We start from the raw sequence: 57,671 nt of genomic DNA, 5'->3' as shown, positions 1-57,671 counted from the left end.
CAACGGCGGCTCCGTCTACGCAGACGTGATGTATGAGCGCGTGATTGGCGATGACAACCTGGTCCTGTCAGGCAACTTCGCCGGCGGTCCCGGCTTCAATGTCGGCGCCTCCACCGGCGACCGGGACAGGCTGCTCCTGCGCGCCGGTGCCAACTTTGACATCAGCGAACAAGGCAGCTTCAGCCTGGAAGGCACCACCACCTACGACGGCAACTGGACTAACGCCGGCGGGATGGCCCGCTTCACGTTCCGCTTCTAGGCTCCGGATATGCGACTGACGCAGCGGAGGATCCGCGGCGGGCGAGAGGCCAACAACCAAGTTTCTCAAAAACGGTGGTTTTGCGAAGCCTCGAAAGGCCGGTTCGATGAACGTGCATTATCGGCTCGATGGCGGCTTTGCCGTCACGGCAGAACGTTCCACCATGCGGGCCAGTCTACTTTTCCTGGTGAGCGGGTCGCCTTGAAGACGATCTTCTGCTGCTCGAGTGTAAGCCGCCGATCTCAAAACCTGTCGAGGGCGGCCTGAACGATCCAGGGTTCCAGAACGAGGTGCGCTGTCTCACGAAAGCGGTCCCGCTTTCGGCTGATGCGCAATATCTCACCCGCATCGCTGACGCTTCCAAGCGTAACAAAGGAGCGTATGATCACCGTGATAGGAGATGTTTCGTCGATCAATTGCTTGTCGCGCGCCGCCTCGATTGCAGCCATCGCTTGCCGTGCCGACGCTCCCTCGCCGTCAAGTCCCTTTTTTACCAGATGAAGCAGGAAGGCCTCCGCCGCGGTGACGCGTCGCTCGACGCCTCCTTCGCGGATCAGGACCGTCTGCCCGAGTACTCCCATCATATGGGATCTCTCGCCGTGAGCCTTTCGGACGACCCCGCGGGTTTCGGCTGCGGCCCTTCTGGAATTGCGTCGCCTTTGGTGGTCGACCGTAGCCAATCTCTTCTTTCGCCCTGCCTGAACGCGTGCCCCCATCGCTTGACGCTCTGCGGCGAACGCAACGTCTCCGCATCCCGCGTGCACCGTTTGATTGTCTCGACGTCCCGATCCTCAAGCCTGGCCCCACCACGTCGACGAGAGAGTGCGGCCTGCACCGCCCATTGTTCGAGTAGCAGGTGTCGGCCCTCGCACCGCATTCTGTGATCGCGCGGGTCCTCGCAAGCGATCCCAAGGAGTAAGAGCGCGTCATCGACGTTGCGGGGATCAAGAGCCTCCTACTTCACGACCACCTTCGACGTGGAGCGCTCCCGGGTCTTTGAAAGAGCGGCCTCTCTCTTGGCAATCATCTTGAGGATCTCGCGCTGCGCGGCGCGGTCGCCGGCAAGAGCCGCCTTGTACGTGCGGTGCTGCAGCGCCTCTTCGACCGAGATTTCGTGTTCACCACCATCCCGAGAAACTGTCAGCGTTTTTGCCACGATCACATCGAAGGCCGACGCAGTGGGCTCACTGGATCGAGTCCGGCGCGGCCGTCCCGCGGGATTTCCACTTCTGCCTTTCTCGAACCGACCCCGGCGCGGCGCCACAGCGTCTGCGACATCGTCCACCACGCTCACACCTCTTCGAGAACAGGCTCAAGACCCGTCATTGCTGACCAGCGTGCGAGCGCTAAATCGACGTAGCCAGGAGCAATTCCCCCCCCCCCCCGGAACCGCCGCCCTGTACGCTCGGCCGCGATCAGCGTCGTCCCGGATCCAAGGAAGAGATCAAGCACGAGGTCGCCACGTTTCGTGACGTCCTGAATCGCATCCGCCACCAACGCCGTCGGTTTTACGGTTGGATGCAGCGCGAGGTCTTCGCGCCGGCTTCCCTTCATCGAGTTGACCGACGCATAGTCCCAGACATTCGTTCGATTGCGACCGTGCTTGCCGAGCTCTACGGCATTGAAATGCGCCCCCGCGCACCGACCCGCCAAACGAATATCAGCTCATGCTTCGAGCGATAAAGTGAACCCATCCCGGCGTTGGACTTGTTCCACACGCAAAGGTTCAGGAGATCACCATAGACGGAGCGGCCGACGGTCAAGAGCTGGTCGGTGTGCCTCCAGTCCATGCAAACGAAGTGAACGGCACCGTCCCGCGAGACGACTGCGGCGGCGCCAAGAGTTTCTGCAAGGAAGGTGAAGAACGCCGCTTCGGTCGTTTCGCCAGACGCCATCGCGAATTCGGCATGACGGCCCTTCGCGTTGGCGAAGCCGTTGATCGGCACGTTTTAGGGCGGATCGAGAAAGGCAGCGTCGACCGCCGCATCTTTTCCGACTACCCGGCGCAGGAACTCAGGTTCGCGCCCATCGCCGCAGCCAACGCGGTGTTCGCCGAAGATCCAGACATTTCCTGGCCTCGTCCGCGGGGTCTTTGGCACGGCAGGAACGAGTTCATCGTCGGGGTCCTCGGAACCGCCGAGGATCACGTCGATCTCGCCCGATGCAAAGCCGGTCAGTGTCAGATCAAGGTCGACATCGAGCGTTGAGAGTTCGCCCAGCTCGGCTTGCAGAAGATCAATGTCCCAGCCAGCATTCAGCGCGATCTTGTTGTCGGCGAGCCGCAGGGCGCGTTTGCGTGCCTCGTCCAGACCTCGCAGCGCGATGGTCGGAACTTCGGTCATTCCGATTGCGTTCGCGGCCATCAGCCGTCCGTCCCCGGCGATAATCACGCTGTCGTCGTCGATCAGGATCGGGTTGGCGAAGCCCAAAGCCCGGATGTGCCGGTAGCGGCGGAGTTTGATCCGCTGCGGAACCGGGAGCCGCTTATGACCCCCACGAAGAAATCGAATGTCAGGGGTGCCGCCGACGCCAGGGCGGAGCACGAGGTAAAGCCTTCAAGGGCGTTATCTCGAACGGCGACTCCTCAGTCCGGAAGCACGGCCGGCCCGTCCGCGCCGGCCGCATTGAAGCCCATGAAGCTCGCTGTCTTGACGGAGTTGCTTTCCTGACCCGAGGGGTCGACCCTCGCCGAGATGACCGCCGCGACCGGCTGGCAGACCCATTCGGTTCGTGGCGCGCTCTAGAAGAAGGGCTTGACCGTTACCTCGGAGAAGGCGGACGGCGTCCGCCGTTATCGCATCGGAGACACGGCATGAGTGACAACGTGCTTGCAACCAACGTGGATGCGATCCGTCATTCCGATCTCAACAGGCTGCGCGTAAAATGGCGCACGCGCTGGGGCACGCCTCCAAAGCTGCGCTCTGCGGAGCTGATGCGGCTCATGCTCGCATGGCGCCTTCAGGCCGAGGCGCTTGGTGGGCTCGAACGGGATTAAAGCGTCGATTGGCCGCCACTGGCCGTATTCAGGCCGAGGGCTTGGACCTCGGCCTCGGCGCGGTCATGCGACGAAACTGGAAGGGTGAGCTCATCGAGGTCGTTGTCGAAGCAAAAGGCTTTCGGTGGCGCGGCGAACTCTTTCCCAGCCTCTCCGCCGTCGCGACGGCAATCGCCGGCGCGCGCTGGAACGGACCGCGGTTCTTTGGTCTGCGGAAGCAGGATATCGGGACTGGCCGGCCATGACGAAGCCATCGATCAAGCGCTGCGTCCTCTACACTCACAAGAGTTCAGAGGAAGGCCTCGAACAGGCCTTCAACAGCCTCGATGCGCAACGGGAGGCCTGCGCCGCTTATGTGAAGAGTCAGGCCAGCGAGGGATGGCGGGCCTTGCCGGACCGCTATGACGACGGCGGCATCTCCGGTGCAACAATGGAACGCCCGGCGCTGAAGCGGCTTCTGGCGGACATCGCCGCGGGCCAGATCGACGTCGTTGTCGTCTACAAGATCGATCGGCTGACCCGCTCCCTCGCCGATTTTGCCCGCATGGTCGAGATCTTCGACGCCCACGGCGTCAGCTTCGTTTCCGTCACCCAAGCGTTCAACACCACCAGCAGCATGGGCCGGCTGACCCTCAACGTCCTTCTCTCTTTCGCCCAGTTCGAGCGCGAAGTCACCGGCGAACGCATCCGGGACAAGATCGCCGCCTCCAAGGCCAAGGGGATGTGGATGGGCGGCACACTGCCTCTCGGAGACGACACGCCAGCCCCGGGATCACGCGCGCTCGAGGTCAACGCTGCCGAGGCAGAGACCGTGCGCTCGATCTTCACGTCCTATCTCGAACTCGGCTCAGTGCATGAACTGGAGCGCAGGCTGGATGAGGGCGGCATCAGGTCCAAGTCGCGCGTGACGGCGAAGGGGCGGACGCTCGGTGGCAAGCCGTTCAGCCGGGGCGCGCTGTTCCACCTTCTCAGGAACCGGACATATCTGGGAATGACCCTCCACCGCGACCACGCCCATCCCGGCCAGCATCCGGCCATCGTGGGTGCTGATCTTTTCGAGGCGGTTCGGCGCCAGCTCGATGCAAATCCGAGACGGATGGGGACTGCCAACAGCGATCCACAGACCGCAGCCCTCGTCGGCCGCATCTTTGATGCCGCTGGCGCGCCCATGTCTCCGACGTCTTCACGCGGCGCGCGTGGCAAGACCTACCGCTACACCGTGTCCGCACCGTTGCAGCAGGGGCGGCGCAGTGGCGATGCAGAAGATGGCGTGGTTGGCCGTGTTCCCGCCGCTTCCTTCGAGGGCCGGCTCAGCGAGATCCTGCGCCGCTTCCTCCATGGGCTTGGCGCCGAGCCGCTTGACCTCCTTCGTCGCGTCGAAGTTCATCGCGACTTCATCCGGCTGACGTTGCCGGCTGAACATCTGGCGACAATCCGGGCCCACATCGATGGCGACGAGATGGTCGAGCGTGATCCGACGAATCGAGCAGCCTGCCGCCTGATCATTCCGTTCAGCATCGCCATCCGCGGCGGGCGGACATTGATCTCGGGCGGTGGCAAACCGGTCGCCCGGCCAGACCCGAAGCTGATCGCAGCGCTACGCGAGGCCCACGCAATGCTTCGCCGGGATGCGCGCGGGCTTCCTATGTTGGACGCCTCCCCGGAATCATCCTACCGGCGCCGCCTTGTTCGGCTCGCCTTCCTCGCACCCGATTTGCAGCGCGCCATCCTTGAAGGGCGCCAACCGCACGGCCTCACCATCTCGGCACTGCTCGCCCACGATATCCCGCTCGGTTGGCAAGACCAGGAGCAGCTGTGGGCCGCGCGTAGCGCAGCAAACAACGCTGCCCGATGCCGCCGTGGCATCGAAGAGAACGGAAGCAGCCGGGCCATGGATTGACCGGCCAAACGCCCTGTTATGCTCATTGAGACACCTGTTAATGCGAAACAATGCGACCTGTTATGCACTTCTCGAACCCTGTTCCGCGCATAAACAGGGAATCGGGTTTTAGTGGCCGCTAATCGATTGAATTTGCGTCCCTTCGCGCGCACGAGACCATCCTTGTGCGCCGGATTCGGCCTGTTTTCCGCCGATACACCGCGAATTTCCCTGTTCTTGCCCTTATGGCCGAAACTCCACCTTCCTGCCGACCGGAGGAGACCGCCCTGAACGGACGCCTGAATCCGGGCTGAGACCGCCGATACAGGACGGGCCCGTGCCGGAAGCAGGACGAAAACGCGCCCTGTTCCGCGGGCTTAATGCCCAGCGTTCAAATCAGAGAAATGTGTAGGGGGTGCGTGGCGGAGGGAGAGGGTCTGCGGTCCAACGTTCTCTACCTCCAAACGCTCCGGTTTGAGGAGAACCGATGGAGTGGACGCCCCCCCCCCTGTCTGTTGGCGAGGTGGTAGGTTCTGAGTTGCGGAAGGGAGCCCGTCCCCCCCGAGGGCCTCGGAGCCCGTTAGGGAGCATGGGTCACTTCCGCATCCTTCTGAACCCTGAACAGTTGCTTGGGACTGCCGATCCCGCACGACATGGACAGGATCTCCACCATGCCACGCAACGTCATCGGCTGCGACCTCTCTCGCGCCGCCCTCGACCTTCACAGCCTGCCAAACGCCACCGCCTCTCAGGTGGCGAACGACCCAGAGGCGATCACCCTGTGGGTCGCCTCTCTCGAACCAGACGTCCTCGTCGTCTTCGAAGCCACGAGTGGATGCGACGGGCCCCTTATCGCCGCGCTCGCCGAACGCGGCATCGCCTTCTCGCGGACCAATCCACGTCAGGCCCGCGAGTTCGCCAGGGCCACCGGCGTCCTCGCCAAGACCGACCGCGTCGATGCCCGGGTGCTTGCCCAGATGGGCTCGGTTCTCGACCTTGCCATCACACGCCCGAGCAGCCACGCGCGGAACCGGCCGTCCGATTTCCTCAGACGCCGCAGACAGTTGGTGGACATCCGAAAGGCCGAGAAAACGCGCCGCACAAGGCCGGCCAGGAAGAGATCGCCGAGCAGATCGAGGCGATGATCGACCTGCTCACCCACGAGATCGTCGAGCTCGATCGCGCCACCGCGCGGCTGATCGAGGCGGACCAGTAGCTCTCCTCACAAGCCCGACTTCTGACCGCAGTGCCGGGCATCGGCCCAACGGTTCTGGCCACCCTTCTCGGCGAACTTCCCGAACTTGGCATGCTCGTTTGACGCCGCATCGCCTCGCTCGCCGGTCTCGCACCGCACACCAGGGAGAGTGGTACATGGCGCGGAGCCCGCCGAATCTGGGGTGGACACCGCAAGGTCCGCGAGGCGCTCTACATCGCCGCGCTCACCGCTTCACGACACGTCCCAACCCTCAGCTCCTCGTCATCCTCAACGCGATGCTGCCCTCCGGTACGCACCTCGCCGCATGAGCCAACAGCGCAGTTGCCCCCAACAGACAGGGGGTAAGGCGAGTTGAAATTCGTCCTCCCGTGTTTTATCCTTCGGATTGTCTCCGGTTGATTGCCAAGGCCAATCGTATAAGAATTCAGGTTATCTTTTTTGCTAGCTTTCTTGACTATGATCGACCCTTCAAATTGAGGCATAGTTCAATCTATGAGCGAGAAAATTAAAAGAGGCAGATACCATTTTGTAATAGCATTTGCCTCCCTAGGCTTAACCAGTCAATTTTAGCGATCGAATGGCATCTGAAACATTTGGGGTGTGCGCTCGTTGATTGACAGGGTAGATCGTAGAACAACCTCCCAGTACTGGCAGCTTAAGCTAACACCAAAATATTCGACCAAAGCGGTCGCACGATGCGTGCCACCCTCCGCAACCGTACGGCGCGCAAAGCGGCTGATCGAGCGTGTCGGCGTTACCCAGGTCGCCGAGGTTACGGGCCTGGATTACGTTGGCATTCCCAACTTCATGACGGTGCGGCCCCGCGACCTGGGGCCTGGCATTTCCTATTATAACGGCAAGGGGACCACGCGGCTGGACGCTCTGGCTGGGGCGCTGATGGAAGCGGTGGAGCGGCAGGCAGGGGAGCATTGCGATTATCCAGTCACCCACGCCTCACAGGCGGAACTGGCCGAGACAACGCCGCTCACCAAGCTGGCCGAAATCGTCGTGCCCAATGCCTGCGCGTTCGACGATCAAACGCCTGTCGAATGGGTGCACGGCTATGACCTGATTGGCCAACGCGCCACAGCGGCACCATTGAACGCGGTGGTCTGCCCTTACACGCCGACAGATGTCCCCGCGCTGTTTTACGCGAGTACCAACGGACTGGCCTCGGGCAACACGCTGACGGAAGCGCTGTGCCACGCGCTGTGCGAAGTGATCGAACGCGATGCCCTGGCAATATCGCTTGCGCGGTCACAGGTGGCGCCAGCCATTGGGGATCTGCTGGAAAGCATCGGTATCAGCAGCCCGCCATCGGCACTTCAAAACGCCGAGCATGCCCAAATCCGGCTGGAGGGGCTGCCGCGACGGGCGGCGTTGCTGGTAGGTCGGCTGAAGCGCGCGGGCCTGAGCATCTATGTGCGCAACCTGACCTCGACCGCAGGGTTGGCAACCATTGATTGCACGATCGTGGAGCCGACGGCCTCCGGCATTCCCAATGCCCATGGCGGTTGTGGCACCCATCCCGACGCGCGGATCGCTCTCAACCGGGCCATCACCGAAGCCGCCCAAAGCCGCATCGCCTGTATTCAAGGCGGGCGCGAGGACCTGCCCGAGATCATCAAACCGCGCGCGCCATACGACGCAGACGAGCTCTATGGCGGCACGGATTTCATCGACTTTGACGACGTGCCATCGGTGCAGAACGCGTCCATCGATGACGATATCCGTTTGATCCTGGACAGGATGCCGGATTATGGGCTGAATCAAGCCGTGGCCTTCGACCTGACTCGCCCGGAAGTCGGCATTCCGGTTGTACGCGTGGTTGTGCCCAAGGCCGAGGCCTGGTCCGTCTTTCACCTTCACACTGGGCGTGGCGTCTTCGGCGAACGCGTCTCGCACGTTTTGCAAGGAGCGATGCAATGACCAAAGTCACGCTCTTTAGCGCTACCCTGGGCGAAGACGGAAAGATTGAGCCACCGCTAGGTCCACTCTACATCGCAGCCGCCCTTGAACAAATTGGGCTGGAGGTCGATTTTCGCGACTACCAACTGCACGAGGGGTCAGACTGCTATTCCGCCGACACGTTCGTTCGGGCTTTGGAGGGGCACGAGGAGTACGTTCTGATCTCGTGCTTTGTCGACATGCTGCCCGTGGTCCTGGCCGCCTGCAAAAAGCTTAAGGCCGCCGATCCTGGTTGCAAGATCATCCTGGGCGGTCCTGGTGTTTCAGGAAATGCACGCGAATTGATGGAGGCCTTTGCCTGGGTTGACGGCATCGTGCGCGGCGAAGGCGAGAAGACCATTCAGGCGTTCTTTGGCATCGACGTTCTGGCCACGCTGGTCAGCGACCCTGTCGCGGGACTGGTCTGGCGCGCTGGTGACACACTCGTCGACGGCTCAGAGCGCCCCCGGATCACGGATGCAGACAACCTTCCCTGGCCTGCCTATCACCTGCTAGACTGGTCACGCTATAGCTCTGCCCGCGTGATCACGACCCGCGGTTGCCCGTACAAATGTTCGTTCTGCGACGTAGCCCCGCTTTGGGGCCGACGCGCCGTATACCGTGACGTCAAACGCGCTGTCGACGAGATCGTCATGCTGCGGGATCGGTTTGGCATCGACAAAATCGCCATCGTTGACGACACGTTTGTGTTGAACCGCGACCGGGTGCGCGCGTTCTGCCGGGAGATCCTGGATCGCGGTATCAAGATCGAGTGGGGCTGCTTCGGTCGTATCAACCTGATGAACGAAGATTTGGTGTCGTTGATGTCGCAGGCGGGCTGCCGCGCTGTTTTCTATGGCATCGATTCCGGTGCGCAAAAGGTACTGAATCGGACTTTCAAGGAGCTCAGGGCTGAGACGGTGCTGCCGACGCTTGAGATGTCGCAGCGCTATTTTGATCGGGTCGAGGCCTCGTTTATCTGGGGCTACCCCTTCGAAACGCTTGAGGATTTTGAGGAAACGCTGGCGCTTGCCAGTGCTGCCTCGCAGCTTGCGCCCAAGGTAAACGTGCAGATGCACATGCTCAGCCCACTACCCAGTTCACCGATCTACCTCAACTTTGAGGGCACTTTACAGCGCCCCGCACCGGAAGACAGCGACTGGTTGCTTTTGCCCGCCGTTCTGCTGGACGAACGCGCGGCTGAAGTTGCCGAGGTCATCGATATGGCACCGCATCTCTTCCCCGGCTTTTTCAACCTGCCCACAGAGAACAGGGACGAGAAACGCGCCTATCTGGAAAAATCGATGCGCGCGCTCGATTTCACAGTCGGCTCCAGCCTGTTTGATAAGGAGGTGCTGGCGCTGATGGAAGCCGGCAACCGCCTTACCGAAGAACGGCTGTTGCAGGGCGCGGAAGACGATGCCGACCGAATCGGCATCGGGCTGGCCCTGGGCCTGTTCCGACGCACCCGACGACGCAATCGCAAGGCAGCCTCAACCGTTGACAGCGCCGCGCGCGGACCGTCGATGGTGCGCCAGCGCAATGATTTACAACAGGTAACGTCATGAAGACGGCGGTGTTCCTTGGCCCATCTCTGCGCCAGCGCGACGCCCGCCAATTGCTTGAAGCGACCTATTTCCCCCCCATCAAACGCGATGATCTGGCGGGCATGATCGACTGGGACGTCATCGTGATCATCGACGGTCAGTTTGGCCAGTCGCTGGCTGTGACGCCGAAAGAGATCCTCAATCTTCTGGATCAGGGGGTTCGCGTTGTTGGTGCCTCTAGTATGGGGGCGTTGCGCGCCGCCGAGCTTGACAGTTTCGGGATGGAAGGGATCGGCTGGGTCTTTAACCGATTCAAGCAAACCTGGATCCGGCAAGAGGATGAGGTCGCACTGTGCTATGCTCCCCACGATCTGAGCGCCTTAACCGTGCCTCTGGTGGACATAGCGCATTGGATGGAAACCCTGAGCCATGCCGATCTGGTGACCAAAGCCGAGGCTGCGGCGATCTTTCGTGCGCTCAAGCGGGTTTTTTTCGCCGAACGCACGCCATCAAAGGTCTACGACGCACTTGCAAAGGCTGTGGGTGATGACAGGGCAGCAGCCATCCGTGCCGAGGCCGCCATTCCCGACATCAAGGGCGCTGATGCCCGTGCGGCCCTCAACCATGTGGCCGGCATGATGCCCACCGAACACAACGATATTGAAATGACCGTTTGAAAGGAGAGGGTTATGGTTAGGGAAACTGGCGACAACCCGCAGAAAGGTCTCGTCGAACTGCTTGGCCGGGCGCTGACCGACAAGGATTTGCGCGCGGAATTGAAAAATAACCCTGACGAATTGGCCAAACGTTTTGACCTGACGGCAAAGGACGTTGAAGCCATCAGGAAGCTCGACTTCGAAATGCTCGAAGAAGCGGCCGAAAGACTCGCAGGCCGCGCCGAGTGGACGATTAAGGTCGTCATCTCGAAGAGTTTTTGAGCTAGGCCAGCCGGCGGTTGTTTTCCGGCACAATTTTTTTCGCATACTCCCACAAAACTACTTGCATGTATTGTGCATGGCAATCCAAAAACTCGTGGCCGTCAGCATAACGGGGCCAACTGAGGTCAGCACAAAGACACATGCGTGCCTAGAGCGTTACCCGACCTGACCGAATCAACCGCGCGGTAATGCGGATCTAATTCACCATGTCGGCCGGAGGAGGAGGCCGGCCGACATGTCACGAGCCCCTGTCCCTCTGACCTGCCCGGATTCTTCGGACCACGCTTAGCTTGAGAGCGCTGCCCCTATGTCTGCCTCGTTGAGCCCCGTGCGGGGCGGTTGGACGACGGGGCGGGCCGCGGAGGCCCCACATACCGCAGCGGTCCGCCCCGTCATGGCCGTTGGGTGTTCGGTGCTGGTCTTCGCCGCGAAGACGGCCGGCGTCAGATAGCCGAGGCTCGAGTGAGGTCGCACCTCGTTGTAGTGCCGGCGCCAGGCTTCGATCGTCACCTTGGCCTCGGCCCGCGATCGAAACCATTCCAGGCTCAGGCACTCGTCGCGGAACTTGCCGTTGAAGCTCTCTCCGGCGCCATTCTGCCAAGGTTTGCCCGGATCGATCAACGCCGTGTCGGCGCCCTGATCGACGATCCACGCCAGCAGCGCGCGGGAGACGAACTCCGGCCCGTTGTCGGACCGCAGGTAAAGCGGCGCGCCGCGCTCGGACACGAGGCGCGACAGCACTTCGATGACGCGCGAGGAGCGGATGCGTCCGTCGACCTCGATCGCCAGGCCCTCCCTGGTCCACTCGTCGGTGATCGTCAGGCACTTCAGCTTCTGGCCGTTGGCGCACCAGTCGAACACGAAGTCGTAACTCCACACCTCATTCGCCCCGGTCGGCGCCATCGGACGCGGCCGGCCCGCGGCGATGCGCTTCCTCGGCCGCTTGCGCGGCACCTGCAGCCCGGCCCGCCGCCACAGGCGATACGCCCGCTCGAAGCTCATGGCGTGACCGTCGCGACCGAGGAAGACCGCGATCCGGCGGTACCCGTAGCGCGGATACTGCGCCGAGAGCTCGGCCATGCGCCTCAGCACCGGCGCGTCCTTCTCCGCCTGCCGTGAACGATAGAAGAGCGCCGACCGTGCAACCCCGATTAGCGTGCAGGCGCGCCGCTGCGACAGGCCCCCACGGCCGCGCGACGCTCCGACACGCTCACCATTTTTTTGCAGCGATCTCCTTCATCACCTCGATCTCGAGATCCCGCTCGACCACCAGCTTCTTGAGCCGGACGTTCTCCGCTTCCAGCTGCTTCAGCCGCCGCACGTCGTCGGCCTCGAGCGCGCCAAAGCGCTTACGCCACGTGTAGATGGTCTGCTCGCTGACGCCGTGCCGCTTGGCCACTGTCGGTGTTGTGTCGCGATCCGCTTCCCGCACGATCGACACCATCTGCTCGTCCGTGAGCCTCGACTTGCGCATGCTTCCCTCCATGCCGGAGGGCAGCCTCTCAAGGAATTGTTGGTCCGAAAATACCGGGGCAGGTCACCGGCCGTTCAGGCTCTCCACGAAGCCGTTCTGCATCGGCTTGCCTGGTGCGATGTAATGCCACTCGATGCGGCGGTTCTCCTTCCATTCGAGGATCGCACGGGACGTCAGCTCCGTGCCGTTGTCACTGACGACCATCAGCGGCTTGCCCCGCTGATAGATGAGGCCGTCAAGCTCACGGGCCACCCGAGCACCCGACAAGGACGTGTCGACGACCAGCGCCAGGCACTCGCGGGTGAAGTCGTCGACCACGACGAGGACGCGGAAGCGCCGGCCATCGCTCAGCTGATCGGAGACGAAGTCGAGGCTCCAGCGCTGGTTCGGCTCCTGCGGCAGCGTCATCGGTGCGCGCGTTCCGATCGCACGTTTGCGCCCGCCACGGCGCCGCACCGTCAGCCCTTCCTCGCGGTAGAGGCGGAACAGCTTCTTGTGGTTCACCACGAGGCCTTCGCGCCGCAGCAGGATGTGGAGGCGGCGATAGCCGAACCGGCGCCGCTCGTTCGCCAGCGCCTTCAACCGTTCGCGCATCGCCGCATCATCCGGCCGCTGCGACCGGTAGCGGTAGGTCCTCGGATGCATCCCGATCAGCGCACAGGCGCGCCGCTGGGAATACCCCTTCTTCTCAATCGCCCAGCTCACGAAGCCTCTCCGCGCGCCGGGCGTCAGAAGTTTTTTCCCAGAGCGTCCCGCAGCGTCGCCACGTCGAGCAACTGTTCGGCCAGGAGCTTTTTGAGGCGGGCGTTCTCATCCTCCAGCGCCTTCAGCCGCTTGGCGTCCGAAACCTCCATGCCGCCGTAGCGCTTGCGCCACGTGTAGAAGGTCGCATCACTGATCCCGTGCTTGCGGCACAGCTCCGCAACGCCAATCCCCGCCGCGTGCTCCTTCAGCACCGCGATGATCTGCTCCTCACTGAAGCGGCTCTTCTTCATCTCCGTCTCCTTCCGACGGAGTCCAGTTCAGACCGAGGACACTCCAGGGGGCAACGTCATCGCCACTCGCGGCGTCGGTTCGGCTCGCGCCCCGGTTTAGAAGTAGCGGGTCTTGCCTGATTTGCTTTGCTGGAAGCAACAGGCACTTGGGATCAATTCGTGGCGACGCGGGGCAACGCCGAAGAACGCGATGGTCGTCGAACCCTACGCCTGTCGAAAACCAACTCGATGAAGCTCGGCCCCTTGGCGGCGGTTTTCAAGGGATGCTCAGTGGATAGCGCCTCGACAAGGTTCACCCGAGCAGCGCCTCGCCAACGCTCACGATGTGGCGGCACCCGGATGTGGTCTGGAGCGTCCGGTCGGCGCGGCGACGACGTGCTGGGTCTACGGTGTCGGCAGGCGGAACCGCAGAGGCTCACCGCTGCCGACCCCGCGAGCGGCGTCCGCAGAGGGACGCGCCTGGTCGGGCCGGTCCGGCACCGCCCATCGCACCTCGACCCGCCCAGCGTCGAAACTCAGCTCGCACTCCGAGCCGCCGGAGAACTCGTAGGATTGGGCAAGATCGACCTCCGTGCTCCTGCTGCCGCCCGGATCGATCCTCAAGAACTCATCCGGATGAGCCGGTGCGCGCTTGATCATACGCCCGACATACGAGACGGATTCGCCACCGCAAACGACCTCGAATGGTCGCCCTGCCGGCTCTGCGAACGGGGTCTGGAGGGGGTTCACGTATGCCACCTCGGCGGTCGGATTGTGCAAAGAGAACCGCACCCCGACGTGAGACGCGGAAAGCGTGGTCGAGTCGAGGCTGAGCTCGTAGGTGAGCATGGTCGCCTGTGCGAGTGTCGACGTCGGGGTCATGGCGAAGGCCGCCACTAGCCCGGCCCAGAGCGCGGCCGGACGCCGCCCACGTCTTGAGGGTGGGTGATTATTGAGCCGGCGTGTTCTCAGCGTAGTATTCATGACTGTCCGCATTGTCGATTGCACGGCCCGGATCCGAAATCGCTAGCGCCTTGGCGTCAGTATGCCCGTACTGGTGATCGTCGGTCCCGGCCACGACCGTGAAGTGACTCAGCTCGTGAACGATCGTCCCGGACTGCGAATCCGTTCCCGAGGTGTTCGCCGACCAGAATGCGTTGCAAAGCCAGACTTCGTATGGTCTGTTCGGATACACATAGGCGAACGCACTGTCGTTGCAATCGCAGTCGAAGGTGATCGTCTTTGATTGGGTCGTCTCCGAGATCTTGCTGAAGTTGGCCAGAACCCGCGTGTACCGTGCGGTGTCGTACACCCCGAACCAGGTCTTGTACCGCGCCTTGTTCGGCCTGTCCGCGACCGGCGTGTCGCGCAAAGTTTTCTCAGCTTCGAGCGTGATCTCGTCCGCCTTCGTGAGGGCCGCGCCGATGGTGGATTTTCGCGCGGCGGAGCAATTGCGGAAGACTGGGGTCTGCGCGGCCAGCGACTGCTCGAGCACGATCTCGGACAACGGTCGCGGTGTGGTCAGCCGGAACAGCGCCGGACGGCTTTCAAGGCGTGCGCCACCGGCGAGGCTCTCATCGGTCCTAGACAACCGCTCCGTGACCGGCAGCGGATTGGCTTCGTATTCGACACTGTAGGTTCCTGCGGCCGAGATGTCATAGCTCTCGGTCAGGTCGACGGTCGCCGACCGCGTGGCGCCCGGCTCAAGAACGAAGTAGTCAGCGTCCGTAGGCGCCGCGCGCTTGTACTTGCGACCGATATAGGGTGCGAGCTGTGCCGCGTTGGTGATGCGGAATATGTCCGATTGGAGCCCGTTGAGTGGCGTGTCCCAGCCGAGGATGCGCACCGGCCCGTCGGTCTCGTTGGTGATCCGGAACGACAGCGCGATGGTCCCGTCAACCTCGGGCACTTCGAGCGTGACCCTGACCGCCGGCCCATCGAGCGCCATGGCCGCGGGCGCGGTCATCAGAATTGCGGACACGGCCATCACATAACGGAAAATTCCAAAACGGTCTTTGTTCAAACAAAGATTCATCATGCCTCCAGTACGGTCTTCGGATATTAAATCGCCGCCGGAGGTCCCGCGCAAGTGTGACTTCCGCCCATTCGAGAACCCCGCAAAGATCCACCGTAAGCGGGTACCGCTCCAGATCAGTATCTCCGTCTCCGGGTAGGCCAAGCCCGCGCTACATTTCTCCTCGCTTATTAAAGTCGAACCGGCAGCGCCGCAGCCGCAGGATGCGGCGCCCTGCCTCGGGCCCCTGGGACACGAAGAGGCGCGCATCGACGATGACGGCGCCAATCGGTAGGCCCCCACGCCGACCCGGCTTTTCGGTGCGGAACCATCGGCTGACATCCTCGGCAATTGCGTTGGCCGCGTTCTCGAGGCGCGTGCCGTCGATCTCGACGCGGATGGAGATGATCGGACCGCCGCGGTCGAGCAGTCCGTCGGGAGCCGCGCCGTCAGGACCGGCATCCCGCGGTGCTGGCGTGGCAAACAGCCCGCTTTCGTACTCCACCACCACATCGAGCACGTAGCCGGGGGCCGGCGTTGGCGGGGAAGCCTCCGCGTCGACCGCCAGCAATGCCTGGAGAAGGGCGGCGATCGCTGTCCGCGCCGACGCCTCATCGTCAGGGTCGAAAGCACCGACATGGATCTCCACCAGGCGATCGAGCACCGGCGAGACCTTCTCGCCGGACGCGATGATCGGCAGGCGGTAAATGAAGAGCTCCTGCAACGGTCGCCCCTTGATGTGGGTATTGCGTGTCTGGGTAAGTTCGGTCTCCGCGTTGGCGTGGCGGATGATGTCGAGACCGCGCATCTCGATGCGCCGCCTCTTTCCGCCGCCGGCGCCGGGCCCGTCGCCGAATGGCTGCTCGCCGTTGGACGTCACCTCCGCCGGCTCACGGTCGGCGAGTCCAAGGAAAGCATTCGGGTGAGCATAGGCGATGAGGTCGGCCTGCGTGAGACTGACGTCCTCGGCCCTGACGTGCGGCACGCCGAAGGGCGGGTTGGCAGGTTCGCTGAAGGTTGCCTCGTCGCGCCCGGCTGATGGTGCTTCCAGCGTGTCGCTTGTCGCCGCAACGTCCGACGGCGCACGATCGAACAGGCTTCTGGCTCGTGCGCCAGCGTACTTGAACGCGTCGAAGTTGCCGCGGCCAGCCGCCTCCAAAACGATATCGGTCTCCAGAACGAAGCGGACCAGGCGCATGTCCAGCGGCTCGTCGATCACGTCCGCGGCATCGCCCTCCAGCTCCCGCGCCCCGTAGATCACGACCGTCTTCAGGCGGTCGTTTTCGTTCTCCGAGGTCCAGACGATCTCGCGCCACGATGTCCAGGCCCGAGTGGCGTCGATGCGTTTCGACAGCGACTCGGTGTCGTCCAGAGCCCCGACCGTGTAGCCCTCCGCGTCGATGATCGGCTTCGGGGGGAGGCCGCGGTCGGGCGCGGGTATGAAGCCATCGGTGGGCAGCGTGATGGCGAGGGCGGCGGTGTCGCTCACCAGCCGTAGCCACGCCGTCGGGCGGTAGCGATCGCGCCGGTCGGCCCTGCTCGGCCGCGCGAGACGCTGCAGATGCGTGATCTCGAAGCGGTTCGGCAGCGCGTACGACGCTTGATGAGCGCCGTCGAACTTCGGGTTCACCTCGCACAGGACCAGGAGATCCCGCGCCGTCGCCTCCCCGCGTCCCGCGAAGGGCAGATTGTATGCGCTGAGCGTAACGGCCTCGGGCCCGACGCGGTGCACCACGCCGTGGGCCACGGGATGGGCGTCGAGCTGCGACGCGGTGTCGGGATCGGGGTAGAGCAGCGCGCTCTCCAGTGTGTAGACCGTCCGCAGGTCGCGCTTGAACCGATCGGCGAGCCGGTTCACGACCTCCTCTCGGCGCTCGGAAGTGAGGCCGTCGTACGCCGCGGTCTGATCCTGCAGGACCACTGAGGCGCGCACGGCGAACTCGTTCGCAAGCCCTTCCTTCGCGGCCAGCAGCCCGTCGAGAGCAGCGCGCAGTTCGGCCCGATCCACGGCCGTGCCTGCGAAGCCGGCCGCGATCCGCGGTTCCAGCAGCCTCTCGATGAGCGAAAGCGCCAGGCGACCATAGTGGTCGGCATCGACGTCACGAAAGTTGCGCGTTTGCGCCTCCGCCGTCGGTCCACCGACAAAGACCTCCAGCGGGTTCTCCTCGCCGAAGACATAGCTGCGGGCGGCCGTCGCGAGCGGCGGGATCGCGAGCGAGATCGGCGTTTCCGCATAGACTTCCCCGCCAAGCTTCGTGTCGACGGGGTCTCGCGCGACCAGCCAGATCGCCTTCTCCGTGAGCCCCGGCGTGGATCCGTGACCAATGGCGATGAGATGATCGGGCGTGACGGCAGCAAGCGCCCACAGGAACTCCGCCATATCGCCCGATCCCAGAGCGAAAGGCGTCATGCCCTTCTCGGCTCCGGTGCCCGGACGTTCAAGGTTCGGGGCGATCCGATTCTCGGCGATGAACACCTCCGTCGGCGTCTCCTCATGCTCAGGGTAGAGGTCTGGCCGTTCCGTCGGCGAATCGCGCGCCGTCCGAAGCATCGCCTCGAACTCGACGAACACGTTGGTGCGAACCGGCGGCAGGTCGATGTCCTCGATGTGTTGAAGGGCTGCGGCGTTCGGCTCCACCGCCTGGCGGATCATTCGCTTTATGCCGGACCGTGTTGTCCCGTCGGGATGCGCAGCGCTCAGATCGCCCAGTACCTCGGCCGCGCGTCGCAGCACCTTCACGAACGCCAGCTTTTCGACGCCGACTCCCGCCTCGTCGGGCGCGTCTTCTGGCGTGGCCAGGGAGCACACAAATGTCAGCGTCACGTTGGCGTCATCGAGCTGGTCGGCTGCCCGTGTCACAGACGCCGCGGCGCGGCGCAGCTCGGTGCGCCGCGACGCCAGCCAAGCGTCGTCCGGCGCTGACGTTTCGCCCGTTCTGCCGTCGAGGCTCAGCAAAGCGTCGAAAGTGGCAACGGCGCCGAGCTTCAGGCGGCGCGTTTTTTCATCTGGCCAGAAGGCCACGGAGATGAACGGCACGTCGCCCAGTCCGACGAGACGATCGGAGTAGCGCATGGTGCGCTTGATCTCGGAAAAGGCATCATCCTTCCAGGCGTTGCCGTAGATGTCGCGCCAGAGACCTCGGAGTGAGATCGTGCCGCCGCCCACGAGGCCATAGGGGTTGGAGACGCCGGCGATCCGGGTGACCGGGATCGGCGCGCGGTACACGAGGTCGTCATCCTCGGCCAGATCGTCGAATGTCGGACCGGTCTCGGGCAAGTCCGGGCCGAAGGCGATGGCCTGGTCCGCGTGCTGTCGGCCGATCTCCGCGCCGGCGGCGTTGCGAACCACCACCTCGACCGCCAGCATCGAAAAACGCGCTGCGAGCTCCTCCGCCATTTCCTTGCCGAGCGCATCGGCCGTATCGTCAATGTCGGGCGCGATCGGGCGCCGCACCTTGATCGGCAGAACTCCGGGCTCGTGCAGTGGCTCGCGCGTCGGTCCGGCGCCGAACGCGAGAATGGACGTCTCACTCGGTTCCTCCGCCGCCCCGAACGCGCTGCGCAGTGCATTGGCGTAGAACAGGGCGCGCGCGTGGGTCGGATCGAGCGTCGCCACCACGTGCACCTGTGCGATCCGCGTCCCCTCTTCGAAGGTCGGTTCGTCACCACGCTCGAATAACTCGTCCAGCTCCTCCGACGCACCGGGATACGCAATGTAGTAGCCGCCGGTGTTGACGGTCGCAGCCCGGCGCAGCAAGCGCAGGAAATCGAGCGGCCTGTCGTTCTGTGCCATCGCGGGCACCGGGTCATCGTCAGCCTGGGCGTCCAGAACATCCGCGGCGTCCAACGGCTTCGGTTCAACCGAAAGGTTCGTCTGGATCAGCGTCGCGAGCCCGGTATCGCCGCCGATCGGCAGCAGGCTCGCGCCCTCCGTGTCTCGCTTGTAGAGACGCAAGCCCGTCAGCCCGGGGCGGTCCGCATCTCCCGCCGCGCCCTCGGCGAAGGGGTCCAGCAGCACGCGAAGCGCCTCGGGCAGGGCCCCGATCTCGAAGGCGTTCGGTGCGATCGGATCGAGCTGACGGATCTCGACGTCGACGACGATTGCGGGTGCCAGGTCCGACGACAGCGCGCCCGCGACCTTCTCGAAGCTTCGCTTGGCGGCGTCCATCGGGTCGGCCAGGAACAGGCCCGGCGGGTCGCCCGCGCCGCGCCCCCCGTCGAGCACCTCCAACGCCTCCGCGCCGAACCGCCAGAGCCTCGGCGCGGGGGACACGTCGGCGTCGGCCAGGCGCGAGGCCTGCTCGTAGGAGGCAACAGCGACATAGCGGGGACGCTCCACATAAAGCGGGCCGTCCTCGAGCACGGCCTTGATCGTCGCGTCGGCAGCGGCGGCGACATACGCCTCGACCAGGGTCGCGTCGACATCCGTGGCGTGGTCAGGCGGCACGGTCAGCCAGCCGCCGACGTCACCGCCCACCGGCGCCAGCGCCGCTATACCCGAGAGGGGGAGCTGGAGACCGGCAAGCAGGAAAAGCGGCTGGTGGAAGCGCACGTCGGGACGCGTTGTGGCGTCGTCCGCGCGGTCGGGCGCAGGCAGCTGCGGCGGAAGAGGCCCGACGGGCGAACCTGGCTGGGGCGCGCGGTGGCCGTATAGCATGAACCGCCCGGTGACGGCGGCGATCTCGGCAGCCGGGCTGCGAAGACGGTCGCTCTCGCCGCGGACGACGAGGGCGTCAAGGAGGGGCTGCAACCGGACGGAACCTTCCGGGGCCAACTCGTCGGCCCGGTGTGCCAGCCAAGCTACGCCGGAACGGATGAGCATCCCGGCCCACTCTTCGAACAGCGCCTCGCACAGCGAGATCGGCCCGTCGCCCAGCATGTCGAGGGCGACGTCTTCGTCGTCCTCGCCCTGAGCAAGCTGAAAGCGTCGGAAGGCGGCATCCAGCTCATCGCGATAGTCGTCATCGACAAAGGTGAACGCTGACGGATCGTACGGCTCGGCCTCCGCCGTTCCGCCGCGCGTGATCTTCAGCGTCAGGCCCGGCGGGAACGGCATCGGAGCAGCGTCCGGCGCGCTATCGCCGGAAGCCGGGTCGTCCTCGGGCCGGCGGAGCGTCGCCGCGAAGTTGGTTGCGAGGAACCTCGTGAGCTGCGCGAACCCGGGCAAGCGGGTCCGGCGCGCCTTCACTGCGGCCAGGCCGTCGCCCGCAAGGGACTCCGCGAACGCCGTCAGCTCCTCGGCCGTCGTGGCGTCGGCGCCTCCAAAGCCCGCCTTCAGCGCCCAGAGGGTCATCCCCTGAACCAGCCGCTCGATCGGCGAGACGTTCTCGTTTACCCTTGGAAGCACCGCCGCAAGCATCATGACGGCATGCGCGTGAAATTCGCCTTGTGATTCCGCCAGCGTGACGTCGGGCTGCAAGATGAGCTCGATCGCCAGCTTCTCGCCGTTCGGCAGCCAATCTGCCGGTTGGGGAATGCGCGTCCAGTCGACATCTCCGGCGATCTGTGCCGCATCGCTGAACGCAGACTGATCCGAGCGGATGTAGTAGGTGTCGTTGGAGCGACCGAACATCGTGGTGAAGCGCAGCGTTGTGTCGAAGGCGAAGGAAGCCTTGATTTCAATCCGCTTGCCGAAGATCTTGATGCGGGCGACCACGATCACGATACGAACCCGGACGCCGACCTCGTAGTGAAGGCGAGTCGCACGGTCGGTTTCCAATCGGAAGCCGACCTCGACCCACAGCTGTATCGAGACGCCGGCACGCACGATGCCGAAGTCGACATAGCCGTAGACTTCGCCCATCACGCCGACGGCACCGGCAACGACGATGTAACGCCGCGCCGCACCCGTGCGGAATGTCAAGGGGTCGCTGCTGAAGAGTGTGCCGAAGCCGCCGCCGAGAAAGGCGTAGACCGTCAGCGACAATCCTGCGCGGAGTGGGCCGGAGTTGTAGTCCTTGCCGATCCCGACGCGGAAGGCCACTTCGGCTTCGGTGATCGGATCGTAGCGCAGATCTATCGGTTCGGCCTCCAATATTTGACCGCCCGGTGCGTCGTACCGCAGCTGGCGCGGCAGAAAGCGTGCCGCCGGACCAGAGACGCGCCGGAAGTAAAATCCCCCGGCACCGGTGAAGGGCAGTATGCTAAGCGCAAAGGAGCGGGAGAAATCCTTGCCAGCGGGGAAGCCGAGATCGATCGTAAAGCCGCCATCGGTGAAGATCTCAAGCCCGATCGAGGGCAAGGTGATCGATACCGCTCCCATTTCGATATGCCGCAGCGCTGGCGGAGGCGTTATCAGAGTAGCGTAGACGCCGAGCTCGTCGGTCAGCTTGCGGTACAGGATATCAATCGAAAAAAGCGTTTCGTCCGACCCCTCCTGCAGCTTTAGGTCGAACAAGATCCCAGCTAGATCCGGGTCTCTCATGACGAAGCCAAGCTCGACAAGCTTGTAGATCGTCCCCTTAAACGCGATACTCCATCCGCGATTTTTGTCAAAGACAATCTTGTTCTCGTTGAACAACTCGATGATTTTTTCAGGATCGTTTGCGCTGAGGTCCTTCAAGCTGGCGAGCGCGTCGCGCGTGCTGGCAACAGCGCCGAGTCCGGGGAGCGGATCGACGCGTTGGCCAAGGGCGAGGACATCGAGTTCGACCACGCCAAACTCGCCACCGCTCGCGCCAAGGAACCATCCGACATCCTGCGCGCCTCTGAGGTTACCCGGATCCACGAACAGAAAAAGGTTGGCGGTCGTTCCTTCGGGTGGCAGTTCTTCGCCAAGCACGATTAGCTTTGCGTTGACGCCAACGAAGCCCCAGAAAGTCTGTCCGTCCTTGTTGAATTCCCTGAGCTCGTAGGCTTCGCAAGTCAGTTTCAGAATGCCTTGGAGGCCGATGTCGAGGCCGCGTCCGCCCGAACCTTCGAACGTAAAGCCGAAATCCCAGACCCCGCTGTTCCCGCTGTCGATGCCGAAGCCGATGGCGAGCTTCATCTTGAGGGCTTCTAGTGTGGAGGCCAGATGCCCGAGTGCGCCAAGGTCGAGGTCGAAGTTCAACACGAACCTCGAGGCGCCGCGGCCGGCAGTACCGATGCCGCCGAGCTGAAAGAAGCCGAGTTGCGGGAGCGTAACGCCGTCTTCCAGCCAGCCGAGACCAGAGAACTTCAAGGGGAATGACCCCAGGATCCCGAGTGCGCCCTCTTTCAATTTAGCGGTATCGAAATCGAGAAGCAGGCCCCCGGGTGAGAAGCGGAACTTGGGCCGGCCAACCCGGCCGGTGTCGGGAACTTTGAAGCTCAGATCAATTCCGAGGTTTCGGAATGCCAGCGAATCAAGGTCGATGAAATCAACCGAGTTTACGGCCTTGAATGTAAGGTCACCGTCGATGTCGAAGCGCGAGGCGACGCTTCGCACGTTATCAACCTGACTTACGGTCGTTACATAGCCGATCCGTCGCAACGTCGCTCCGGAAACGAGCGGAAGCCGGTTCGTCTTCAGCTTGAAGATAGTATCGGAAAAGAAGTCGTAACTCTCGTATGTATCTGCCCCTTCTCGTCTCCGCGTGAAGCGCCCCTTAAGTGCTATCTCCTGTACAGCTAGTTCCCCTTGGGTCTTGTCGACCTCGAAGACGTTGATGTCAGTATCATGAAAGAAATTTCCGATCTTCAGCCTGAGATCGCACTCGAACGATTGCAACGCGCCATTGGAGAACCCGACGCGCAGGCTTTCGACGCGAATCGCGAACGCGTCGTCCGCCCCATTCGCCGCAGGCTCGCGACCGCCGGAGAAGGGCTCCGCGACAAGCTTTTCGTCGTATTGCGGCTTCTCACTTGCGGTAGACGCATACTCGATTGCGGCGAACAACATGTTCGGCTCGTCTTCGGCCTTGCCAAGACGACGAATCGGGATTCCGAGGTGATGGGCGAAGAGGCGGCTTGTGTCCATGCCGCTGGCCAACCCGGACACCTGCTCAGGAAGATTGGCAAGCCCGATCGGCATTTCCAGAAGCAGGACGCCGGTCCATGAGGGATCATCGACTGCCCGGCGGAAAGTGGCGAATAGATGATCGAGCTTGCCATCGCTGCCGGGCGTCTTCGCCCTGTCAATCATCGTTTTGATTTGCGCCTTAGCGTTGGCGACCGGATCAACGCCGGAAGCCTTCGCCCGAAGGCGCTGTGACCACGTCCACAGTCCCGGCTCCTCGATCAGCTCCGATATGGATTTGCCTTCGTACACCTTGATGAGAGTGAAGGGGAGCTGGATCTTGAGGCGGTCTTCCGGCTTCGGTTTCTGCTGCTCCGCCTCGTATCTTGCCCACTGTTCTCCGAAGTCGAACCGAAAATTCCATCCGCTGATCTCAAGGTCCGCCTGGAGAACCGCGGACTCACCACTCGCAATCGTCGGCGCGGGGTGATCGTTAAGAACGATGAACAATTCGTTGCGGATCAACGCGTCCACGAAGGGACTTGCAAGCGGCTGCGGCTTGCCGTCGACTCCCCGGCCTCGCAGGGAAATGGAGCCACTGACGGGACCGTCGACGGACCGGCTCCGGCCCAGCACGACGGCGACGATGCGCCCATCCTGCTCCTCGATCTCGAAGCCGTTGGGTGTTCGCTTGCGCACGGGCTCGGTGGCGAGCGTGTCGCCCTGGAGGGTATCGCGCGGCCGCTGTGCGATCAGCCTCTCGCGCCGGATCACCGCCAGCCGTTCCGCAACCGAATCGATGCGGCGACCGTCACGCTTGCCGAGCACGTCCTGCGGCACGGCCGGAAGGAAGCGGTTCGGACCGGGGGTGAAGTCCGGCGACGGGCCGGCCTCGTCCCTTGGGGTTAGAAGCACCGGGTCGGGCAACAGGCGTAGGGGCGTGTCCGCGGCAGCCGCGTCGCTCCCGCCTTCGATCCGGCGGAGGTCTCGTGGCTCCGATACAGCAGGCGCTGCCGCCACCGTCACCGCGTCTTCAGGCGCTTCCGTGACGGCAATCCACGAGGCCGCGTCGGTCGTGGCGTCGCGCGCCTCAAGCGTGGGCGCGCTCGTGCTGATCGTCGTGTCGGTCGATGGCGCTATGTAGCCGCCGCCGCGACGGAACATCACAACGGGCCGTGTCTTCGCCGCCGTATCGGCGTGCGGTCTCCGACCCACGATCAGGAATTCGTGCGCTCCTTCGCCAACGACTAGGCCGTGCGGCCCCAACGGAAACTCGGCGATGGCGTCCTCCGAAGTCGCGTCGCTCGCTGTCTCGACGGGATGAGCGAGGCCGCCATCGAAGTCGCCCTCGAGAGCTAGGAACGCCCGCTCGTAGCGCGGTATTTCATCGATGGTCTCGGATGTGCGGCGCCGGACGTAGACGAAGCGCGGCATCGTGCCCCGCCGCATTCCACCGGCATCCGCCTCGGCGGGTCGAGGCGTCAGCGTCCAGATATGGCCGTTGGTGCCGGCGAATCCCGATAGCAGCGGCCCTTTGGTCGCGCGGGGCTCGAAACAGGTCCGGTCGGGATTGGTAGCGTCTAGAATGTCGAACCGTGCGGAGAAACACAGCTCCGATCGGCCCGTCGCGTCGCCAGAAACGATTGGGGGGCGCTCTACTCGGTTGATTGAGTAGAACTTGCCCCCGTCGTCGTCGACGACCAAGTCACCTCGCTGTGTGAACGTGTTGGAGAAGCCATTACGCGACACCCGCGGCGGTGGGGCCGCCGTGTCGCAGATCACTGCGCCCGCGTGCGGTCCCGAGAGGGGAATCGAAAAAAGGGCGACGGGGAGGCGATCGCTGTCACCAAAGCGCAGTTGGTGCTGCGCTCCCGGGATGGGTTTCAAGACGAGGGCGGTACCTTCGGCAGCGATCCGGGACCTGCCAATGCTGACGGAATGCGCACCTTTGAGGATCTCCCCATTGGTAGTCCGCAGTTCAAGCGTCGCATCCTTGAGAAAAAAATTCGAATCTCCTTCGGAGGTCGCAATGACGGCGGGTTCGCTAAAATCCGGCGCGCTGAAGAAGTGAAGCGTGTCGCGGCGAAGTACGGTCGCGGCGTCGCGCGCCTGGTCCAGACGCGTTTCGATGGACGCGAGGCCAGCGTCACTCGGGGCGTTACCGCTCCAGATGGCAAAGAAACCCGCTTGGACGGCGGCATCGTCAACGGTCAGCGTGTCGCCTGCAGGGTTTGGGGCGTCCGGGAAGAACGCGACGCCGAATGGGGCCGAGACGTCCCCGCCCACGGCGAAGAGGCTCGTCGACCGGACTCGATTCAATTGGACCATTCGATGTCACCTCCTTCAAGGATGGGCACGCCGAGAAGGCGGCAGTCGCGCGGCTGGTAGATGGCCGGTGCGCGCATTGATGAGCTGAGCCTGTTGATGACGATCTCCCCCGCCAATTCGCCGTCGGGGGCGGCGCACCGATTGCTCAGCGCTCGGGGGGCGTAGATCGAAAGCCGGCCGTCGATTGGCGCAAAGAGGTCGCTTCCGCCGACCCTCGCCGGGACCAGCGGGGTCGCGGTGACGTTCTGCCGGAGGAAGCCGCACCTGAGCACCTTCCCCGTGTCTTCAGCGCAGATGTTGGCAAGCGGACCAAGATCGGTCCCACCCGTACCGGCGTCGACCGTCCGACGCCAACCATTCAGCACCTGATCGAAGTTCTGTCCGCCAGAAGTCGATAGAAAGAAGACCGTGTCGCGGGAGTTTGTCACTGCTGGTTGTCCGGGCGGGTCGTCGCCAGGGACTGGTGCGTACTCCTTGCCGAGGTCGTTTCGCGAATTCACGCTAATATCTGGGATGGGATTGAATACGCGGGATTCGCGTTCCAGGAGCAGCCACTCCATCACCGCCGCATTTGCGAGATTGTAAATCGCCTTTTCTTCTCCATCGGGCAGCGGACGCGGCGCAAAACTCGGCCCGTCGGTCCATCTCCCCCGCGCCCGCAGTTGCCCAGCGACCAGCGGGTCCATCGAGACACTCTGCACATTGCCACGTGCGGAAAACCCCACTGCGCCAGTATCCGTGTCAACGCCAAGCGGCCCCGGGTAAAGGGTTACGATTCGCTCCGGTCCGAGAAGTGCGAGGTTGTACCTACTTCCAGAATCACGAGTAAAAAGAAGCTGCGCACCGCGAATATGCAACCGCATGCCGGGGCGCAGCCCGGTCATCCCGATGCGGCGGTTGAAGTCGTGTTCCGCGCCCAGAAGCGCGTCGTAGTCCCGAGGGAGTGCCGCGATCGCTGCGTGGTAGATGATGCGAGCGAGTGCCCCTTCCGTCTCTTCGACGCTTCCCCGCGTCAGTGGTTGCGCAATACAGTCGCGGATCGCATCGAAGAAGCGCGGGTCGCCTGTCAACGTCGGCCTGGCGAGAAGCGATCGAACGAACTTCTCCAGCCGTAGTCGCATTGGCCAGTAGTTGGGTATACCGAGGCCCAGAGCCGTGCGGAGCCGCACCTGCGCTTCCTCGGTCAGCGCTTCCTCGGCGTCGCTCGCCACAGGGCCGGTATTGAAGGTCGCAAGTTCCAGCGTCAGCAGCAGCTTCGGATCGCCGGCGTCGTCGAGCACGCTCAGGGCGCGCAGGCGTCCACTCACCTGGGCCTCCCTTTGCTCCATGCCGCTAACCGGTACACGCTCCATCGCCAGTCGCTCTGTCTGCAGCGTGGTCATCCTCGTCCAGAGTGTCGCGAGCGACTTGCGGTCGGTTGTGCTGCGTTGCGCCAGGCAGCCGCCGACCGCCGCGCGTTCGGGATCGATCAGTGGAACAGTGGAGGTAGCACCGGCGCCGTCGATGGGGGTCTGTACGTCCTCCAGCGCGATGCGCAGCGGCTGCAGCGGCGCCGAGCCCGCGGGATAGAGGCGCGTTCGCTCCGCCGAGCGCCGCAGCGCCACCGGATAGCTCTCCTCCGTCGGAAACTCCGCGAACGGTACGCGCACGCCGACGAGTGCCTCGCCCAGAAAGACGATCTCCACCCGTCGGTCGTTGAGGTTGCCTGGCTCGGGTTCGGGAACCGGCAGCCCGGCCCGGATGACGAGCGGACATGTTCCGAGCTTCTCGCGGCCGCACCACCACGGATCTCGGTCAAGACGCACCTCGACATTCACGCGTGGGCTCCAGCCCAACTCTTTCCGACCCGCATCGATGAACACCCTGCGCACCGTGCGAGCCCGTGAGCGCCCCAGCGGAGCGTTTGCTGCGGAGGGGCCGACGCCGTCTGTATGTCCGATCATGCGGAGCTGGGCTCGTGCCGCGTCCTTCGACGACAGCCGCGTGTTCTTCAGCATGCGCCCGTAGAGTCTGCCAAGTTGCGCGACGCACCGGCGTTGGTCGAGGCTCAGCTTTGCGCTCCCGGTCCTGAATCGGAGGAGCGGGTGCCCATGGACGTAGCCGTTGATCTCGGCAAGGGCGGCGAAGAACGACTCCGCGTCGCGCCCCTGCTCGGCTGCCGCAGCGTACGTAACGGGACAAAGGCTCGGCCCGTCGAGCCCGACTTGCTCCGCCATCGCTGGTGTTGCCAGCACCGCGAAGCAGAGCAGCTTAACACTCTGCATCACGAAGCGTATCAAAGAGGACCATGTCGGCCGTTCATCGACCGTCAGGAGCTGGACGCGGCCCCGCACACTTATAACCATACGCACCTCCATAAAAATCGTCCACATGTGCTGCAGGACTACAGGAATGGACGCGCGTTGGTGCCGCGCCTACGACGCAGACTGTCGAGGTGCTCAGCTTGGTCTAATGCTGGGCAGGGTGATACCAAGTGCGGTGGCCACGTTCGGTCGTGTTGTATTCGTGAGCTGCTGCCCAGCGAGCGGCAGGCCGAAACCCCAGAGCAGACACTCGAGATAGTCTCGCCCCGAACCGAAGGTGCTGTCGGAAAGGACCAGAAGATAGGTCCCGAGCCCCCAGGTCAGCAGCAGGTAGATCGTCCAGGTCACGATGCTAAGGTGCTGTATCTCAACGGTGAGAAGCTCGCGCGTCAGCGGCCGGCGCTGACGAACGCGGTGAGCCTCCTCGGTTGCGTCTACAGACGACATGGCGGGTGCGACAGCCTCGGCGACAGTCCTGTGCCAAGTGTCGATCGCAGGAGCCGCGGGAAGGTCGCTGGACGAAGGCAGCGCGTTGCCCGCCAGCTCTTCGAGCGCCTCGACCGCGCGGCGGATCCCCTCAATCCGCTCCCGGCTCGCTTCCTGCGCGACGGCATCGAAGCCGTCCGCGATCAGAACAAGAGCCACCTCGGTCCAGTCGGCTCCCTTATCGATCGCTACCTTCAGCTGCGTTTCCTTCTCGCCGCTCTCCCCACCGAAGTCCCAAACGGACGGCAATCCGTGCTTCTCGAGTCTCGACGGCTGCAGATGGTCGCGAATTCGCTCAAGCATTCGGAGCGTATTCGCTATTGGAGCAGCTTCCGGTGTTTCCGTCTTTACGTTGATCGTGTCGATCGCGCCCCTCAGCCTGTCCTCGATCGCGTCCAGCCGCTGGAGCAACTCGGCGACGGGGAGGAGAGCACGGGCACGGTTCATGCGCACGCGCACGATGGCCGTGAGGAGAAAGGCGACGACGACGCCAATGAGGATCGCGACCGATCCGAAGATCTTCGCTTGCAGCGTCGTCGCATCGAAGCTTCGCGATACGATCAGGCCCGCCGGATCCTGGTCCGAGATCAAGGTGATGCCGCCCGCGAAGGTGCCGATCAGCGGCGCAGCATCACGTGCGGCGAGCCCGAGACGATGGATGGCACCGCCTTCCAGTGTCAGCGCCGAGCCGCAGCTCTGGAGCACACCGTCATCGTCGATCCTGCAGAGGCGAAGCACATGGACCCCCTGCCCATTCGTCCCCGCAGCCTGCGGAAAGTTGGGCAGCGCCCGCACGTTTGTGGCTTCGACGGGGCCGACGCGAATCGTGATCGGGATCGGGTCGTTGGCGCCTCCAAGCGCGAACTTGCCAAGGTCCCGGTCGATGATCTGCCAAGAGAAGGCGCTTTTGACAGCCACGGTCAGGACGATGCCACCGGTCAACGAAGTTCCGCCGCTAACCGGGAGACTTACCGAGAGAACGCGCTCGTGCGCGTCGACCCCCTGGTCGCCAGGCGCGAATATCAGCGGCAGGGCCCATTTACGTTGAGTGCCGGCCTGTGCGCCGATCGGGATCGGCGTGCCCGCCGTGATCTCCGGCGCGTGGGACAGCCCGGCGCTAAGGACCGTCACCGTCGGGATCGCCGCCTCGGGCACCCCCGGTACGCCGGTCGCGCTGAGTATGACCGTACGCGTCACGGTGGCGCCTGTTCCGGATCGTGACTTAAGCACGATCTCACTATCGGCAAGCGAGAAGTTACCCTGGGCCACTGCTGGTCCCGTGCAATGAGTTGCCGCAATAAGGCAGATAAACAGGCGGCCGAGCAATCTCATTGCATCAATAGCACGTCGTTCATCAGCCGACGTCTGCGTCATTAGCTAAGCGCCATGACTGCTTGCAACGCTCTCTCCGCATTAACGCGACCCCGACCCAGCTTTCCGTCAAGCCCAGGATTTTCGGCGCTCATGTCATCACAATTGTCTTCGAGAAGCTGGCGGACTTCCTGGTTAGACAGCGACTTTCTGGCCGACCAAATGAGAGCACACACTCCAGCGACATGCGGTGCTGCCATTGACGTACCACTTTTAAAATCGTGATCCGATGAAGGAATGCAGGAGAGAATGTCGACGCCGGGCGCGTTCACGTCTACCTGAGAGCCGACGTTCGAAAAACTCGCCCGCTCTCCTCTTGAATTGAGAGCGGCCACACATATCGCGTTGCGGTGAACTCCAGGATACTGAGGCGGATCCGTGTCCATATCTCTTCCAGCGTTCCCTGCAGCGAAGATGACGATAGCACCCCGAGCCACCGCCTGGTCGATCGCGAAGAGGATCGCAGTAAAGTTGCCGCTCGCGCGCCAAGAGCAGTTTATCACGTACCTCTGGGCGGGACTCGCTTCAGCCTTCCCGGAAGCGAAATTGATCGCATCGGCTCGATTTGCATTCATCCCGGCGCTAAGATTAATGCGGAGCGGCAACAACCGGCACTTCGGCGCTACACCGCATATGCCCGGTCCGTTGTCGGCGATCGCGGCAGCGGTTCCGCATACGTGCGTACCATGCGAACCGTTATCGTCGGGCGACCCGTCTGGGGCGGCAAAATCCCAATCTTCGCCATTCCTTTCCACAAGATTACCAGCGAGATCGGGGTGACTCATATCCATGCCAGTATCGATGACCACGACTACGACATCGGGATCTCCCGACGTGGTGGTCCATGCATCCAGGACGCGAACATCGATGCCCGCCCTACCGGCAACTCCTTCGACCGTCTGTCCCGTGTTTTGGAGCCCCCAAAGCTCACCGAAGCGGCTATCATTCGGCCTTGGCGCTTGCGCGTCGTCGAAACCGATCTCGCTCGGTTCGGCAAACATCACGCTGGGCTGCTCGTTGAACAATCTCACTGCCTCGAAAATGTCCTTATTCTCGGGGACGGCGATCGTGTAATATCCTGGTGTTCGCTGTTCGATGACGACGTGGCTGCCGAGATCGGAGATCGTTCTCGTCGCTTCCTCCCGATCGATCTCTTGATTGAACTGCACGGTGATTTCGTCGGGGAGAAAGTACCTCGTCAGCCCATCTGCATCCTTGAACGCCGGAATTGCATTGGTGAAGTCCGCAGGTACCCCAATGCGCGTGACCGCTATACTGTCGGCCTCCGAGTCGACTTTGACTACCGCAACGCCTCTCTCCAGATTGAGCCGCGAGACGCCGTTGAGTGAACCGCTCTCCGAAGCGGATCGGATCTTGGCTTCTGACACCCCGGCAGTCTCGGTTTCCGACGCCGGAGGCATCGTTAGAACGAGCTCGTCGGGCTGCGGGGAAAAGCTGGCCGTCCGATCTTGATACTTATCGTAATACTTGAAATCTTCCGGAACCGAAACGTGGTTTTTGTCCATGAGACTTATCTCCATTGTCCCATCTAATATCTTACCGACCAACAACGCCTGCCGAGATTAGCGCGCCCTTTGCGTACCGGAAAGGTGCTGTCTAATTTTTTTTCCCGACGTGGGCGCCATAGGTTCCGACCCGCTCTACCTTCCGCCGGAGTCCAGTTCAGACAGAGGACACTCCAGGGAGCAACGTCACGCCATAAAAAGCTTGACCATTCTTCCATAAGCGCACAGCGCCGAATGAAGTGATCGCTGCGGTTATAGGCGGCAGCAACACGGTCGCCGGCGGCGTGTGCCAAGGCGGCCTCGCGCACCTCGATCGTCGCGTCGGTGCATTCCGTGACCCAAGTCGAGAAGCTGGACCGAAATCCGTGGACGGTCAGCCCGTCGAGCTTCATCCGCTTAAGCACCGCGGCGAGCGTCATATCGGACATGGGCCGGCCGGGCTTCGTGCCGGGGAAGACGAGCGCGCCCGACTCCCCCCTCGGCATCGCCAGCACAACGGTAAGCGCGGCAGGCGACAACGGCACGCGGTGTTCCCGCCCGGCCTTCATGCGGCTTGCCGGAATGGTCCACGTTGCATGGTCGAGGTCGATCTCGGCCCACGTTGCGCCTCGCACCTCGCCGCTGCGAGCCGCCGTAAGGACGGTGAAGGCAAGGGCACGCGCTGCCGTTCCGTGCCGTTGTGCCAGCGCCGTCATGAAGGCCGGAACGTCGGCGTAGGGCATGGCGCCATGATGGCCGCGTTTCAGCTTGCCGGCCGCCGGCAGGATCGCCGAGAGATGGCCGCGCCATATCGCCGGATTGATCCCCTCGCGCCAGCCTCGCGCACGGGCGAAATCCAGCACGCGCTCGACCCGTCCCCGCAAGCGCGAAGCCGTCTCCGGCTTGGTGTGCCATATAGGCGTTAGGCACGCGAGCACGTCGTTGGTGCCGATCTCGGCGACGCTCTTGCCCTGCATCGGTTTGCAGTAGGTCGACAGGGTCGAGCGCCACTGCGCTCGGTGCTTGTCGTTCTTCCAGCCGGACTCCATCGAGCCTATGAACTCGGCGGAGGCCTCACCGAACGTTGGCACCCTGAGGGCGGCGGTCTCGGCCCAAGGGTCTTCGCCCTCATCAAGCAGCGCTCGAATGCGGACAGCCTTCTGCCGCGCCTCCGAGAGCGGAACTTTCGGGAAAGCCCCCAAACCCTTCTCACGCCGCCGGCCACCCGCGTTCGTGATGAACTTCCAGTATCGCTTGCCGCCTGGCTTGACGTGCAGAAAGAGGTTGCCGCCGTCCGCATGGCGCCCCTCGCCGAGCGCCTTCACCTGGGTCGCCGTGAGCCGTCCCGCCATCCCGCGTGCCCCTCATGTGCCTAACAGAGTGCGTAACGGACACCCCGGACAAGGACAGATAATTGCGGATGCAGATGGACAGACGCAAGGGGCACGCGCCAGGCTCCCTGCAGCTCTCAGAAAGGTGCGGACATGCTTGGATGGCTAGATGGCGGAGGGAGAGGGATTCGAACCCTCGAGACGGTTCCCCGCCTACACACTTTCCAGGCGTGCGCCTTCAACCACTCGGCCACCCCTCCATTGCGGGCGGTCAATAGCAAAGCCTGTTCCAAAGGGTAAGGGGGGGAATGACGATTTCGCGACGAACCCACCGCCAACCCGGAGATCAGCGGCAGGCAAGGCACCCTTGGCAGTGCGGCGAGCGACGATTTGGTGCGCTTCAGCAGTCCGGAACGGCGCAGCAAGGCAAGACGCGGCGGGGCGTTGGCGGCACGGCGGGGCACCAACGATGTCAGGCGCCTTCGGGCTTGGCGCCGAGCCTTTGTGCAATCAGCGCTCGGGTCTCTGGCACGCCGTAAAGGGCGATGAACGAGCCGAAGCGCGGGCCCTGCTGCTGGCCGAGGAGCACCTGGTAAAGAGCGCCGAACCAGTCCCGCAGCACATCGAAATGCTCCTTGCCCACCGCGTACACTTCATTCTGGATGGTTTCACCGTCAGCGCCTTCCAGCGGGGCGATCCGCTCCGACAGTGCCTCGATGGCGGCGCGCTCGGTCGCCGTGGGATCGCGGAACGCCTTGGTGGGGGCCACGAAATCCCGATAGTAGCTGAGTGCGTAGCCCACCAGGCGGTCCAGCTGAGGCTCGGTTTCCGACGTCGCATCCGGCGCATAGCGCGAGATGAAGCCCCACAGGACGGCCCGCTCGCTGGCATTGGACGCGGAGACGAGGTTGAGCAGCATCGCAAAGGAGATCGGCGTGGTCTCCACCGCGGCCGCACCGGCCTTGATGTGGAACACCGGGCTGTCGAGCCGGTCCGCGGGGGCCGCCTCGTTATATTTGCCGGCGAACGAGAAATACTCATCGACCGCCTTGGGGATCACGTCGAAGAACAGGCGCTTGGCGGCACGCGGCTTCTGGAACATGAAGAGTGACAGGCTCTCCGGCGACGCGTAGGTCAGCCACTCCTCCACCGACAGGCCATTGCCCTTGGACTTGGAGATCTTCTCGCCGTTCTCGTCGAGGAAAAGCTCGTAGTTGAAGCCTTCGGGCGGGGTGCCGCCGATCGCCTTGCAGATCCGGCTCGACTGGCGGACAGACTCGATGAGGTCCTTGCCCGCCATCTCGTAGTCGACGCCGAGCGCTGCCCAGCGCATTGCCCAGTCCGGCTTCCACTGGAGCTTGGCGGCGCCGCCGGTGACGGGGGTCTCGTAGCGCTTGCCGTCCGCCGGGTCGCGCCAGACAATCGTGCCGGCATCCGCATCGCGGCCCTCAAGCGGCACCTGCATCACGACGCGGGTGACCGGGTGGATGGGGAGAAACGGGCTGTAGGTGGCCTGCCGCTCGGCGCCAAGGCTCGGCAGCATGATGGCCATCACATCGTCGTACGCGCGCAGGGTCGCCAGCAGCGCCTCATCGAACCGGCCGGAGCGGTATGTCTCGGTGGCACTCATGAACGTGTATTCGAAGCCGAAACCGTCCAGAAAGCCGCGCAGGCGCGCGTTGTTATGGTGCGCGAAGCTCTCGTGGGTGCCAAACGGGTCCGGTACTTCGGTCAGCGGCTTGCCAAGGTGGGGTTCCAGGCGCTCGCGGTTGGGCAGGTTCGTCGGGATCTTGCGCAGGCCATCCATGTCGTCGGAGAAGGCGACGAGGCTGGACGGGATCGTCCCGCCGGTGAGGAGCGTGAAGGCGTTGCGCACCATGGTCGTGCGCGCCACTTCGCCGAAGGTGCCGATGTGCGGCAGGCCGGACGGGCCGTAGCCGGTCTCGAACACCACCGGCCGCGTGGCGCCGCCGAGCCGGGCGACAACCTTGCGGGCCTCCTCGAACGGCCACGATTTCGCGCGGGCGAGCGCGTCCGGATCAATGGCGGCATCGATGGTCGCGTGGCCCATCACGGTCTCCTTCGGCAAGCGGGGGCGGCCGTCCCGGGCCTGCGCGGCAGTTTCGCCGGCAGGCGCCAAGTCGCATCGGGCGCCGCATTACAATACAGGTGCCCGCTTTTTCACCGCCTGCCGTGCAAGGTCAAGGACAGGCCGATGGGCGCAGACAGGGTTCGCCACGCGCGACAGTTGGCCAGTGGGGCGTAGCACCGCCCTCCAGCCAGTGCTAAGGGCAGAAGACAAAGCAACCATTTCAACCGGACAAGACATGGAACAACCAATTTCGCACCACGAAGCCCTCGTATTCGCGATGGTCACGATGTCGGCCGTCGATCAGACGATGACGGATTCAGAACTCCGGCGGATCGGCGAGATCGTGGAGCAGGTGCCCGTGTTTCGGGAGTTCGACCCCGATCGCCTGGTGACCCTGGCGGAAACCTGCGGGGAGATCCTGCAGGAAGACGAAGGGCTCGAAACGATCCTGGACCTGATCAAGGCCTGCACGCCTGAGCACCTTTACGAGACCGCCTATGCGCTGGCGGTGGAGGTGGCTGCGGCCGACCTGCGCGTCCAGCAGGAAGAATTGCGCTTCCTGTCGATGCTGCGCGATGCGCTGGGTCTGGAAAAGCTGGTGGTTGCCGCCATCGAGCGGGGCGCCCGCGCCCGGCACCGCCGCCTTTAGACGGGCCGCCGACGTCCCGGCAGCGCGCGCCCTTTGCCGGGCCGCAGCCTAGTTCATGGTGCGGCGCGCATCGGGCAGATCGAGCGAAAAGGCGGGGACATCCACCAGGAAGCGCTCCCCGCCCGCAGTCTCCATCTCATATTGGCCCACCATGAAGCCGGTTGGCGTCGTCAGCGGGCAGCCGGAATTGTAGCGAAAGCTCTCGCCGCTCGCGATGACGGGTTCTTCGCCCACGACGCCCGGCCCTTCAACGCGCTCCACGTGGCCGGTGCCGTCCGTGATCGTCCAGTAGCGGTGCCGCAACTGGACGCTGACGTCCGAGAGGTTCCTGATCTCGACATCGTAAGCCCAGACGTACCTGGATTTTTCGACGGACGAGTGCTCAGGCAAGAAACTCGGCGCCACGGTCACCTCGATGCCGCGCGTATTGGCCTTGTACATTCAGTCATCGCCCTTGAAAACTCGTATGGGATATATGCAAAAGATTGGAAAATCGAACATCTTAGGCGCGAATCTGCGCGGCGATCGCCCTGGAGGTGCCATTTCCAGCGCAATATCCGAGAGTTGCGCATCGGCGCGGCCACGTCCACTGGTCTGACAAACGATGTTCGACACCCGCTTGCGCGTTCTTATCGATCCGCCGCTCAACCGCATGGCGAGGGTGCTGGACAAAAATGGTGTGTCCGCCAACGGATTGACGGCGGCCGGGCTCGTCCTCGGCCTTGGTGCCGCAGGGGCAATTGTGGCCGGCTGGTTCGGCGCCGCGCTGGCGCTGGTGGCCCTCAACCGCCTGGCCGATGGGCTGGACGGGCCGCTGGCGCGCTGCCGCGGCGTGACCGACCTTGGCGGCTATTACGATATTGTGTTCGACTTTCTGTTCTACGGCGCCGTGCCGCTCGCGTTCGCCATCCATGCACCGGCTGACAATGCCCTGCCCGCGGCGGTGCTACTGGCAAGCTTCTATGCCAACGGCGCCACCTTTCTGGCTTTCGCGGCGCTTGCGGCGAAGCAGGGCCGCACCACCGCCGTGCAGGGCGAAAAGTCCATCTACTATTTCGCCGGGCTGACGGAGGGCGCGGAAACCATTGCCGTGTTCATCGCCATGTGCCTGTGGCCAGGCGCGTTCGGGCCGCTCGCCTACGTTTTCGCTGCGCTCTGCTTCGTGTCCGCCGGGGCGCGCATCCTGATGGTGCGCGACATGCTGGGGCGCTAGAGCGTTTCTCGCTCTAGACGTCCTTCATCAGGCGCAGCGCGTCGTAGATGGCAGCGTGGATGTTGCGGCTCGCCACAGCATCGCCGATCCGCCACAGGGTGTAGGCGCCATCGGGGTTGGTGGTGACGGCCTGCTTGCGTCCTGCGATCAGCGCTGCGATGTCCACCTCGCCGCGGTTGGTGGAGGCGTCCTTCAAGTCGAAATAAAGCTGATCCATCGGCTGGGTGCCGTTCTCGATCACCACCTGGTCCGCCTCGCGCACGATGGTGCGTCCGCCATATTCGTCAAAGAAATGCGCGGCCAGCCGGTTGCCCTCGCGGCGGATCCCGACGAGGCGGAGGTTGATCGCCGTTTCCACGCCATGCTCGGCGAACACCTTGAAATATGGCGGAAACGACGTGCCGCCCACCTCCGGCCCGAGGATGCGCTCCGGCGTCACCAGCGATACCTTGGCGCCCGTGCCGGCGATGAATTCCGTCACCGTCAGCCCCGGATGCGCGCCGTTGTCATCGAAGACGATGACTTCGCGGGCGGGGCGCACTGCGCCGGACAGGATGTCCCAGGAAGAGGTGGCGAGGTCTTCGCCCTCCTCCACAAACGCATGGTCGGGCATCCCGCCGGTGGCGACCACCACCACGTCGGGCGCTTCGGCGGCGACCTCATCGGCCTCGGCGTAAACGTCTGTGCGGATGTCGACGCCAAGGCGCTGGCACTCGGCAATGCGCCAGTCGACGATGCCGAGGATCTCGCGGCGGCGCTTGAGGCTGGCGGTTAGGCGGATCTGGCCGCCGGGCTCGCTCTGCGCCTCGAACAGCACCACCGCGTGGCCCCGCTCGCCGGCAACACGCGCCGCCTCCAGCCCGCCGGGGCCGCCGCCGACCACAACCACCTTGCGGCGCGGTCCCTCAGCGCGCGCGATGGCGTGCGGCATCAGCCGCTCGCGCCCGGTGGCGGCGTTGTGCACGCAGGCCGCCTCGCCGTTATAGATCGAGTCGATGCAGTACCCCATGCCGACGCAGGGGCGCACCTCCGCCTCCCGCCCCTCGATGATCTTGCGGATGATGTGCGGGTCCGCGATGTGCGCCCGCGTCATGCCCACCAGGTCGAGCTTGCCGCTCTCGATGGCGTGGCGCGCGGTGGCGATGTCCTGGATGCGGGCGGCGTGCATGGTGGTGATCTTCGTCTCGCCGCGCACCTCGCCGGCAAAATCGAGGTGGGGCGCGGAGCGGGCCCCCATGCCGGGGATGACGCGGGACAGCGCCTCTTCGGTGTCGAGCCGGCCCTTGATGACGTTGATGAAGTCGATCAGCCCAGACGAAGCGAACCGGCGGGCGATCTCCAGCCCCTCGGTGCGGTCGATGCCGTTTTTCGTGTCCTCGTCGCAGGTGAGGCGCAGGCCGAGGATCATCTCGGGGCCGATCCGCTCGCGGATGGCCTCCAGCACCTCGAAGCCGAAGCGCATGCGGTTTTCGAGGCTGCCGCCATATTCGTCGTCGCGGCGGTTCACCAGCGGGGAAAGGAACTGGTCGAAGAGGTGGCCGTAGGCAGTGATCTCGATGCCGTCGAGCCCCGCCGCCTGCACCTTTTCGGCGCCGTCGGCATAGGCGCGGATGACGCGGGCAATGTCCCAGTCCTCCATCGCCTTGGGGTAGGCGCGGTGCGCCGCCTCACGCACGGACGACGGGGCGAGGATCGGCAGCCAGTCGTGCGCGGACCATGTGGTGCGGCGGCCAAGGTGGGTGATCTGGATCATCACCGCGGTGCCGTGGTCATGGCACTCGTCGCTGAGCGCCTTCAGCCAGTGGACGGACTCGTCGCGGAAGAGTTCGATGTTGCCGAAGGCCTGCGGGCTGTCGGGCGCCACCACCGTGGAGCCGCCGATCATGGTGAGGCCGATGCCGCCCTTGGCCTTTTCCACGTGGTAGAGGCGGTAGCGGTCCTTCGGCAGGCCGCCCTCGGTGTAGGCGGGCTCGTGCGCGGTGGAGATCATCCGGTTCTTCAGCGTGAGATGCTTGAACTGGTACGGCTGAAGCAGCGGATCGGCGCGCATGGTGTTCTCCTTGGCCGCGATGGTCAGCGGTCCAGAACGATGTCGGTGTTGGGGCGGCTGGAGCACGGCAGGATGAAGCCGCGCGCCACTTCGCGGTCGCGGATGCCGCCATTGTGCGCCATGGCGACGTTGCCGGCCGTCATCAGGCACTTGCAGGTGCCGCACATGCCCTTGGCGCAGGACGAGGCGATCGGGATGCCAGCCGCCTTCGCCGCCTGCAGGATGGTGAGGCCGTCCGGGCAGTCGAACGAGCGGCCGGATTTTGCGAACGTGATCCTGCGCGTCGGTCCGGCGCCGGTTGCCAGCGCCTCTTCCATCGCGCCGAAGTCGAACGATTCCTCGGCGTAGTTCTCCTCCGCCACGCCGGCCGCCATCACGGCGGCCTTCATGTCGGCCATGAAACCTTCCGGGCCGCAGCACAGGATGGCGCGGGTGCCGATGTCGGGCACCAGATCCGCCAGAAGCTGCGCCTGAAGGCGGCCCACCGTCCCGCGCCAGCGTTTGGGCGCGCTGGTGGCGATGGTGGCAACGCGCAGGTTCGGCAGGCGCCGCATCAGCGGCACCAGATCGACCGCGGCAATGATCTCGCGCGGGTGGCGGGCGACGTGAATGAACGAAGCGTCGAGGTCGATCCCGAGGTCGGCGGCAGTGCGCACCACCGAGAGCATCGGCGTCACCCCGCTGCCCGCCGACAGCAGCACATAGCGATCCGCTTCAACACTGGCGGGGCCGAACCGGCCGGCGGGGCCGAACGCCTCGATCCCTGCCCCACGCACCAGCGCGTCGTGCAGATGGTTCGAGAACCTTCCGCCCGGCTTGCGCTTGACGGTGATCTCCACGCTGCGTTCCGACGCGGCGGACGAGGCCAGCGTGTAGCAGCGCTCTACCGCCTCGCCGCCAAAATCGGCGCGAAAGGTCATGAACTGGCCCGGCTCGTAGACGATCCGCGCGCCATCGTCGGGCGCCAGCACGAACGTCTTCGTGCTTGGCGTTTCGTCCCGCACGGCAAGGCAGCGCAGCATTCCCCATCGGTCAGCGCGCCATTCCGCGCGCCCGACCGGCCTCGTGAACGCGTTCACGCGTACCCGCTGGCCATCATGCGTGCCACGTACCACGTGGTCCAGTCGTTCAGCGTGCGCTCGGTAAAGCGGGAGTATGGCCCGGGCCGGTACCCTGCCGATCGCACGCCCTGGTGTGCGAGCGCCACAAGGTCCGCATCCTGGCGGTTGGTTTCGGTCCACACGGCGGTGAGGTTGGCGACGTCATAGTCGACGCCTTCTTCCGCATCCTCGTGCACGAGCCACTTGGTGCGCACCAGCGTCCTATCCGGGCCGAGGGGGAAGAGGTTGAACACCACGGCATGGTCGCCCATAAAATGAGCCCAGGCGTTGATGCCCCAAAGATGCACGTCGCCCGCCCCGTTGGCGACCATCGGCCCCAGCGGCACCTTCACGGCAGCGCGCGCGTTCGGCGTCTGGGACTCGCCGGCACCTGCAATGATGAGGCGCTGCGTGCGATAGTTGGTCGGCATCAGAACGTCACTCTCGACCGCTTCTGACGGGAGGCCGCAGGCTTCCCACGCGGCCGTCCGTTCGGCGTAGAGCGTCGCCAGCGCCTCCGCCTCGCGCTTTTCCTCCGGCGCCAGTGCGGCCGGGTCGAAGCCAAAATCGCTGGCATGAAATGACAGCGCCAGCTCGGGGTGGTTGGACGCGCAGTGATAGCACTCGCGGTTGTTCTCGACCGTCAGCTTCCAGTTGCCGTGCTCGACGATCTCCTGCTCGGCGGCAACCTTGGTGTGCGCAAGATTGTAGGGCGCAAGACGCTGCCCCATCAGCGCGGCCAGAGCCTCGATGTCTTCCGGCGGATCATTGGAGAGGCAGACGTAAATGAGCCCGCCAATCTCGCGCACGTTTACAGGCTGGAGATCGTGGAGCGCCTTGTCGAAGTCGAGGCCCATGTGGGGCGCATCGATCAGGTCGCCGGTCAGCTCGTAGGTCCACTGGTGGTAGGGGCAGACGAGCTTGCCGACAATGGATCGCCCCTCTGGCACAAGACGCGCACCACGGTGGCTGCAAACATTGTGAAAGGCGCGGATGCCACCCTCGTCATCGCGCACGATAACAACCGGCGAGCGGCCGATGTCCACGGCATAGACGTCACCGGGCTCGGGCACGTCGGCCACCACGGCCACGTTCAGCCAGCTCCGGAGGAAGATCGCGTCGAGGTCGGCCTCGAAGGCTTCCGCCCCCGCATACAGCGCGGCCGGAAGCGAATAACCGGGCATCCGGCTCCGCAATAGCCCACTCAGGCACTCGTGCCGCATATCAATTGATGATATCTGAGGCATGACTTGCTGCATCACGCGGCACCCCGTATTAATTTATCGAATACGCAACTCGTGTACTCACCCCAAGTATCTCCGCTTATACGCCACGCCGACAATCCCAATAAATATTGGGGGATTGATGACTTCAGGTTATAGGATGATGTCAGGGTCACTTAAGGCATGAGACGATGGTAAGGTTACGACGGAACGTGCCATCACTCGGCGCCCTGGCAGCGTTCGAAGCCGCGGCGCGCCTTGGCGGGTTCACCAAGGCGGCCAACGAGCTGGGCGTCACCCAGGCCGCCGTCAGCCGCCAGATCCGCGCGCTGGAGGCAGACTTTGGCGTGCCCCTCTTCACCCGCAACACACGCCAGGTGGTGCTGACCGACGCCGGTCGCACCCTCTCCGGCGCCGTGTCCGATGCCTTCCAGACCATGACGGACGCCATCGAGGTCCTGCGCGCTCCGCGCGAGCCGACGTCTCTCACGGTCAGCACGTCGCTGTCGTTCTCGCACTTCTGGTTGCTGCCGCGCCTTCCCGCCTTCCGCAGCGCCTACCCGTTGCTGCAATTGCGCGTCATCAGCCAGGACCAGCCGCTCGACCTGCGCACCGGCGATGCGGACGTTGCGGTGCGCTACGGCGTGGCGCCGTTCGACGATGGCGAGGCGCTGGCCGCCCTGCCGGAGGAAGCCTTTCCCGTCGCCAGCCCGGAGTTTGCCGCGCGCCATGACTGTGACTCCATCTCGGTGGAGGCTCTGGCGAAGCTGCCGCTGATCGAGGGGCACAAGCCGGAATCGCTCTGGCTGACATGGCCCACATGGTTCGCCCGTGCGGGCCTCACCCGCCCGCCCGGCCGCCAGATGCTGATGTTCAACCATTACAGCGACGCTGTTTATGCGGCGATGACAGGCGAGGGCGTCGTTCTGGGCTGGAACCGGCTTCTGGAACGGCCGCTGGGTGACGGGCGGCTGGTGCGCCTCGGCACCGCAAGCGTCATCCCCCAGGAAGCGCACCACGTTGTGGTGGCCGGCAACGAACACAAGCCCGCCGCCATGGCGTTCGCCCGCTGGATGGTGGAGAAATTCACCGCGCCGGACGCTGCGCCACCAGCGGACTGAGCGCCCGCAACAGGGTTCAGCCCCGGCGGCGCGGCACGCCTTCGGCCTCCGCCGCCACCTCCATGATGTCGAACGTGGTGCCTGCGCCGATATCGCTGCCAAGCCGCACGGTGACGCCGGCTTTCAACAGCCGCGCGACGTCACACCGGCCCGACTTCAAAAAGCGGTTGGCCGTGGGGCAGTGGGCCACCACCGCCTTGTGCGCCGCCAGCGACGCCACCTCCCGGTCGGTCAGGTGGATCGCGTGGGCAAAGATCGCCTCCGGCCCGACGATGTCGAACGCTTCATACACCGCCAGATAGTCCGGCGCGGCCGGGAACAGGCGCTTGACCCAGGCGACCTCCTCCACGCTTTCCGACAGATGAGTCTGCATCGCGCAGGTGGGATGCTCGCGCCACAAAGTGCCCGCCGCCTCCAGGAGGTCCGGCGTGGACGTGGGCGCGAAACGCGGCGTGATGGCATAGCGCAGGCGGCCGTCCGCAGCGCCGTGCCAGCGCTCGATCAGCGCCTTGGTCTGGTCGTAGGCATCCTGCGCCGGCGTCAGGAGTGCGGACGGCGCGTTGCGGTCCATCATCACCAGCCCGGCAGTCACCGTGAGGCTGCGCACCTCGGCCTCTGCGAACAGCGCATCCACGCTTGCCGGATGCGAGGTGCAGAACACCGTCACGTCGGTGGTGCCCACGGCCTCCAGCGTGTCGAAGAATTCCACCGCCACCTCCGCGGCGTGGGCGGGGTCGGCGAAGCGCTCCTCTTCGGGGAAGGTCACGTTCTCCAGCCATTCGAGCAGGCCGCCGCCATAGGTGCCGACAATGCGCGACTGCGGATAGTGAATGTGCGCATCGCTGAGGCCCGGCGACATCACCGACCGGGTCTGGATCACCTGCACATCCGGATTGTCCTCGATGATGCGCCAGGCCGAACCGGAATCGATCACCTGATCGTCGTCGAGGAGCAGCGCGCCATCGTCGTGGATATGAAGCGGATCGTCGCCCGTGATGGTCCCGTCAAACGGCTGCAACGGTCCGCGCTTGATGAGAAGGCTCACGCAGTCTCCCTTTCGCTGCGGCGCACGGCGGCGGCGCCGGCACTCCCATCATCAAGGCAAAGCAGTTGTGCAGCGACCGAGGCCGCAATGATGGCGGGCGCCTTGCCGGCAATTTGAGGAAGGCCGATGGGTGAATTTACCCGCGCGCCGTCGAGCCCGCGTTCGGCAAGGCGGCGCACGAAGGTGGCGCGTTTGGTGGCCGAGCCGATCAGGCCAAGAAAGCGGAACGGACGGGCAAGCACGGCAGCAACGATTTCAAGGTCGACGGCATGGCTGTGGGTCATCACCAGATGGATCGCGTCCGGCGGCGCGCGCCCTGCGGCCGCCTCCGGGATGGCGAGGCGGCGGCAGGGTTGGTCGGCCGGGGTGGGCCAGACGCTTTCGCTGCGCGGGTCGATCCAGTCCACCGCAAACGGCAGCGGGGAGAGCGCGCGCACCACCGCGGCCCCCACATGGCCCGCGCCATAGACCAGCACCGGCGGGTCTGCCGGATCGCGGATCACCGGTCCGCCCGGCCACAGCGCAACAGGCCCGGGCGGCGGCGCCTCTACCCGCGCGATGGCAAGGGTCAGCCGGCCGCCGCAGCACTGGTCGAGCGCCGGGCCCAGCGGCAGGGTCAGCATCGTGCGGGCGTCGCCGCCGGCCAGCAGCGCGCGGGCCGCAACAATGCCGCGCCGCTCCGCTTCACCGCCGCCGATGGTGCCGACCGCCTCGTCCGGGGTAACGATCATGAACGCGCCCACCTCGCGCGGGGTCGAGCCATCCGCACCAGAAACGTACACCACTGCAGCCGGGCGGTCCGCGGCCATGGCCGCAAGGCGGGTGCGGGTTGCCTCGCTCATGCCGGCCGCATCAGCGCGGCGAGAACGCGCTCAGGCGTTGCCGGAGTGTCGAGTGCGTGGAAACCGGCACGCGCCGCGTCGACTGCCGCGCCGATGGCCTGATGGGCGGCAATCCCCAGCATCAGCGGCGGCTCGCCCACCGCCTTGGAGCGGCGCACCGCAAGCTCGCGGTTTTCGCCCTTGGCCCAGATGGCAACCCGCATGTCGGGTGGACGGTCGGACGCACAGGGGATCTTGTAGGTGGACGGGGCGTGGGTGGCGAGCCTGCCATTCCCGTCCCACACCAGCTCCTCGGTCATCAGCCAGCCCGCGCCCTGCACGAAGCCGCCTTCGATCTGCCCCAGATCCACCGCCGGATTCAGCGAACGGCCGCAATCGTGCAGAATATCGACGCGCAGGAGGCGGCTTTCGCCGGTCAGCGTGTCGATGGCGGCTTCGGCCACTGCCGCACCATAGGCAAAGTAGTAAAATGGGCGACCCTTGCCCGCCTGACGGTCCCAAGAGATTTTCGGCGTGGCGTAATAACCGCTGGACGAGAGCGAGATCCGCGCCATCCAGGCTTCGCGGCACAGGGCGGCAAAGTCGTGCTGCGTCGCCCCGGCAACCACCTTGCCGGCTTCAAAGCGCACGTCAGCCGCAGGCACGCCGGCCCGGCCGGCCACAAACGCGGCAAGGCGCGCCTTGATATGGCCGCAGGCGTCCAGCGCGGCCAGCGCGTTCATGTCGGCGCCGGAGGACGCTGCTGTGGGCGCCGTGTTGGGCACCTTGTCGGTGCGGGTGGCGGTGATTTTCACCCGTTCCAGCGGCAGGCCGAACGCATCGGCCACCACTTGCGCCACCTTGATATAGAGCCCCTGCCCCATCTCGATCCCGCCGTGATTGATCATCACGGACCCGTCCTTGTAGACGTGGACCAGCGCACCGGCCTGATTGAGAAAGGTGGTGGTAAACGAGATGCCGAACTTCACCGGGACCAGCGAAAGCCCGCGCTTCAAGACCGGCGACGCGGCGTTGAAGGCCGCAATCTCCGCCTGGCGTGCCGTGTAGTCGGCGCTCTCTGCCAGCTCGTCGACGATATCGCCGATCACCAGATCGTCGACCACCATGCCATAATGCGTGGTCCTTGCCGCTTCCGGCGCATCGGCGCGGTAAAGGTTGAGGCGGCGGATCTCCAGCGGGTCGCGGCCCACGGCCGCGGCCACATGCTCGATCACCCGTTCGATGCCGACAATTCCCTGCGGCCCGCCAAAACCGCGGAAGGCGGTATTAGAGCAGGTGTTGGTCCGCCAGCGGCGCGAGACCACCTCCATCGACGGGATGGCGTAGCAATTGTCGGCGTGGAACATCGCCCGGTCGCAGATCCCGCGCGACAGATCCAGCGACCAGCCGCAGCGGGCATGCTGCACGAAGCGAACGCCGAGCAGCCTGCCCTTGTCGTCAAAGCCCACGTCATATTCGATCAGGAAATCATGGCGCTTGCCGGTGATGATGAAATCATCGTCCCGGTCGGTTCGCACCTTGGCAGGCCGGCCGGTGAGGCGGGCCGCCAGCGCCGCCACGGCGGCAAACAGGTTGCCCTGGCTTTCCTTGCCGCCGAACCCGCCGCCAAGGCGGCGCACTTCCACGGTCACGGCGTGGCTGGGCACCCCCAGCACCCGCGCCACAACCTCCTGGCATTCGGACGGGTGCTGGTTGGAGGAGATGACGTGCATGTCGTCGTCCTCGCCGGGGGTGGCCACCGCAACCTGGCCCTCCAGCGCAAAATGCTCCTGCCCGCCGATGTCCACTTCGCCGGTGAGCCGCCGGGGCGCCGAGGCGATGGCGGCCGCCGCGTCCCCGCTTGCCATGGTCAGTGTCTCGTCCACCTCGGTGCCGCGGTCGATCGCATCGCGGATGGTGATGACCGCCGGGTCGGGCGCCCGCTCAAGAGTTGCAAGGGTTGCCGCAACGCGAGCCGCGCGCCGGCTGGTGGCAACCACCGCAAACATCGGCTGGCCATGGTAGAAGACGCGGCCCTCCCCGCCTTCCAGCACTAGCATCGGCTCGTCGTGCACGACCGGACCCACGTTGTTTTCGCCCGGCACATCGTCCCCGGTCAGCACCGCCACAACGCCGTCCGCCTGCCGCACGGCATCAAGGTTGGCGCGCACCGTGCCGCAGGCAAAGTCCGCATAGGCGATGTGGACGTGCACCATTGCGACCGGCTCGGCGATGTCGTCGGCGTAGATGGCCGCGCCGGTGACGTGCTTGTGGCCGGAATCGTGCGGCACCGGCGCGTGCGAGGCTTCGGCAGTTGCGGGCGTCGGCGGTGACGTGGCCGGAAAGTCGCGGCCCTTCGCCGAGAAGGGGAGATCATCCATCGGCGCGCCTCATGCTGCCCGACCTGCAAGCCGGGCCACCGCACCGCCAGCAAGCCGCGTTCGCGTTTCGGGCTCTGTCCGCTCCAGAAAGTCCCGCATTAGGAGGTTCTGCGCCACACGCATCCGGTAGGTAGCGGACGCGCGCATGTCGCTGATCGGCGTGAAATCTTCGGCCAGCGCGGCCTGTGCATTGCGCACCGCAGTCTCGTCGTAGCGATGGCCGATAAGTGCGGCCTCCGCGCGAGGGGCGCGGCGCGGCGTCGCCGCCATGCCGCCGAATGCAATGCGCGCCTTTTGCACGACACCGTCCTCCACCCACAGCGCGAAGGCGGCCAGCACGGCCGAAATATCGCTGTCGAACCGCTTGGAGACCTTGTGGCAGGTGAGCCGGGACAGGCCGTCCAGAGGCACGCAAAGGCTGCGGACATATTCGCCCGGATCGCGTGCCTGCTTGCCGTAGTCGATGAAGTAGTCTTCCAGCGCCATGCTGCGGCACGATCCGGCCTTGCCGATGGAAAGCGTCGCGCCGGCCGCGATCATTGCGGGCGGCAGGTCTCCGATGGGCGAGCCGTTGGCGATGTTGCCGCCCACCGTCCCGGCACTGCGCACCTGAAGGCCGCCGAACCGCCGCATCATCTCGCCCAGCGGCGGCGCCATCTCTTCAACGGTCCGCGCAAATTGCGCGTGGGTGACCGCAGCGCCAACCATGAGCGCATCACCCTCGACTGCGATGGTCTTCAGCTCACCCACCTCGCCGGCGAAGATCACCGTTGCGGGATCGTAAAGGCGCTTGGTGATCCAGAGGCCCACGTCGGTCGCCCCGGCGATGATCCGGGCATCCGGGTGTTCGGCGACGGCATCGGCAAAGCTCGCCTCGTCATGCGGAACGATGATCCGGCGGCCATCCACGCGCATGTCGAGCGGGCCGATTGCGCCGAGCGATGCGGCAAGGGCCGCCTCCGCTTCCCTGTCGCGCGCCGCGTCCGTCTCCGGTGCTGACACGGCCGCAGCGTCCAGGATCGGGCCATACCCCGTGCAGCGGCAAAGGTTGCCGGCAAGACGGTCTTCCAGCGCCTGCCGGTCGGTGGCGGCGTCCTCGGGGCGCGCCCACAGGCTCATCACGAAACCCGGCGTGCAGAAGCCGCACTGGGAGGCGTGGCGTGCCGCCATCTCGCGCTGGATCGGGTGCGGGTCACCGTTGCCCTCCGCGCTGGCGATCCCCTCCACGGTGACAATGCTGGCCCCGTGCGCCATGGCGAGCGGCATGATGCAGGCGTTGAGTGCCCGTGTTTCAAGCCCGCCCGCGCCAGCGCGCTGCACAGCGACGGTGCAGGCCCCGCAGTCGCCCTCGGCGCAACCCTCCTTCGTCCCCGTCAGCCCCTTGCCGCGCAGCCATTCCAGCAGCGTCAGCGTTGGCGGCGCATCGGCAATGCGCACCGGGGTACCGTTCAGAACGAGGCGGATCGCGTCTTCCATCAACTCCCCCGGTAGGTCGTGTAGCCATAGGGCGAGACAAGCAGCGGCACATGATAATGCGTCTCGTCGGCAATGCCGAACGCAATCACCACCGTGTCCAGAAAGGCCGGGTCGCCAAGGTTCAGCCCCAGCTTGCGGAAATAGTCCCCTGCCGCAAATTCCAGCACATAGGCGCCGGGCTTGAAGGCTTCGCCTTCGAGGATCGGCGCGTCGAGCCGCCCGTCGGCGTTGGTAGTGCTGCGCGCAATCTCGTTGCCCGCACTGTCGCACAGGGTGACGGCAATGCCCGCGGCCGGCGTGCCGTGCGCCGTGTCGAGCACATGCGTGGTGAGACGGCCGGTCACTGCCGGTTCTGCCCGCGCCGGGCCCAGCCCGTGGTGCGCTTCTCGATCTCGGCCATCACAGCGTACATAACAATCCCCTCCACAGCGAGCGCAACGAGCCCCGCGAAGACCAACGGTACGTTGAACTGAGACTGCGCCGCCAGCATCATGTGCCCAAGCCCCGCATTGGCCGCAATGGTCTCCGACACCACCGAGCCGACGAACGCCAGGGTGATCGCCACCTTCAGGGAGCCGAAGAAATACGGCATCGCGCGCGGGATGCCGATCTTGGTCATCACGTCCCACTTGTTGGCGCCAAGGGCGCGGAGAACGTCTTCGGTTTCGGGCTCGATGGTGGCAAGCCCCGTCGCCACGTTCACCACCACGGGAAAGAATGCGATGAGAAACGCCGTGATGATGGCCGGGACCGTGCCGATGCCGAACCAGATGACGAGGATCGGCACCACCGCCACCTTGGGAATGGAGTTGAAGCCGACCATCAGCGGATAAAGCCCCGCATAGATGGAGCGCGACCAGCCCACCAGCAGCCCCAGTGCCAGGCCGAACACCACCGCAAGGCCGAAGCCCGCAACCGTGGTCCACAGCGTGACCAGCGCGTTTTGCCAGATGGCCGGCCAGTATTGGACGATGGACGCCGAAATCGCCGTCGGTGCCGGCAGGATATATACCGGCATGTCGCCGATCCTGACCGCCGCTTCCCAAAGCAGGATCAACGCGGCAGCGTAGATGAAGGGCGCCGCGCGCTCCTTGCCGATCGCAACGGCCATCGTGCCTCCTGAAAGGTTGCGCCCGAACGATGCCGGCGGGCGCGTCCGCCGCGGCCCGCCGGCAAGAGGCTAGTTGGGAAGGCGTGCTTCCAGCGGCGGCAGGTATTGTGGGTCGAAAACCCGCGCCGCGTCCGGCGGAGACGGCATGTCGAACGAGGTCTGCAGCTGCTTGATGGAGGCGGTCAGCCGCTCCGGGTTCACTGCGCCGAGCCCGTCGGTCTCGGTGGCTTCCGTCACGATATTGTCGTCGATCGCCATTTTGAGCCGCGCGGTCTCCGTCTCCTCTGATGCGATGTTGTTGCGGCTCAGCACCGACTTCACCGCCTCCTCGGGGTTCGCGACGGTGAATTGCACGCCCTTTACCAGCGCGTTGACAAAGCCCGACACCGCCTCGGGGTTTTCCGCCGACCATTCGGTGTTGACCAGCACGGCATTGCCGTAGAGGTCGAGCCCGTTGTCGGCCATCATGATGGTCACGATGTCATCGGCCGGCACGCCCTGCGCGAGGAGGTTGAGGACCGAGGAGAACGAGAAACCGAAAATCGCGTCCACCTGCCCTTGCGCCAGCATCGGCTCGCGAACCGGGAACCCTACGGATTCGATCTTGATCGCGCTGCTGTCGATCCCGGCGGCATCCTTGAACGCGGCCCACTGCGCAAACGCGGCGTCCGGTGGAGGGGCGCCCAGCGTCTTGCCTTCCAGCGATCTGGGATCTTCGGTGACGCCCTGGGTCCTGCGGCCGATCACCGCAAATGGCGGCTTGTCGTACATCATGTAGACGGCCTCCACCGCGGCGTCCGGCTGATCGGCAAGGAATTTCACCAGCGCGTTGACGTCGCCGAACCCCATCTCGTAGGCGCCGGTGGCGACGCGGGGGATGGATTCGCGCGAACCGGCGCCCGAATCGATTGTGACGTCGAGCCCTTCGTCCGCGAAGTAGCCGTTGTCGATCGCGACGAAAAAGGGCGCCGACGGCCCCTCGAACTTCCAGTCCAGCGAGAAGCGAACCGGGGTGAGGTCCTGTGCAGCAAGTGGCGTCGCCATGGCAATCGCCGTGGCCGCGAGAAGCGTGCGAAACACTGAATAGCTCTCCCTTGCAACATTAATTAGCGAGAATGCTTGCAATGGTTATGCCGCAAACCGGCAGCCATGTCAGAGAAATCGCGCCGCGGCCTCTCAGTCCTTGCGTTGCCGGGCGATCAACAGCAACGCGGTGGCAACGGCGGCCACCGGCACAATGTCCGTGCGCTGCAGCGGGCCGAACGGCGTTCGCCACAGGCCGCCGGAAGGCTTGCGGCGGCGTACGGGCTCGGGCGGGCGCGGCGCCGGTCGCCGGGCAGGGCCGATGGCACGGCGGACCTGATCCCGCCCCACGGCGCGAACCCGGTCCAGCCCGCCACGCAGCCGGGTCGCCGCCGCCAGCTGCGCCTCGCTCTCATGGTAGCGGGCCAGCATCCTGTCACGCAGCGAAGGAGCGGTGGCCATTTGGGGCGCAGCCGCGCCCGGCGTTGCCATGCCGGGACGGACGGCGGCCGCGTCGCGCCGCGGGTCCCAGCCCCGCTCCTGCGCTTCTGCGGCCAGCAGATTGTCGTCCTCCAGCACCACGAGGAGGCCGAAGGCGGCGCGGCTGCCAAAATCGAGCGCCGCCAACAGCACTGCCATCGCCCCAAAGCCGATCGCTCCGCCAAAATGCGGCGAAAGCAGGAAGACCAGCGGATAAAGCAGCAGAAGACCGGACAAGACACCGGCATGGCGCATGTAAAGCTGCTCGCGAACGGGGTGACCGTCCTCGGAATTTTCCTTGAGCGGCCCCCACAAAAGGAGGAGCGCAGCGCCAAGCGCAGCAATGCCCACCACAAACCAGACCCAGGCGGCAAGGCCGCTGACGAGCGTGCCGATGGCGAACGCCACCACCATCGCAGCGCCGGCAAAAACCAGCGCCGCCGTCTCACCAATGGTCTTGTGGCCGACGGGCGTTGCGGTGAGCGCAAGACCCACCAGCACCAGCGGGGTCGACACCAGCCAGGCGCCGAACACGGCCATCTCCACCGGCGCGCCGGTTTCCTCAACGGTTGCGCCGATACCGGTTGCCATCAGCGCATAGGCGGCGGCGGTCGCACCGGCGGCACCTGTATAGGCAACGGTTCGGGCCGCCTGCCGCGTGGTGCCGAACCCGCCCAGAAACAGGATCGCCAGCGTCAACGCGGCGGATGCGGCACAGACAAGCCAGAGGATCGCAGTCATCGCGGCATCCTGAACATCTGGCGGAAACGATGCCGGGTTGAAGGCAGGGAGCCACGACCGTATGGGAGCACTGTGATCCTCGCATTATGACGGCCCGGCAAATCGGGCCTTGTTGTGTTCAACACGCTGCCGAGCCGAATGGTTCGCTCGCACCGAAAGACCGCTGGACGTGCGCTACGCCATCTACCTCACCCCACCGCCCGAAACGCCGCTGTGCAAGGCGGCGGCCCGCTGGCTCGGCCGCTCGCCCTTCAGCGGTACCGATGAGCCCGCGCAGGCGCCGACGGCAGCAAACGCTTCCGTTCCCGCACGCTACGGCTTCCACGCCACAATGCGCGCGCCTTTCCGCCTGGCGCAAGGCGCTTCCGAGGCGGAGCTCATCACCGCCTTTTGCGCGTTTGCCGCACATCTCGGCACGGTAGAGGTTCCGCTTCAGGCAGCGCGTCTGTCGCGCTTCATCGCGCTTGTGGCCGCCGACAACGCGCCGCTCGCGTCCCTTTCCGAGGCTGCGCTTCATGCGTTCGAGCCGTTTCGCGCGCCCCTCACGGCAGAAGACCGTGCCCGGCGCCAGCCCGAGCGGATGGACGACCGCGGCCGCGCACTTCTGGACACATGGGGCTATAATTTCGTGATGGAGCGCTATGTGTTCCACATGACGCTGTCCGGCCCGGTGGACAGCGCCGCGCTGCCAGAGGTGGACGCCGCTGCGCAGGCACATTTTGCCAGCTTCATCGGCCCGCCGCAGCCGCTTCGTTTCGCCCTCTTCTCCGAAGCCGAGGCAGGCGGTCCCTTCAACGTCCTGTCGCTCTAGGCCCCTCCCCCCGAGATTTTACCGGATCCCCGCCCGTGCCCGTTTTCGACAACGCCAAGATCGTCCTCGCCGACAAGGTCCTCAAAGGCCATGTCGTGACCGAGGGTGGCCTCATCACGGCCATCGGCGAAGGCCGCGCCGGGACCGGGGAGGATCTTGACGGCGACCTTCTCATTCCCGGGCTGGTCGAACTCCACACCGATCATCTGCAGACCCACATCGCCCCGCGCCCCGGCGTGCGCTGGAACACCGAAGCCGCAATCCAGGCCCACGACGCGCAGATTGCCGTTTCCGGCATCACCACCGTCCTCGATGCCCTGCCTGTGGGGCTGGATGAAGATGGCGGGCTGACGTCGAAGGAATCGCGCGCGCTGGCCGACGCGATCACCGAGGCACAGGATTCCGGGCGCCTGCGCGCCGAGCACCGGTTTCATCTTCGCTGCGAAGTGTCCAACAAGAACTCAGAGCCCGGCTTCGACCTGTTCGAAGATCTGGAGAACATCGCCCTCGTCTCGCTGATGGACCACACGCCGGGCCAGCGCCAGTTCCGCTCGCTGGAGGCCTACAGGCGCTATTTCCAGCGCAAGAGCGGGATGTCGGACGCCGTGTTCGAGGATTTTCAGGCCGAGCGACGGGCATCGGCCGCGCGCTGGTCCGACGGGAACCGCAAGGCGCTCGCCGCCCGCGCCAACGCCCGCGGGCTGGTCCTCGCCAGCCACGATGACGCCACCGCAGCGCATGTGGCCGAAGCCGTGCGCGACGGTGTCCGGATTGCCGAATTCCCCACCACGCCCGAAGCGGCACAGGCATCCCGCGCTGCCGGCATGCAGGTGCTGATGGGCGGCCCCAACCTGGTGCGCGGCGGGTCCCACTCGGGCAACGTGTCAGCCGGTGAGCTGGCAGACCGCAACATGCTCGACATTGTATCGTCGGACTATGTGCCCTTTTCCATGCTGCAGGGCGCATTCATGCTTGGCGAACGCGGAGGCTGGTCGCTGCCCGCCGCAATTGCCACGGTCAGTGCCAACCCGGCCGGCGCCATTGGAATGACCGACCGCGGAACGATCGCGACCGGCCTGCGCGCCGACCTGGTGCGGGTCAATCGGGCAGCGCCAGGTGCCGTGCCTGTGGTGCGCAGCGTATGGCGCGGCGGCGTGCGCATCGCCTGACGCTTGCATGATGATGCGGCGAACACGACAAGTTTACCGCTTGATCATGCTCGATACGGCATAGTGGTTCATGATTAGGGGAATGGTCAGCCTTTTCCGGCCAGGTTCCCGTGCCTCTGTTCCAGTATCGACGTTCAAGGTGTTTGCGATGACCGACCCTGTTTTCCCCCAGCCGGGGACTGACAAAAGGCTCAGCCGCCGCGCTGTCCTCACCGGCCTTGCTGCCGTAGGAAGCCTTGGCGCATTCTCCGGGTTCATCGAGCCGCCGCGCTTCAATGTGCCCAACCCCAAGGTGGTGCCGTATCGCGGCCGTGCGCGTGCCGGGTCCGTGGTTGTCGATACCGGTGCAAAGCGGCTCTATCTCGTCATGGACGGCGGGCAGGCACGCGAATACGTGATTGCGGTGGGCAAGGCCGGGCGCGCCTTCCGCGGCAACGGCCGGATCGGCCGCAAGGCGGAGTGGCCGAGCTGGACGCCGACAAAGAACATGGTGCGCCGCGAGCCGGACAAATATGCAAAATATGCCGGCGGTGTGCCCGGCGGGCCGAACAACCCGCTCGGCGCCCGCGCGCTCTACCTCTACAAGGGCAGCCGGGACACCATGTACCGCATCCACGGCACCAACAATCCCGCAAGCGTCGGGCGTGCCGTGTCGAACGGGTGCATCCGGCTTGTGAACGACCACGTCAAGGATCTATATGCCCGCGTCCGCGTCGGCGCGCGCGTTTACGTGCAATAGCCGCACGCCACTCCTGTCCTGAGGCGCAACCCACCATGCGCCGCTTTTTTTCGTACTGTACCCTGAGGGCGTCCTGAATGATCGACCGTCGTTCCTTCCTCGTTTCCGCCGGCGCGGCGGCGCTGGCGGGCTGTACCACCGCCGATCCGACTGTGGTCGTCCAGCGCCAGGTGGCCATGCGCCCCCGCGCCGCCGCTCCGGTTTTCGTTCCGCCCGACGTGCGCGCCATGTACGGCCCGCGCCCGAACGAGGAATTCCCGTTGCCCGCCGCCGACATCGCGCAGGTGCCGCCGCAATTCTGGCGCCGCGAGGTCAGCAATCCCACCGGCGAGGCGCCCGGCACCATCGTTGTCGATACCGCAACATTCTACCTCTATTTCACCCAGCCCGGCGGGACCGCCATGCGCTACGGCGTCGGCCTCGGCCGGCAGGGTTTCACCTGGAACGGCGATGCCCGCATTCCGTTCAAGCGCAAATGGCCGACCTGGACGCCGCCGGCCGAAATGATCGCGCGCGACCCGTCGCTGGAAGAATTTCGAGACGGGATGGCCCCCGGCCTCGATAATCCGCTTGGCGCCCGCGCGCTCTACCTTTTCCAGGGCAAGGCGGACACGCTCTATCGCCTGCACGGCACCATGGAGGCGAAATCCATCGGCCATGCCGTGTCGTCCGGCTGCGTCCGCCTCCTCAATCAGGACGTCATCGACCTTTACGAACGTGTTCCCAATGGCACCCGCGTGATCGTGCGCCCGCCCAGCGCCCCGAGGCTTGCGTAGGCCTGATCGGGGACAGGCTTCGATGGGGCATTTGACCGGAAATGCCGCCATCGCGGCATCGACGGCTTTGCGTTTGCCGGGCTGAGGCTGTAGGTCTTCTGGAGAGACTCTAATTCGGGACTTCGCTATGGCCAACGTGGACGGGGCTCAGCGGCGGGCGCGCCCGCTCTCCCCGCACCTTTCGATCTATCGCCCCATCGTCACCATGGTCATGTCGATCATGCACCGGATGACGGGAATCATGAACATCGGCGGGCTGGTGCTCGTCATCGCCTACCTCACATCCATCGCGATGGGTCCAGAGGCGTTCAACACCATGAGCGGCCTCTACGGGTCCTGGTTCGGGCGGATCGTGCTGGTGGCGTTCACCTGGTCGATGATCCATCACATGCTGGGCGGCCTGCGCCACTTCATCTGGGACACCGGGCACGGCTTCGGCGAAGTGCGCTACACGCTGTCGCAGATGACTCTCGTCGGCTCCATCTTGCTGACCATCATCATGTGGACCCTCATCGTCCTCGTCGAGGTGTTCTAGCCATGCGTTCGCCCATCCAGAACCACAAGCCCGGCGAGATGCACGGCATGCACCGCACCTCGCTGAAGACCATCCGCCATCTCGGCTCCGCCCATGAGGGCACCACGCACTTCATCCGCCAGCGCGTCACCGGCATTGCCAATGCCATTTTGATTCTGGTGCTGACCGGTGTGGCCATCGCACTCGCCGGCCGCCCCTACCCCGAGGCCATCGCGCTGGTGGGCAACCCGTTCGTGGCGGTTCCCCTGGCGCTTGCCATCATCTCGGTCTGCATCCACCTTCGCCTCGGCATTCAGGTTGTGGTGGAAGACTATGTGCACGCCGAAGGCGCGAAGATGCTGCTTCTCATCGGCAACACCTTCCTTGCCGCGCTTCTCGGCGCCACCGGCCTGTGGGCCATCGCGCGCATTGCGCTGACCCAGATCGTCGCGAGCAGCTGAAGCCCCTCCGGCGCGCCCATCCCGCGCCGGCTCTGACCCAAGCAAAAATAGCGGGCCGCGTTGGCCCGCTATTTTTCTATGTGCGTTGTGCACCTGACACGGCGCCCAACCCGGCAGAGCACCGCGGTGGCCGCGCCGCGACGACCTTCGCACGGGCCGGCCGCATGATCCGAATTGCGATTTCAGCCGGATACCGCACACACACCAGACGCCACAGCAGGAAGCATCAGCCAAACGCAATGACAGGCCGCTGCCCCACACCCGGTGAGGTTGCAACCTGTCATTCTCATCGCAAGGGCGCTTCCCGGAGCGGTCGACGAAGGGTCGTCGCCCGCTTGCAAATAACGCGCTCGCCCGGTGCGCCCGTCACCGCTCGCCCAGGCGGGCGGTCAGACCGCGGTGTCAGCGAGCAGCCTTCTGTCTGGTGTTGTCGTTATCGCTAGACCGGAGCTCTTCCAGAAAGTCGTGTACGGCGGTGTTTACCGTGCCGCTGCGGCTGGTGAGCGTGGTCGATGCAAGCTGCATCTCTTCCACCGCGTCGCCGGTGCTTTCGGCTTCCTGACGCATCTTCGTCATCGTCTGGCTGACATGGTTGGTCGACTGGGAGACCGTCTGCAACGTGCGGGCAATTTCGGTGATGGCGCTGTTCTGCTCGTCAACCTGCGTCGCCATGGCGCTGGCGTGCTCGGAAACGGCTTCCACCCGCGCATAAATCCCCTCGATGGAGGTCACACTGGCGGTGGTGCCGCTAAGGATGGACTGCACCTGCTGGCCGATGCGCCCCGTGGCATCTGCCGTCTGATCTGCAAGATGCTTCACCTCCTGCGCCACGATGGAGAAGCCGCGACCAGCCTCGCCGGCACGGGCCGCCTCAATGGTTGCGTTCAGCGCCAGAAGGTTGGTCTGCCCCGCAATGTCGGTGATCAGCTTGACCACGGCGGTGATGCTGTCGCTGGCCTCGGCCAGCGCCTTCATCGAGCGCGAGGCCGCTGCCGCTGCGTCGACCGTATCCTTGGAGATCCGCGCCGTCTCCGCGACCTGCCGGCCAATCTCCGCCGAACTGGCGGACAGCTCCTCCGTGGCAGCCGCGACGCTCTGGACGCTGGAATCGGTCAATTCACAGGCGGCAAACGTGTCGTCGGCGGTGGCGCGCATCCGTTCGGCCAGAGCGGACAGCGCCTGGGAGCGGTCCGCCATGCCGGTCGCCTCACCGCGCATGGCGGTGATCTCGCGGCCCACGTTGTTTTCCAGCGCATCGGCCATGTCCAGCATTGCCGTGCGCAGCGCTGCATCCCGCTTTGCCTTTTCGGCGATTTGCGCCTCCTGCAGCGCAGCCCGTTCGGCCATCGCCTCGCGCAACTTGGAAAAGGCCCGTGCAATCTTGCCGATCGCGTCGCGGCGGTTGCCGTAGGTGCTGTCTTCCACCTTGGCGCCGTCGGCCAGCTGCTCGAGCATTTGGGCAAGGTTCTGCGCCGGAATCTTGATGTGCATCGCGATGATCCAGCCGAAGATCATGACAATGACGAGACCACCCAGCGTCATCGCGATCGCCATGTTGCGGAAGCCTGCAAAATCGGCCTGCAACCGGTCAAGGTAGAGGCCGGTGCCGACAAAAAGGCCGAACGGCTCGACCGCTGTCACATATGAAACCTTCTGGACCGGCGTGTCGCCGCCGGCCTTCACACGCATGTAGTCGACCCGGCCGCCGCCCTCCTCCGTGGCAAGGCGGAGCATCTCCTTGATGTAGGCGTAACCGTTGATGTCCTCGACATCGGTCCGGTTGGTGCCGACAATGTTGGGGCTGGCCGGGTTGACGACGAGCCTCCCTTCGTAGTCCGTCGCGAAGACGTATTCCGTGCGGTTGTCGTACCACATGGCATTCAAGAGGTCGTAGAACCGCTCGCGCGCCTCGTCCTCAGTGATCTCGCCGGCGTCGGCCTTTTCCTTCAGCATGACGCCGGCGTTCCTGGCGGCCTCGGTGATGGTGCGCACCTGCTCGACCTTGAGGGAAACCGCGAAATCGAACACCGCGGGGAGGAGCGTCATCACAAGCCCTCCGGTGCACATCGTGCTGATCGCGATCAGCAGCGCGAATTTCTGGCCGATGGTGAGCTTGCTCAGCATGGGAGGTCGGTCCTTAGGATTGGCTCAATCGCCGGAAAGTGGCATTGTTGTCTTGAGCGCGCCTTG

At 64.8% G+C, this 57,671-nt stretch carries 45 protein-coding genes, 1 tRNA gene and 3 pseudogenes (1 of these 49 running past the window's edge); 20 read left to right on the top strand and 29 right to left on the bottom strand.

Annotated elements, in window-relative coordinates; all coding sequences use genetic code 11:
- Positions 1–259, top strand: partial view of a hypothetical protein gene (locus tag RDV64_RS09070; protein ID WP_309198940.1) — the final stretch only. Its footprint begins 2,870 nt before the window's first position; 259 of the gene's 3,129 nt are visible here — the last part of the coding sequence; its start codon lies beyond the left edge, outside the window; the stop codon is at positions 257–259.
- Between the two features lie 242 nt (positions 260–501).
- Here RDV64_RS09070 and RDV64_RS09065 read toward each other — a convergent pair whose 3' ends face one another.
- The 5 genes from RDV64_RS09065 to RDV64_RS09040 form a co-directional block, all read right to left on the bottom strand.
- Positions 502–843 (bottom strand): hypothetical protein, encoded by a 342-nt coding sequence (locus RDV64_RS09065; protein WP_309199600.1) that lies wholly within the window; start codon positions 841–843, stop codon positions 502–504.
- A 371-nt stretch (positions 844–1,214) separates the two neighbouring features.
- Positions 1,215–1,523: a DUF5681 domain-containing protein gene (locus RDV64_RS09055; RefSeq protein WP_309199421.1), complete on the bottom strand. Its 309-nt coding sequence runs from the start codon at positions 1,521–1,523 to the stop codon at positions 1,215–1,217.
- A gap of 26 nt (positions 1,524–1,549) precedes the next feature.
- A complete protein-coding gene (locus RDV64_RS09050; RefSeq protein WP_309197871.1) occupies positions 1,550–1,813 on the bottom strand; it encodes a DNA methyltransferase in 264 nt (87 codons plus the stop codon).
- Between the two features lie 59 nt (positions 1,814–1,872).
- Positions 1,873–2,205 (bottom strand): hypothetical protein, encoded by a 333-nt coding sequence (locus RDV64_RS09045; protein ID WP_309197870.1) that lies wholly within the window; start codon positions 2,203–2,205, stop codon positions 1,873–1,875.
- 3 nt (positions 2,206–2,208) lie between these two features.
- A complete protein-coding gene (locus RDV64_RS09040) occupies positions 2,209–2,688 on the bottom strand; it encodes a ParB/Srx family N-terminal domain-containing protein (RefSeq protein WP_309197869.1) in 480 nt (159 codons plus the stop codon).
- Positions 2,689–2,937: 249 nt separating this feature from the next.
- Here RDV64_RS09040 and RDV64_RS09035 point away from each other — a divergent pair.
- The 10 genes and pseudogenes from RDV64_RS09035 to RDV64_RS08995 all read left to right on the top strand — a co-directional run.
- Positions 2,938–3,003: pseudogene (locus RDV64_RS09035) on the top strand (DUF3489 domain-containing protein); the annotation flags it as partial.
- A gap of 68 nt (positions 3,004–3,071) precedes the next feature.
- Positions 3,072–3,254, top strand: coding sequence for a DUF2924 domain-containing protein (locus tag RDV64_RS09030; protein ID WP_309197868.1), 183 nt, complete (start codon positions 3,072–3,074; stop codon positions 3,252–3,254).
- Positions 3,209–3,499: a DUF2924 domain-containing protein gene (locus RDV64_RS09025; RefSeq protein WP_309198939.1), complete on the top strand. Its 291-nt coding sequence runs from the start codon at positions 3,209–3,211 to the stop codon at positions 3,497–3,499. Before RDV64_RS09030 ends, RDV64_RS09025 begins: the two co-directional genes overlap by 46 nt.
- The gene (locus RDV64_RS09020) at positions 3,496–5,154 is read left to right on the top strand and encodes a recombinase family protein (protein WP_309199466.1); all 1,659 of its coding nucleotides are present in this window, start codon (positions 3,496–3,498) and stop codon (positions 5,152–5,154) included. Before RDV64_RS09025 ends, RDV64_RS09020 begins: the two co-directional genes overlap by 4 nt.
- Before the next feature lie 608 nt (positions 5,155–5,762).
- On the top strand, positions 5,763–6,278 hold the full coding sequence (locus RDV64_RS09015; RefSeq protein WP_309198938.1) for a transposase: 516 nt from the start codon (positions 5,763–5,765) through the stop codon (positions 6,276–6,278).
- Positions 6,279–6,457: 179 nt separating this feature from the next.
- A complete protein-coding gene (locus tag RDV64_RS23845) occupies positions 6,458–6,694 on the top strand; it encodes a transposase (RefSeq protein WP_375143820.1) in 237 nt (78 codons plus the stop codon).
- Positions 6,695–6,958: 264 nt separating this feature from the next.
- Entirely contained in the window at positions 6,959–8,278 is a 1,320-nt protein-coding gene (locus tag RDV64_RS09010; protein ID WP_309198937.1) for a YcaO-like family protein, read from the top strand.
- The gene (locus RDV64_RS09005; protein WP_309198936.1) at positions 8,275–9,864 is read left to right on the top strand and encodes a B12-binding domain-containing radical SAM protein; all 1,590 of its coding nucleotides are present in this window, start codon (positions 8,275–8,277) and stop codon (positions 9,862–9,864) included. Before RDV64_RS09010 ends, RDV64_RS09005 begins: the two co-directional genes overlap by 4 nt.
- The gene (locus tag RDV64_RS09000) at positions 9,861–10,520 is read left to right on the top strand and encodes a TfuA-like protein (RefSeq protein ID WP_309198935.1); all 660 of its coding nucleotides are present in this window, start codon (positions 9,861–9,863) and stop codon (positions 10,518–10,520) included. The genes RDV64_RS09005 and RDV64_RS09000 overlap by 4 nt, the downstream gene beginning before the upstream one ends.
- A 12-nt stretch (positions 10,521–10,532) precedes the next feature.
- Positions 10,533–10,781, top strand: a complete 249-nt coding sequence (locus RDV64_RS08995; RefSeq protein ID WP_309198934.1) for an Os1348 family NHLP clan protein — start codon at positions 10,533–10,535, stop codon at positions 10,779–10,781.
- A gap of 429 nt (positions 10,782–11,210) precedes the next feature.
- Here RDV64_RS08995 and RDV64_RS08990 read toward each other — a convergent pair.
- From RDV64_RS08990 to RDV64_RS08940, 11 genes and pseudogenes are all read right to left on the bottom strand, one after another.
- Positions 11,211–12,255: pseudogene (locus RDV64_RS08990) on the bottom strand (IS3 family transposase); the annotation flags it as partial.
- A 66-nt stretch (positions 12,256–12,321) separates the two neighbouring features.
- Positions 12,322–13,250 (bottom strand): annotated as a pseudogene (locus tag RDV64_RS08985) (IS3 family transposase); the annotation flags it as partial.
- A 384-nt stretch (positions 13,251–13,634) separates the two neighbouring features.
- Positions 13,635–14,111 carry a hypothetical protein gene (locus RDV64_RS08980; protein ID WP_309198933.1) on the bottom strand — a complete coding sequence of 159 codons (477 nt, stop codon included), beginning with the start codon at positions 14,109–14,111 and terminating at the stop codon, positions 13,635–13,637.
- A gap of 67 nt (positions 14,112–14,178) precedes the next feature.
- Positions 14,179–15,318, bottom strand: a complete 1,140-nt coding sequence (locus tag RDV64_RS08975) for a M35 family metallo-endopeptidase (RefSeq protein ID WP_309198932.1) — start codon at positions 15,316–15,318, stop codon at positions 14,179–14,181.
- Positions 15,319–15,415: 97 nt separating this feature from the next.
- Positions 15,416–25,489: a hypothetical protein gene (locus RDV64_RS08970; RefSeq protein WP_309198931.1), complete on the bottom strand. Its 10,074-nt coding sequence runs from the start codon at positions 25,487–25,489 to the stop codon at positions 15,416–15,418.
- A complete protein-coding gene (locus RDV64_RS08965; protein WP_309198930.1) occupies positions 25,477–27,846 on the bottom strand; it encodes a hypothetical protein in 2,370 nt (789 codons plus the stop codon). Before RDV64_RS08965 ends, RDV64_RS08970 begins: the two co-directional genes overlap by 13 nt.
- A gap of 81 nt (positions 27,847–27,927) precedes the next feature.
- Positions 27,928–29,652, bottom strand: a complete 1,725-nt coding sequence (locus RDV64_RS08960; protein WP_309198929.1) for a hypothetical protein — start codon at positions 29,650–29,652, stop codon at positions 27,928–27,930.
- Positions 29,652–31,175 (bottom strand): S8 family serine peptidase, encoded by a 1,524-nt coding sequence (locus RDV64_RS08955; protein ID WP_309198928.1) that lies wholly within the window; start codon positions 31,173–31,175, stop codon positions 29,652–29,654. The genes RDV64_RS08960 and RDV64_RS08955 overlap by 1 nt, the downstream gene beginning before the upstream one ends.
- 23 nt (positions 31,176–31,198) lie before the next feature.
- A complete protein-coding gene (locus RDV64_RS08950; protein WP_309198927.1) occupies positions 31,199–32,506 on the bottom strand; it encodes an integrase arm-type DNA-binding domain-containing protein in 1,308 nt (435 codons plus the stop codon).
- A gap of 149 nt (positions 32,507–32,655) precedes the next feature.
- Positions 32,656–32,745 (bottom strand) — tRNA-Ser (locus tag RDV64_RS08945).
- Between the two features lie 212 nt (positions 32,746–32,957).
- Positions 32,958–34,556, bottom strand: a complete 1,599-nt coding sequence (locus RDV64_RS08940; RefSeq protein ID WP_309198926.1) for a lysine--tRNA ligase — start codon at positions 34,554–34,556, stop codon at positions 32,958–32,960.
- A 256-nt stretch (positions 34,557–34,812) separates the two neighbouring features.
- On the opposite strand from RDV64_RS08940, the gene RDV64_RS08935 reads away from it, so the two are divergent.
- Positions 34,813–35,226: a tellurite resistance TerB family protein gene (locus RDV64_RS08935; protein WP_309198925.1), complete on the top strand. Its 414-nt coding sequence runs from the start codon at positions 34,813–34,815 to the stop codon at positions 35,224–35,226.
- Positions 35,227–35,274: 48 nt separating this feature from the next.
- Here the strand turns inward: RDV64_RS08935 and apaG are convergent, their stop codons facing one another.
- Positions 35,275–35,667, bottom strand: coding sequence for a Co2+/Mg2+ efflux protein ApaG (apaG, locus tag RDV64_RS08930; protein WP_309198924.1), 393 nt, complete (start codon positions 35,665–35,667; stop codon positions 35,275–35,277).
- A gap of 163 nt (positions 35,668–35,830) precedes the next feature.
- On the opposite strand from apaG, the gene RDV64_RS08925 reads away from it, so the two are divergent.
- Positions 35,831–36,439: a CDP-alcohol phosphatidyltransferase family protein gene (locus tag RDV64_RS08925; protein ID WP_309198923.1), complete on the top strand. Its 609-nt coding sequence runs from the start codon at positions 35,831–35,833 to the stop codon at positions 36,437–36,439.
- 13 nt (positions 36,440–36,452) lie between these two features.
- On the opposite strand, the gene RDV64_RS08920 is transcribed toward RDV64_RS08925, so the two are convergent.
- The 3 genes from RDV64_RS08920 to RDV64_RS08910 are packed head-to-tail and all read right to left on the bottom strand — an operon-like array spanning position 36,453 to position 40,812.
- Entirely contained in the window at positions 36,453–38,489 is a 2,037-nt protein-coding gene (locus RDV64_RS08920; protein WP_309198922.1) for an NADH:flavin oxidoreductase, read from the bottom strand.
- A 23-nt stretch (positions 38,490–38,512) separates the two neighbouring features.
- Positions 38,513–39,568, bottom strand: a complete 1,056-nt coding sequence (locus RDV64_RS08915) for a hybrid-cluster NAD(P)-dependent oxidoreductase (RefSeq protein WP_309198921.1) — start codon at positions 39,566–39,568, stop codon at positions 38,513–38,515.
- Positions 39,565–40,812, bottom strand: coding sequence for an SRPBCC family protein (locus tag RDV64_RS08910; RefSeq protein WP_309199465.1), 1,248 nt, complete (start codon positions 40,810–40,812; stop codon positions 39,565–39,567). Before RDV64_RS08910 ends, RDV64_RS08915 begins: the two co-directional genes overlap by 4 nt.
- A 212-nt stretch (positions 40,813–41,024) precedes the next feature.
- Between RDV64_RS08910 and RDV64_RS08905 the strand changes: the two genes are divergently transcribed.
- The gene (locus tag RDV64_RS08905) at positions 41,025–41,933 is read left to right on the top strand and encodes a LysR substrate-binding domain-containing protein (protein ID WP_309198920.1); all 909 of its coding nucleotides are present in this window, start codon (positions 41,025–41,027) and stop codon (positions 41,931–41,933) included.
- A 16-nt stretch (positions 41,934–41,949) separates the two neighbouring features.
- Here the strand turns inward: RDV64_RS08905 and RDV64_RS08900 are convergent, their stop codons facing one another.
- From RDV64_RS08900 to RDV64_RS08865, 8 genes are all read right to left on the bottom strand, one after another.
- Positions 41,950–42,978 carry a guanine deaminase gene (locus RDV64_RS08900; protein ID WP_309198919.1) on the bottom strand — a complete coding sequence of 343 codons (1,029 nt, stop codon included), beginning with the start codon at positions 42,976–42,978 and terminating at the stop codon, positions 41,950–41,952.
- Positions 42,975–43,820 (bottom strand): xanthine dehydrogenase accessory protein XdhC, encoded by an 846-nt coding sequence (gene xdhC / locus RDV64_RS08895; protein ID WP_309198918.1) that lies wholly within the window; start codon positions 43,818–43,820, stop codon positions 42,975–42,977. The genes RDV64_RS08900 and xdhC overlap by 4 nt, the downstream gene beginning before the upstream one ends.
- Positions 43,817–46,180 carry a xanthine dehydrogenase molybdopterin binding subunit gene (gene xdhB, locus RDV64_RS08890; protein ID WP_309198917.1) on the bottom strand — a complete coding sequence of 788 codons (2,364 nt, stop codon included), beginning with the start codon at positions 46,178–46,180 and terminating at the stop codon, positions 43,817–43,819. Before xdhB ends, xdhC begins: the two co-directional genes overlap by 4 nt.
- A gap of 9 nt (positions 46,181–46,189) precedes the next feature.
- Positions 46,190–47,656 carry a xanthine dehydrogenase small subunit gene (xdhA, locus tag RDV64_RS08885; protein WP_309198916.1) on the bottom strand — a complete coding sequence of 489 codons (1,467 nt, stop codon included), beginning with the start codon at positions 47,654–47,656 and terminating at the stop codon, positions 46,190–46,192.
- Positions 47,656–48,027 carry a hydroxyisourate hydrolase gene (gene uraH, locus RDV64_RS08880; protein WP_375143819.1) on the bottom strand — a complete coding sequence of 124 codons (372 nt, stop codon included), beginning with the start codon at positions 48,025–48,027 and terminating at the stop codon, positions 47,656–47,658. The genes xdhA and uraH overlap by 1 nt, the downstream gene beginning before the upstream one ends.
- Positions 47,997–48,767 (bottom strand): ABC transporter permease, encoded by a 771-nt coding sequence (locus RDV64_RS08875; protein WP_309198914.1) that lies wholly within the window; start codon positions 48,765–48,767, stop codon positions 47,997–47,999. Before RDV64_RS08875 ends, uraH begins: the two co-directional genes overlap by 31 nt.
- Positions 48,768–48,836: 69 nt before the next feature.
- Positions 48,837–49,811 (bottom strand): ABC transporter substrate-binding protein, encoded by a 975-nt coding sequence (locus RDV64_RS08870; RefSeq protein ID WP_309198913.1) that lies wholly within the window; start codon positions 49,809–49,811, stop codon positions 48,837–48,839.
- Positions 49,812–49,943: 132 nt separating this feature from the next.
- Complete coding sequence (locus RDV64_RS08865) at positions 49,944–51,011, bottom strand: bacteriorhodopsin (RefSeq protein ID WP_309198912.1); 1,068 nt, start codon at positions 51,009–51,011, stop codon at positions 49,944–49,946.
- Positions 51,012–51,180: 169 nt separating this feature from the next.
- Between RDV64_RS08865 and RDV64_RS08860 the strand changes: the two genes are divergently transcribed.
- From RDV64_RS08860 to sdhD, 6 genes are all read left to right on the top strand, one after another.
- Positions 51,181–51,822, top strand: coding sequence for a DUF1045 domain-containing protein (locus RDV64_RS08860; RefSeq protein ID WP_309198911.1), 642 nt, complete (start codon positions 51,181–51,183; stop codon positions 51,820–51,822).
- A gap of 35 nt (positions 51,823–51,857) precedes the next feature.
- Positions 51,858–52,991: an alpha-D-ribose 1-methylphosphonate 5-triphosphate diphosphatase gene (locus tag RDV64_RS08855; protein ID WP_309198910.1), complete on the top strand. Its 1,134-nt coding sequence runs from the start codon at positions 51,858–51,860 to the stop codon at positions 52,989–52,991.
- Positions 52,992–53,139: 148 nt separating this feature from the next.
- On the top strand, positions 53,140–53,730 hold the full coding sequence (locus tag RDV64_RS08850; protein WP_309198909.1) for a L,D-transpeptidase: 591 nt from the start codon (positions 53,140–53,142) through the stop codon (positions 53,728–53,730).
- Between the two features lie 77 nt (positions 53,731–53,807).
- The gene (locus RDV64_RS08845; RefSeq protein WP_309198908.1) at positions 53,808–54,506 is read left to right on the top strand and encodes a L,D-transpeptidase; all 699 of its coding nucleotides are present in this window, start codon (positions 53,808–53,810) and stop codon (positions 54,504–54,506) included.
- A gap of 127 nt (positions 54,507–54,633) precedes the next feature.
- Positions 54,634–55,041: a succinate dehydrogenase, cytochrome b556 subunit gene (gene sdhC, locus RDV64_RS08840; protein ID WP_309198907.1), complete on the top strand. Its 408-nt coding sequence runs from the start codon at positions 54,634–54,636 to the stop codon at positions 55,039–55,041.
- Between the two features lie 2 nt (positions 55,042–55,043).
- The gene (gene sdhD, locus RDV64_RS08835; protein ID WP_375143803.1) at positions 55,044–55,481 is read left to right on the top strand and encodes a succinate dehydrogenase, hydrophobic membrane anchor protein; all 438 of its coding nucleotides are present in this window, start codon (positions 55,044–55,046) and stop codon (positions 55,479–55,481) included.
- Between the two features lie 402 nt (positions 55,482–55,883).
- On the opposite strand, the gene RDV64_RS08830 is transcribed toward sdhD, so the two are convergent.
- Entirely contained in the window at positions 55,884–57,605 is a 1,722-nt protein-coding gene (locus RDV64_RS08830) for a methyl-accepting chemotaxis protein (RefSeq protein ID WP_309198906.1), read from the bottom strand.
- Positions 57,606–57,671: the final 66 nt, after the last annotated feature.

Source organism: Acuticoccus sp. MNP-M23 (assembly GCF_031195445.1).
Lineage (GTDB): Bacteria > Pseudomonadota > Alphaproteobacteria > Rhizobiales > Amorphaceae > Acuticoccus.
The sequence above is the reverse complement of the archived record's forward strand: the minus strand, read 5'-3'. Positions and strand labels throughout refer to the sequence as shown.

Bases quoted from the DNA above. Each gene is read 5' to 3' on its own strand.
- RDV64_RS09065 (WP_309199600.1), bottom strand. From the start codon at position 843: ATGATGGGAGTACTCGGGCAGACGGTCCTGATCCGCGAAGGAGGCGTC.
- RDV64_RS09050 (WP_309197871.1), bottom strand. From the start codon at position 1,813: ATGAAGGGAAGCCGGCGCGAAGACCTCGCGCTGCATCCAACCGTAAAA.
- RDV64_RS09030 (WP_309197868.1), top strand. From the start codon at position 3,072: ATGAGTGACAACGTGCTTGCAACCAACGTGGATGCGATCCGTCATTCC.
- RDV64_RS09025 (WP_309198939.1), top strand. From the start codon at position 3,209: ATGGCGCCTTCAGGCCGAGGCGCTTGGTGGGCTCGAACGGGATTAAAG.
- RDV64_RS09020 (WP_309199466.1), top strand. From the start codon at position 3,496: ATGACGAAGCCATCGATCAAGCGCTGCGTCCTCTACACTCACAAGAGT.
- RDV64_RS09005 (WP_309198936.1), top strand. From the start codon at position 8,275: ATGACCAAAGTCACGCTCTTTAGCGCTACCCTGGGCGAAGACGGAAAG.
- RDV64_RS09000 (WP_309198935.1), top strand. From the start codon at position 9,861: ATGAAGACGGCGGTGTTCCTTGGCCCATCTCTGCGCCAGCGCGACGCC.
- RDV64_RS08995 (WP_309198934.1), top strand. From the start codon at position 10,533: ATGGTTAGGGAAACTGGCGACAACCCGCAGAAAGGTCTCGTCGAACTG.
- RDV64_RS08980 (WP_309198933.1), bottom strand. From the start codon at position 14,111: ATGACCCCGACGTCGACACTCGCACAGGCGACCATGCTCACCTACGAG.
- RDV64_RS08970 (WP_309198931.1), bottom strand. From the start codon at position 25,489: ATGGTCCAATTGAATCGAGTCCGGTCGACGAGCCTCTTCGCCGTGGGC.
- RDV64_RS08965 (WP_309198930.1), bottom strand. From the start codon at position 27,846: ATGGAGGTGCGTATGGTTATAAGTGTGCGGGGCCGCGTCCAGCTCCTG.
- RDV64_RS08960 (WP_309198929.1), bottom strand. From the start codon at position 29,652: ATGACGCAGACGTCGGCTGATGAACGACGTGCTATTGATGCAATGAGA.
- RDV64_RS08955 (WP_309198928.1), bottom strand. From the start codon at position 31,175: ATGGACAAAAACCACGTTTCGGTTCCGGAAGATTTCAAGTATTACGAT.
- RDV64_RS08950 (WP_309198927.1), bottom strand. From the start codon at position 32,506: ATGGCGGGACGGCTCACGGCGACCCAGGTGAAGGCGCTCGGCGAGGGG.
- RDV64_RS08940 (WP_309198926.1), bottom strand. From the start codon at position 34,556: ATGGGCCACGCGACCATCGATGCCGCCATTGATCCGGACGCGCTCGCC.
- RDV64_RS08935 (WP_309198925.1), top strand. From the start codon at position 34,813: ATGGAACAACCAATTTCGCACCACGAAGCCCTCGTATTCGCGATGGTC.
- apaG (WP_309198924.1), bottom strand. From the start codon at position 35,667: ATGTACAAGGCCAATACGCGCGGCATCGAGGTGACCGTGGCGCCGAGT.
- RDV64_RS08925 (WP_309198923.1), top strand. From the start codon at position 35,831: ATGTTCGACACCCGCTTGCGCGTTCTTATCGATCCGCCGCTCAACCGC.
- RDV64_RS08920 (WP_309198922.1), bottom strand. From the start codon at position 38,489: ATGCGCGCCGATCCGCTGCTTCAGCCGTACCAGTTCAAGCATCTCACG.
- RDV64_RS08910 (WP_309199465.1), bottom strand. From the start codon at position 40,812: ATGCGGCACGAGTGCCTGAGTGGGCTATTGCGGAGCCGGATGCCCGGT.
- xdhC (WP_309198918.1), bottom strand. From the start codon at position 43,820: ATGAGCGAGGCAACCCGCACCCGCCTTGCGGCCATGGCCGCGGACCGC.
- xdhB (WP_309198917.1), bottom strand. From the start codon at position 46,180: ATGGATGATCTCCCCTTCTCGGCGAAGGGCCGCGACTTTCCGGCCACG.
- xdhA (WP_309198916.1), bottom strand. From the start codon at position 47,656: ATGGAAGACGCGATCCGCCTCGTTCTGAACGGTACCCCGGTGCGCATT.
- RDV64_RS08875 (WP_309198914.1), bottom strand. From the start codon at position 48,767: ATGGCCGTTGCGATCGGCAAGGAGCGCGCGGCGCCCTTCATCTACGCT.
- RDV64_RS08870 (WP_309198913.1), bottom strand. From the start codon at position 49,811: ATGGCGACGCCACTTGCTGCACAGGACCTCACCCCGGTTCGCTTCTCG.
- RDV64_RS08865 (WP_309198912.1), bottom strand. From the start codon at position 51,011: ATGACTGCGATCCTCTGGCTTGTCTGTGCCGCATCCGCCGCGTTGACG.
- RDV64_RS08850 (WP_309198909.1), top strand. From the start codon at position 53,140: ATGACCGACCCTGTTTTCCCCCAGCCGGGGACTGACAAAAGGCTCAGC.
- RDV64_RS08845 (WP_309198908.1), top strand. From the start codon at position 53,808: ATGATCGACCGTCGTTCCTTCCTCGTTTCCGCCGGCGCGGCGGCGCTG.
- sdhC (WP_309198907.1), top strand. From the start codon at position 54,634: ATGGCCAACGTGGACGGGGCTCAGCGGCGGGCGCGCCCGCTCTCCCCG.
- sdhD (WP_375143803.1), top strand. From the start codon at position 55,044: ATGCGTTCGCCCATCCAGAACCACAAGCCCGGCGAGATGCACGGCATG.
- RDV64_RS08830 (WP_309198906.1), bottom strand. From the start codon at position 57,605: ATGCTGAGCAAGCTCACCATCGGCCAGAAATTCGCGCTGCTGATCGCG.